General features: G+C 55.7%; 55 protein-coding genes and 2 pseudogenes (1 of these 57 only partly in view). 36 read left to right on the forward strand and 21 right to left on the reverse strand.

Annotation, left to right across the window (positions count from 1 at the left end):
- Positions 1-139: 139 nt before the first annotated feature.
- Positions 140-799: a glutathione S-transferase family protein gene (locus FIV39_RS30460; protein ID WP_090401519.1), complete on the reverse strand. Its 660-nt coding sequence runs from the start codon at positions 797-799 to the stop codon at positions 140-142.
- A gap of 125 nt (positions 800-924) precedes the next feature.
- On the opposite strand from FIV39_RS30460, the gene FIV39_RS30465 reads away from it, so the two are divergent.
- The 3 genes from FIV39_RS30465 (at position 925) to FIV39_RS30475 (ending at position 4,566) form a co-directional block, all read left to right on the forward strand.
- Positions 925-1,209, forward strand: coding sequence for a hypothetical protein (locus FIV39_RS30465; protein ID WP_090401518.1), 285 nt, complete (start codon positions 925-927; stop codon positions 1,207-1,209).
- A 95-nt stretch (positions 1,210-1,304) separates the two neighbouring features.
- On the forward strand, positions 1,305-1,559 hold the full coding sequence (locus FIV39_RS30470; RefSeq protein ID WP_034116378.1) for a TIGR02647 family protein: 255 nt from the start codon (positions 1,305-1,307) through the stop codon (positions 1,557-1,559).
- A gap of 166 nt (positions 1,560-1,725) precedes the next feature.
- The gene (locus FIV39_RS30475; protein WP_090401517.1) at positions 1,726-4,566 is read left to right on the forward strand and encodes a class I adenylate cyclase; all 2,841 of its coding nucleotides are present in this window, start codon (positions 1,726-1,728) and stop codon (positions 4,564-4,566) included.
- Here the strand turns inward: FIV39_RS30475 and rnk are convergent.
- The 3 genes from rnk to cyaY all read right to left on the reverse strand — a co-directional run bounded on the left by rnk (position 4,563) and on the right by cyaY (position 5,658).
- Positions 4,563-4,973: a nucleoside diphosphate kinase regulator gene (gene rnk / locus FIV39_RS30480; protein WP_090401516.1), complete on the reverse strand. Its 411-nt coding sequence runs from the start codon at positions 4,971-4,973 to the stop codon at positions 4,563-4,565. The two genes, FIV39_RS30475 and rnk, sit on opposite strands and share 4 nt — an antisense overlap.
- A gap of 131 nt (positions 4,974-5,104) precedes the next feature.
- Positions 5,105-5,323 carry a DUF1289 domain-containing protein gene (locus FIV39_RS30485; protein ID WP_090409849.1) on the reverse strand — a complete coding sequence of 73 codons (219 nt, stop codon included), beginning with the start codon at positions 5,321-5,323 and terminating at the stop codon, positions 5,105-5,107.
- 2 nt (positions 5,324-5,325) lie between these two features.
- On the reverse strand, positions 5,326-5,658 hold the full coding sequence (gene cyaY / locus FIV39_RS30490) for an iron donor protein CyaY (RefSeq protein WP_090401515.1): 333 nt from the start codon (positions 5,656-5,658) through the stop codon (positions 5,326-5,328).
- A gap of 238 nt (positions 5,659-5,896) precedes the next feature.
- Here cyaY and lptM point away from each other — a divergent pair, with 238 nt between their 5' ends.
- Genes lptM through FIV39_RS30520 form a run of 6 tightly spaced genes read left to right on the forward strand, consistent with a single transcriptional unit; the run spans position 5,897 to position 10,482 of the window.
- The gene (gene lptM, locus FIV39_RS30495; RefSeq protein WP_010207449.1) at positions 5,897-6,067 is read left to right on the forward strand and encodes an LPS translocon maturation chaperone LptM; all 171 of its coding nucleotides are present in this window, start codon (positions 5,897-5,899) and stop codon (positions 6,065-6,067) included.
- Between the two features lie 9 nt (positions 6,068-6,076).
- On the forward strand, positions 6,077-7,324 hold the full coding sequence (gene lysA, locus FIV39_RS30500) for a diaminopimelate decarboxylase (protein ID WP_090401514.1): 1,248 nt from the start codon (positions 6,077-6,079) through the stop codon (positions 7,322-7,324).
- Between the two features lie 3 nt (positions 7,325-7,327).
- Positions 7,328-8,158 carry a diaminopimelate epimerase gene (dapF, locus tag FIV39_RS30505; protein ID WP_090401513.1) on the forward strand — a complete coding sequence of 277 codons (831 nt, stop codon included), beginning with the start codon at positions 7,328-7,330 and terminating at the stop codon, positions 8,156-8,158.
- 13 nt (positions 8,159-8,171) lie between these two features.
- Entirely contained in the window at positions 8,172-8,888 is a 717-nt protein-coding gene (locus tag FIV39_RS30510) for a DUF484 family protein (protein WP_090401512.1), read from the forward strand.
- Between the two features lie 2 nt (positions 8,889-8,890).
- Entirely contained in the window at positions 8,891-9,790 is a 900-nt protein-coding gene (xerC, locus tag FIV39_RS30515) for a tyrosine recombinase XerC (protein WP_090401511.1), read from the forward strand.
- Positions 9,787-10,482 carry an HAD family hydrolase gene (locus FIV39_RS30520; RefSeq protein ID WP_090401510.1) on the forward strand — a complete coding sequence of 232 codons (696 nt, stop codon included), beginning with the start codon at positions 9,787-9,789 and terminating at the stop codon, positions 10,480-10,482. The genes xerC and FIV39_RS30520 overlap by 4 nt, the downstream gene beginning before the upstream one ends.
- Positions 10,483-10,598: 116 nt before the next feature.
- On the opposite strand, the gene sutA is transcribed toward FIV39_RS30520, so the two are convergent.
- The 4 genes from sutA to glnK all read right to left on the reverse strand — a co-directional run bounded on the left by sutA (position 10,599) and on the right by glnK (position 13,375).
- Positions 10,599-10,925 carry a transcriptional regulator SutA gene (gene sutA, locus FIV39_RS30525; RefSeq protein WP_027608315.1) on the reverse strand — a complete coding sequence of 109 codons (327 nt, stop codon included), beginning with the start codon at positions 10,923-10,925 and terminating at the stop codon, positions 10,599-10,601.
- A 102-nt stretch (positions 10,926-11,027) separates the two neighbouring features.
- Positions 11,028-11,453 (reverse strand): secondary thiamine-phosphate synthase enzyme YjbQ, encoded by a 426-nt coding sequence (locus tag FIV39_RS30530; protein WP_071485166.1) that lies wholly within the window; start codon positions 11,451-11,453, stop codon positions 11,028-11,030.
- 211 nt (positions 11,454-11,664) lie between these two features.
- Complete coding sequence (locus tag FIV39_RS30535; protein WP_090401509.1) at positions 11,665-13,002, reverse strand: ammonium transporter; 1,338 nt, start codon at positions 13,000-13,002, stop codon at positions 11,665-11,667.
- Positions 13,003-13,036: 34 nt separating this feature from the next.
- Positions 13,037-13,375 (reverse strand): P-II family nitrogen regulator, encoded by a 339-nt coding sequence (gene glnK, locus FIV39_RS30540; RefSeq protein WP_002555808.1) that lies wholly within the window; start codon positions 13,373-13,375, stop codon positions 13,037-13,039.
- A 421-nt stretch (positions 13,376-13,796) separates the two neighbouring features.
- Between glnK and FIV39_RS30545 the strand changes: the two genes are divergently transcribed.
- From FIV39_RS30545 to FIV39_RS30570, 6 genes and pseudogenes are all read left to right on the forward strand, one after another.
- A complete protein-coding gene (locus FIV39_RS30545; RefSeq protein ID WP_090401508.1) occupies positions 13,797-14,057 on the forward strand; it encodes an accessory factor UbiK family protein in 261 nt (86 codons plus the stop codon).
- Positions 14,058-14,197: 140 nt separating this feature from the next.
- A pseudogene (locus FIV39_RS30550) lies at positions 14,198-14,434 on the forward strand (magnesium chelatase domain-containing protein); the annotation flags it as partial.
- Between the two features lie 613 nt (positions 14,435-15,047).
- Positions 15,048-16,190, forward strand: a complete 1,143-nt coding sequence (locus FIV39_RS30555) for a site-specific integrase (RefSeq protein ID WP_090401507.1) — start codon at positions 15,048-15,050, stop codon at positions 16,188-16,190.
- Positions 16,174-17,901, forward strand: a complete 1,728-nt coding sequence (locus FIV39_RS30560) for a hypothetical protein (protein WP_143513853.1) — start codon at positions 16,174-16,176, stop codon at positions 17,899-17,901. Before FIV39_RS30555 ends, FIV39_RS30560 begins: the two co-directional genes overlap by 17 nt.
- On the forward strand, positions 17,879-19,921 hold the full coding sequence (locus FIV39_RS30565) for a hypothetical protein (protein ID WP_143513852.1): 2,043 nt from the start codon (positions 17,879-17,881) through the stop codon (positions 19,919-19,921). Before FIV39_RS30560 ends, FIV39_RS30565 begins: the two co-directional genes overlap by 23 nt.
- Position 19,922: 1 nt before the next feature.
- The gene (locus FIV39_RS30570; protein ID WP_090401504.1) at positions 19,923-20,324 is read left to right on the forward strand and encodes a hypothetical protein; all 402 of its coding nucleotides are present in this window, start codon (positions 19,923-19,925) and stop codon (positions 20,322-20,324) included.
- Positions 20,325-20,553: 229 nt separating this feature from the next.
- Here the strand turns inward: FIV39_RS30570 and FIV39_RS33790 are convergent, their stop codons facing one another.
- Positions 20,554-21,012, reverse strand: a complete 459-nt coding sequence (locus FIV39_RS33790) for a BPSL0761 family protein (protein WP_090401503.1) — start codon at positions 21,010-21,012, stop codon at positions 20,554-20,556.
- Positions 21,009-21,815, reverse strand: coding sequence for an SIR2 family NAD-dependent protein deacylase (locus FIV39_RS30580; RefSeq protein WP_090409845.1), 807 nt, complete (start codon positions 21,813-21,815; stop codon positions 21,009-21,011). The genes FIV39_RS33790 and FIV39_RS30580 overlap by 4 nt, the downstream gene beginning before the upstream one ends.
- A 704-nt stretch (positions 21,816-22,519) precedes the next feature.
- Here FIV39_RS30580 and FIV39_RS30590 point away from each other — a divergent pair.
- From FIV39_RS30590 to FIV39_RS30640, 10 genes are all read left to right on the forward strand, one after another.
- A complete protein-coding gene (locus FIV39_RS30590) occupies positions 22,520-22,987 on the forward strand; it encodes a helix-turn-helix domain-containing protein (RefSeq protein ID WP_090401501.1) in 468 nt (155 codons plus the stop codon).
- Positions 22,988-23,794: 807 nt separating this feature from the next.
- Entirely contained in the window at positions 23,795-23,983 is a 189-nt protein-coding gene (locus FIV39_RS33170) for a hypothetical protein (protein WP_167361084.1), read from the forward strand.
- Positions 23,984-24,011: 28 nt separating this feature from the next.
- A complete protein-coding gene (locus FIV39_RS30600) occupies positions 24,012-25,121 on the forward strand; it encodes an ATPase (RefSeq protein ID WP_090401500.1) in 1,110 nt (369 codons plus the stop codon).
- A gap of 43 nt (positions 25,122-25,164) precedes the next feature.
- Positions 25,165-25,725 (forward strand): winged helix-turn-helix domain-containing protein, encoded by a 561-nt coding sequence (locus FIV39_RS30605; RefSeq protein ID WP_090401499.1) that lies wholly within the window; start codon positions 25,165-25,167, stop codon positions 25,723-25,725.
- 113 nt (positions 25,726-25,838) lie between these two features.
- A complete protein-coding gene (locus tag FIV39_RS30610; protein ID WP_090401498.1) occupies positions 25,839-26,195 on the forward strand; it encodes a YegP family protein in 357 nt (118 codons plus the stop codon).
- A 208-nt stretch (positions 26,196-26,403) separates the two neighbouring features.
- On the forward strand, positions 26,404-27,495 hold the full coding sequence (locus FIV39_RS30615) for a multiubiquitin domain-containing protein (RefSeq protein WP_090401497.1): 1,092 nt from the start codon (positions 26,404-26,406) through the stop codon (positions 27,493-27,495).
- Positions 27,492-28,874: a ThiF family adenylyltransferase gene (locus FIV39_RS30620; protein ID WP_090401496.1), complete on the forward strand. Its 1,383-nt coding sequence runs from the start codon at positions 27,492-27,494 to the stop codon at positions 28,872-28,874. The genes FIV39_RS30615 and FIV39_RS30620 overlap by 4 nt, the downstream gene beginning before the upstream one ends.
- Positions 28,875-29,026: 152 nt before the next feature.
- Positions 29,027-29,212 (forward strand): DUF6527 family protein, encoded by a 186-nt coding sequence (locus FIV39_RS33235; protein ID WP_244176465.1) that lies wholly within the window; start codon positions 29,027-29,029, stop codon positions 29,210-29,212.
- A 55-nt stretch (positions 29,213-29,267) separates the two neighbouring features.
- Positions 29,268-29,807, forward strand: coding sequence for a DUF6037 family protein (locus FIV39_RS30630; RefSeq protein ID WP_090401494.1), 540 nt, complete (start codon positions 29,268-29,270; stop codon positions 29,805-29,807).
- Between the two features lie 1,131 nt (positions 29,808-30,938).
- Positions 30,939-31,958 (forward strand): hypothetical protein, encoded by a 1,020-nt coding sequence (locus tag FIV39_RS30640; RefSeq protein ID WP_090401492.1) that lies wholly within the window; start codon positions 30,939-30,941, stop codon positions 31,956-31,958.
- Between the two features lie 559 nt (positions 31,959-32,517).
- Here FIV39_RS30640 and FIV39_RS30645 read toward each other — a convergent pair.
- The 8 genes from FIV39_RS30645 to ehuR all read right to left on the reverse strand — a co-directional run bounded on the left by FIV39_RS30645 (position 32,518) and on the right by ehuR (position 41,894).
- The gene (locus FIV39_RS30645; RefSeq protein ID WP_090401491.1) at positions 32,518-33,903 is read right to left on the reverse strand and encodes an aspartate aminotransferase family protein; all 1,386 of its coding nucleotides are present in this window, start codon (positions 33,901-33,903) and stop codon (positions 32,518-32,520) included.
- Between the two features lie 11 nt (positions 33,904-33,914).
- On the reverse strand, positions 33,915-35,387 hold the full coding sequence (locus FIV39_RS30650; protein WP_017736593.1) for an NAD-dependent succinate-semialdehyde dehydrogenase: 1,473 nt from the start codon (positions 35,385-35,387) through the stop codon (positions 33,915-33,917).
- Positions 35,388-35,532: 145 nt separating this feature from the next.
- The gene (locus tag FIV39_RS30655; RefSeq protein WP_017736592.1) at positions 35,533-36,012 is read right to left on the reverse strand and encodes an Lrp/AsnC family transcriptional regulator; all 480 of its coding nucleotides are present in this window, start codon (positions 36,010-36,012) and stop codon (positions 35,533-35,535) included.
- A 139-nt stretch (positions 36,013-36,151) separates the two neighbouring features.
- On the reverse strand, positions 36,152-37,153 hold the full coding sequence (gene doeB / locus FIV39_RS30660; protein ID WP_017736591.1) for a N(2)-acetyl-L-2,4-diaminobutanoate deacetylase DoeB: 1,002 nt from the start codon (positions 37,151-37,153) through the stop codon (positions 36,152-36,154).
- 3 nt (positions 37,154-37,156) lie between these two features.
- The gene (gene doeA / locus FIV39_RS30665) at positions 37,157-38,347 is read right to left on the reverse strand and encodes an ectoine hydrolase DoeA (protein ID WP_019818799.1); all 1,191 of its coding nucleotides are present in this window, start codon (positions 38,345-38,347) and stop codon (positions 37,157-37,159) included.
- Positions 38,348-38,390: 43 nt separating this feature from the next.
- Entirely contained in the window at positions 38,391-39,383 is a 993-nt protein-coding gene (gene eutC, locus FIV39_RS30670; RefSeq protein WP_017736589.1) for an ectoine utilization protein EutC, read from the reverse strand.
- 36 nt (positions 39,384-39,419) lie between these two features.
- On the reverse strand, positions 39,420-40,391 hold the full coding sequence (gene eutB / locus FIV39_RS30675; RefSeq protein ID WP_019818796.1) for a hydroxyectoine utilization dehydratase EutB: 972 nt from the start codon (positions 40,389-40,391) through the stop codon (positions 39,420-39,422).
- A 108-nt stretch (positions 40,392-40,499) separates the two neighbouring features.
- Entirely contained in the window at positions 40,500-41,894 is a 1,395-nt protein-coding gene (gene ehuR, locus FIV39_RS30680) for a MocR-like ectoine utilization transcription factor EhuR (RefSeq protein ID WP_017736587.1), read from the reverse strand.
- A gap of 276 nt (positions 41,895-42,170) precedes the next feature.
- Here ehuR and ehuB point away from each other — a divergent pair, with 276 nt between their 5' ends.
- From ehuB to FIV39_RS30705, 5 genes are all read left to right on the forward strand, one after another.
- Positions 42,171-43,028, forward strand: a complete 858-nt coding sequence (ehuB, locus tag FIV39_RS30685; protein ID WP_017736585.1) for an ectoine/hydroxyectoine ABC transporter substrate-binding protein EhuB — start codon at positions 42,171-42,173, stop codon at positions 43,026-43,028.
- 69 nt (positions 43,029-43,097) lie between these two features.
- Positions 43,098-43,757 carry an ectoine/hydroxyectoine ABC transporter permease subunit EhuC gene (gene ehuC / locus FIV39_RS30690; protein WP_019818793.1) on the forward strand — a complete coding sequence of 220 codons (660 nt, stop codon included), beginning with the start codon at positions 43,098-43,100 and terminating at the stop codon, positions 43,755-43,757.
- Positions 43,754-44,410, forward strand: coding sequence for an ectoine/hydroxyectoine ABC transporter permease subunit EhuD (ehuD, locus tag FIV39_RS30695; protein WP_017736583.1), 657 nt, complete (start codon positions 43,754-43,756; stop codon positions 44,408-44,410). The genes ehuC and ehuD overlap by 4 nt, the downstream gene beginning before the upstream one ends.
- A gap of 80 nt (positions 44,411-44,490) precedes the next feature.
- On the forward strand, positions 44,491-45,285 hold the full coding sequence (gene ehuA, locus FIV39_RS30700) for an ectoine/hydroxyectoine ABC transporter ATP-binding protein EhuA (RefSeq protein WP_017736582.1): 795 nt from the start codon (positions 44,491-44,493) through the stop codon (positions 45,283-45,285).
- A gap of 100 nt (positions 45,286-45,385) precedes the next feature.
- Entirely contained in the window at positions 45,386-45,625 is a 240-nt protein-coding gene (locus FIV39_RS30705) for a hypothetical protein (RefSeq protein WP_017736581.1), read from the forward strand.
- A 484-nt stretch (positions 45,626-46,109) separates the two neighbouring features.
- On the opposite strand, the gene FIV39_RS30710 is transcribed toward FIV39_RS30705, so the two are convergent.
- Positions 46,110-46,442: a hypothetical protein gene (locus tag FIV39_RS30710; protein WP_017736580.1), complete on the reverse strand. Its 333-nt coding sequence runs from the start codon at positions 46,440-46,442 to the stop codon at positions 46,110-46,112.
- Positions 46,443-46,675: 233 nt separating this feature from the next.
- Between FIV39_RS30710 and FIV39_RS30715 the strand changes: the two genes are divergently transcribed.
- Positions 46,676-46,894: a hypothetical protein gene (locus FIV39_RS30715; protein ID WP_017736579.1), complete on the forward strand. Its 219-nt coding sequence runs from the start codon at positions 46,676-46,678 to the stop codon at positions 46,892-46,894.
- Between the two features lie 116 nt (positions 46,895-47,010).
- On the opposite strand, the gene FIV39_RS30720 is transcribed toward FIV39_RS30715, so the two are convergent.
- Positions 47,011-47,631, reverse strand: a complete 621-nt coding sequence (locus tag FIV39_RS30720; RefSeq protein ID WP_017736578.1) for a tyrosine-type recombinase/integrase — start codon at positions 47,629-47,631, stop codon at positions 47,011-47,013.
- A 149-nt stretch (positions 47,632-47,780) separates the two neighbouring features.
- A complete protein-coding gene (locus tag FIV39_RS30725; RefSeq protein ID WP_017736577.1) occupies positions 47,781-48,698 on the reverse strand; it encodes a LysR family transcriptional regulator in 918 nt (305 codons plus the stop codon).
- Between the two features lie 143 nt (positions 48,699-48,841).
- Between FIV39_RS30725 and FIV39_RS30730 the strand changes: the two genes are divergently transcribed.
- From FIV39_RS30730 to FIV39_RS30750, 5 genes and pseudogenes are all read left to right on the forward strand, one after another.
- A complete protein-coding gene (locus FIV39_RS30730) occupies positions 48,842-50,266 on the forward strand; it encodes a purine-cytosine permease family protein (RefSeq protein ID WP_017736576.1) in 1,425 nt (474 codons plus the stop codon).
- A gap of 50 nt (positions 50,267-50,316) precedes the next feature.
- Positions 50,317-51,930 carry a class I adenylate-forming enzyme family protein gene (locus FIV39_RS30735; protein WP_017736575.1) on the forward strand — a complete coding sequence of 538 codons (1,614 nt, stop codon included), beginning with the start codon at positions 50,317-50,319 and terminating at the stop codon, positions 51,928-51,930.
- Positions 51,927-52,919 carry a thioesterase, FlK family gene (locus tag FIV39_RS30740; protein WP_017736574.1) on the forward strand — a complete coding sequence of 331 codons (993 nt, stop codon included), beginning with the start codon at positions 51,927-51,929 and terminating at the stop codon, positions 52,917-52,919. Before FIV39_RS30735 ends, FIV39_RS30740 begins: the two co-directional genes overlap by 4 nt.
- A 465-nt stretch (positions 52,920-53,384) precedes the next feature.
- Positions 53,385-53,993: pseudogene (locus tag FIV39_RS30745) on the forward strand (ATP-binding protein); the annotation flags it as partial.
- 308 nt (positions 53,994-54,301) lie between these two features.
- Positions 54,302-56,082, forward strand: partial view of a hypothetical protein gene (locus FIV39_RS30750; protein WP_051421980.1) — the 5' portion only. Its footprint extends 19 nt past the window's final position; the window shows 1,781 of its 1,800 coding nt (coding positions 1-1,781); it begins with the start codon at positions 54,302-54,304; its stop codon lies off the right edge, out of view.

Raw genomic sequence — 56,082 nt, forward strand, 5'->3', positions numbered from 1 at the left:
GCCAGGAGTTTTGGCCAGTCTTCATTCAGTTTTTGCGTGGCGTCTGTCACTGCTAGTCACTTCCTATAGCGAGGCAGTTTTTACTATAGCTTTTGAGATATGGTTAGCGCATATGGGGCTTGCCCCCTCCCACACTTGATCACTTTTTGGCCGCAACCATCGCCATGAACGCCGGCATTGCGGCCTCCCTGTCCGCCACCACCTTCTGCGCATTGGGCATGGCATGCAGTCGCTCCAGCAACGCTTTGGCCGCCGGCAATTCAGCCAACAGGTCCAGGCCAAACAGCTTCTCGCCCACGGCACAGGCGAGGTTCACGCTGTACATGAAATACAGATCCGCAATCGTAAAGCTCTCCCCCGCCACATAAGGCGCGAACTTGCCGTGCCGACCTAAAGAACCGACCCCCAGCAGCAACTCAGTCCTGGATTTCTCCTTGATCGCCTCCGGCACCCGCATACCGAAAAACGCCTCGGCAAAACACGCGCGGGCGGGCAATTCGATGTACAGCTCGATTTCCCTGCACAACGCCAGCACTTGGGCACGCTGGAACGGGTCGGCAGGCAACAGCGACGGGCCTTCCTGGGTGTGCTCGATGTATTCGAGGATCACACTGGTTTCGTTGATAAAACCCTGCTTCACGGCCAACACCGGCACCTTGCCGCGCGGACTGACCGCCAGGGCCTCCGGGGTTTGCCCGGCATAAAAAGGCACCTCCTCAAAAGGCAGGCCTTTCTCCAGCAGCGCCAGTTTCACCATGTTGTAGTAGTTGCTGACCGAAAATCCGTAAAGCTTGAGCATCGCAAAGCCTCCAGGCCGTGTGCGGGGTTGGCTGCAAGAGGTATAGATCCCCAGGCCCGGCCTGACCAGCAGCATCACCCGCCTGAATGGGGGTAGACTGGCGCCCTTTCCTTGAGGAGCCTGCCATGAGCGAGCCGACCGATATCGACAACGACGAAGAAGAGTTCACCGAAAACACCTTGATCGAAGCGATCGAAAACCAGATCGAAAGCGACAACCCACCTGCCGCCAAGGCCACTTTCAACAAACTGACTCTGGTGGGCTATGAACGTGAAGAGATCCTGAATCTCATGGCTCATGTGCTGGCTTTCGAGATCGACGCGATGCTGGATGAAGACCGCGCATTCAATACCGAATGGTATGAAACAGCGCTGCGGGCACTGCCTGAGCTGCCGCCCGAAAAGGAATAATCCCGGTACACCGCAACACGCTGGACAGTTCGGCAAAGTGCGTTCACCTTATGGCCTGCTAGCCTCTAATAAATTTTAGAAAGTCTGGAGTCCTTATGTCGTATACCCCTGAGTTGGTTGCCGAACTGGAAATCCTTGCACTCTTCAACCTGGGCAGCTCCCAGGAAGGCCTGAAAGTCCACCAGACCGCCGCTCCCACTGCCATCGCCGCTGCCCGGCGCCTGTATGACAAAGACCTGATCGACCAGCCAGATGGCGGTTATCTGACGAGCCTTGGCCGGGATGCTGCCGAGCACGCACAAAGCCTGCTGACTATTCTGACTACCGCCACGACCAAAGAAGCCGCCTGATACCGGATACCGCCCATGGAGTCCGCCCAGCGGATTCCGAGGGCGTTGCCGTCGAAGCGAGAAAATTCTGACGTCAAAAACCATTTCCCTCTAAACCTCCTACGCGACTGGCTGTAAACTCCTACATGGCCGCCCGCGTCGGGCCCTGCGAGCCACCGAGTTCGACATGACCCGCACCCATGAAATCCGCCCCGACCTGGACGAAGGCATCGACCGCAAGGTGCTGGCCCAATTACGCGCGCGCTTCATGGCCCTCAATGATGGCCGCATGGCTCGTGCCGTCGAGGGGCTGACACCGCGCCAGCAAAGCGTGCTGACCCTGCTGCCGCTGTTTTTTCACGTCAATCATCCGCTGTTGCCGGGTTATGTATCGGGCAGCACGCCGGCCGGGCTATCGAACTTCGAGCCCGACGCCCAGGCACTCACAGAAGCCCAGCGCCTGACCCGCTCGTTCTCTTACAAGCCGCGTCCGGTCAATCAACCCAAACCGATCCACGGCCTGTTCCTGATGGGCAGCCTCGGCACCCTAGCCCAGGCCGACCAGAGCGACATGGATGTGTGGGTGTGCCACGCACCCGACCTGGGCGAAAACGAGCTCGCCGAGCTGCGCAAAAAATGCCAACTGCTGGAAGCCTGGGCCCTGAGCATGGGCGCAGAAGCGCACTTCTTCCTGATCGAGCCGACGCGCTTTGTACTCGGCGAGCGCGACACCCAACTCAGCTCCGACGACTGCGGCACGACCCAGCATTATCTGTTGCTGGACGAGTTCTACCGCACCGCGATTTGGCTGGCCGGGCGTACGCCGATCTGGTGGCTGGTACCGGTGTATGAAGAGACCCGCTATGCGGAATTCACCCACACGCTGATCTCCAAGCGCTTTATCCGCGCCGATGAAACCCTCGACCTTGGCCACCTGGCACGTATCCCCCCCGGTGAATTCATTGGTGCCGGGCTGTGGCAACTGTTCAAGGGCATCGAGTCGCCCTACAAGTCGGTACTCAAGCTGCTATTGACCGAGGTCTACGCCAGCGAGCACCCGAACGTGCACTGCCTGAGCCTGCGCTTCAAGCGCGCGGTGTTCGCCAACCACATGGACCTGGATGAGCTGGACCCGTACATCGTGGTGTACCGCCGTATCGAGGAATACCTCAAGGCACGCAACGAGCCGGAGCGCCTGGAACTGGTGCGTCGCGCCCTGTACCTGAAGGTCAACCGCAAGCTCAGCGCCGGCCAGCGCAGCACCAGTTGGCAACACTTATTGCTGGAGCGTCTGGCCCATGAGTGGGGCTGGGACCAACGCCAACTGGCGCTGCTGGACAGCCGCAGCCAGTGGAAGGTGCGCCAGGTGGCTTCCGAGCGCCGTGCCCTGGTCAGCGAGCTGAACTACAGCTACCGCTTCCTGACCCAGTTCGCCCGGACCGAACAGACCGTCAGCCTGATCAACAAGCGCGACCTCAATGTGCTGGGACGGCGCCTGTATGCCGCCTTCGAACGCAAGGCCGGCAAGGTTGAATTCATCAACCCCGGCATCGCCCCGGACTTGGCCGAAGACACCCTGACCCTGGTGCAATCGCCCAACCGCAAGGAGCCCGGCCAGCACCACTGGGGCCTGTACAACGGTAACCTCACGGCCCTGGAATGGGAGCACTTCGCGCCGATCAAGCGCAGCCGCGACCTGCTGGAAATGCTCACCTGGTGCCACCGAAACGGCGTGATCGACAGCAGCACGCGCCTGGCGCTGCATCCCGGCACCAGCGACATGACCGAATTCGAGCTGTTCAACCTGCTGGGCAGCCTGCAACAAACCATCGCCCTGCCCCTGGCCAGCGTCGATGAAGCACGCCTGCTGCGCTCGGCAGTGCCCGAGGAGGTGTTGCTGCTGATCAACGTCGGCGTCGATCCGCTCAAGCATCATCGCGACCTGAATATCCTGATGACCACCGAGCGCACCGACTCCCTGAGTTATGCCGGTGTGCGCGACAACCTGGTACTGACCTTGGACCAGGTCACGCTCAACAGCTGGAACGAGGTGATGGTCAGCCGCTACGACGGCCCCCATGCCCTACTCGACTGCCTGCGCGACTACCTCAACCAACTGCCGCCGGATCATCTGCCTCGGCTGCGGGTGCGCTGCTTCTGTCACAACCGCGCGCAGTTCATTGCCCAGCGCGTGGAAGAAATCTTCGACACCGCGCAGAACCTGCTGCTGGGTCAGGGCAATCACCGCTACTTGCTCCAGGTGCAGCAGCACTATCACGTGATGGAGTTGATGCCGGGCCAAGCCACCCACGTATCACTGGCGACCCAGGACGCGCTGGTCGCCTACCTCAGCGAAGAATTGGCCAGCTACAGCCCGCTGCATCTGGATGCCATGGCCCTGGAAGACCACGACCTGGCACTGTTGCTACCCATGGGCATGGCCGATTGCGTGCAGGTGTTCTACCGGGTCAACGAAGGCTTCGCCGAGCTCTATGTCCTGGATGAATTCAACGCACTCTGGCAGCAACGCTTACCGTTTCATGATGAACAGAGCCTGTTGGCGCCGCTGCAGCGCTTTTTGCAGTCGATCATCTACCGCCGGGAAGCGCTATCGCCCCTGGACACGCAACAAACGTTGGGTGAGGTGCAAACCTTGTACTACCAACTGTTGCCGTCGGGCAGCACGCGCGCGCGCGGCGTAGAGGCGCGGCCGGCCCCGCAGAATCCGGCCAACAAACCGTTTTATGACGTGCAGGCGATTATCGGCAAGGCGGCGCCGGGCCAGGTGGGCATTACCCTGTACTGCAATCAGCGGGAGTTTTCCGAACTGGAGTTCGGCGACCAACTGTTTGCGGTGGTCGCCCAGGAAATCGTCGGGCAACGCCGGGAAACCGAACGCTACCGCTGCTACATCACCGACCTCGACCTGTCGGGGCTGCTCGGTGATGTGCAAAGCCCGAGCAACCTGTACCTGCGCTACAAAACCGAGCTGGAAGAGTCACTCAATGCGGCGTTGAATCAGGTTTAGAGCGCGAAGGCACCGCCGTCGGTGGGCTGACCTTCAACGCTGAGCAGTTCAAGCTTGAGGGTCTTGCCGCCGGGTGCTGGCCAATCAATGTGTTGACCCACCTGCAAGCCGAGCAAAGCACTGCCGACTGGTGCCAGGATCGAGATCTTGCCTGCGTCGGCGTTCGCGTCTTTCGGGTAGACGAGGGTCAGGTGGTAGTCCTTGCCACTGCCTTGCTCCCGGCAATGCACGCTGGAGTTCATGGTTACGACCGTTGCAGGCACTTCATCGTGACCAACCACTTCTTCGGCGCGGTCGAGTTCGTGTTGAAGGGCTTCGACACCCGGCGAGTCCTCGCCTACACGGTCAATCAGTTGCTCAAGACGCTGCACGTCGAGACGGGTAAGAATGATGGAAGGTGCGGTCATGATTCAGGCAGACTCCTTTTTTCTGCACAAAAAAGCAAAACCCCGCCAGGAAAAGGCGGGGTTCTCACGGACCTCGATGAGTTGAGGTGTACCCGGACACTACCACAGCACGGCAAATAAACAAGACGGGGTCAAGGCGCGGCTTTACGTTGCTCGGCCTGGGCCACGATCACTCGACGCCGCTGATCATCGGCGGAGCGCCATTCACGGATGTCTTCCACATGGCGGAAGCAGCCGAGGCAGACTTTTTGCTCGTCCAGGCGACACAAACTGATACAAGGTGACGGCACCGCCGGGCTGACATTACTGAACAGCGGCTTGGGCGGGCGTGCGGGTGCAGGCTGGGTCACGGTCAAATCTCGTCGAAATCCAGCTCGGCGCCGGTATATTCGTGGACCAGGCGCGTGAGCATCTCGCCCAACAACTCTTCACTCTTGTCGCACTGCCATTTGCCGCTTTCTTCGTCGTAGTCGAAGTGAACGCCGCCGGAGCGCGCTGCCAGCCACAGCTGACGCAGCGGTTCCTGGCGACTGAAGATCAGTTGCGGGCCGCTCTCGAACTTGACGGTCAGCACGCCGGCCGAGTTTTCCAGGTCCACGTCCAGGCCGCTGTCGTCAAAAATATCTTCCAGCGCCTGCTGGGTCGCATCCACCAGGTCGTGAAAACGGGCTTCGGTCAAACTCATTGTGGCAACCTCAAAAGTGTCTGGTTTTGCTCAAGCGCCGCACGATACGGGCGAGCCCCGCCGATTGCAAAGGATACCGATTTCAACACGATTGACGGCGTGAAATATCCTCAACCAGCGTAGTCCGCTTCCCAGCCATCTCGGCAAACCCCCGCCGGACGGGTATTTCAGCGCATAGGCAAGCTGGCGGGTGGTCGGTATACTCGGGCGCAATTAATGCATATTCAAGGATTTCGCCATGAAGCGCCTGATCTCTTCCCTTGCTGCGCTCGTCGCGGTCGCTTGCCTCGTTAGTGCCTGTGGTCAAAAAGGCCCGCTGTACCTGCCCGATGACAGCAAAGACCCGAATGAACAGGCGCAATCGTCGCAAAAGCCATCCAAAGCGCATAAGCACGACACCTACGAATAAGGGAGCTCCATGGACGCTTTTAACTACCGGGACGGCGAGCTGTTCGCGGAAGGCGTGGCGTTGTCCGCGATTGCCCAGCGCTTTGGTACCCCGACCTACGTGTACTCCCGTGCGCATATCGAAGCCCAATACCGCTCGTTCACCGACCCTCTCGATGGCGTACCGCACCTGGTGTGCTACGCAGTCAAGGCCAACTCCAACCTGGGTGTACTGAATGTCCTGGCGCGTCTGGGCGCCGGTTTCGACATCGTCTCCCGTGGCGAGCTGGAACGGGTACTGGCCGCCGGTGGCCAGGCTGACAAGATCGTGTTCTCCGGCGTCGGCAAGAGCCGCGAAGACATGCGCCGCGCCCTGGAAGTCGGCGTACATTGCTTCAACGTCGAATCCACCGACGAGCTGGAGCGCCTGCAAGTCGTCGCGGCCGAGATGGGTGTTCGTGCGCCGATCTCCCTGCGCGTCAACCCGGACGTCGATGCCGGCACCCACCCGTACATTTCCACCGGTCTCAAAGAGAACAAGTTCGGCATCGCCATTGCCGACGCCGAAGACGTGTACATCCGCGCCGCCCAACTGCCGAACCTGGAAGTACTGGGTGTCGACTGCCATATCGGCTCGCAACTGACCACACTGCCTCCGTTCCTGGATGCCCTCGACCGCCTGCTGGCATTGATCGACCGCCTGGGCGAATGTGGCATCTACCTGCACCACATCGACCTCGGTGGTGGCGTGGGCGTGCGTTATCGCGATGAAGAGCCACCGGCGATCGCCGACTATATCCAGGCCGTGCGCGAACGTATCGAAGGCCGCGACCTGACGCTGATGTTCGAGCCGGGCCGCTATATCGTCGCCAACGCCGGCGTGCTGCTGACCCAGGTCGAGTACCTCAAGCACACCGAACACAAGGATTTCGCCATCGTCGATGCGGCGATGAACGACCTGATCCGCCCGGCGCTCTACCAGGCCTGGATGAATGTCACCGCCGTGACGCCTCGCAACAGCGAAGCGCGCACCTATGACATCGTCGGCCCGATCTGCGAGACCGGCGACTTCCTGGCCAAGGATCGTCAGCTGGCCCTGGAAGAAGGCGACCTGCTGGCCGTGCATTCGGCCGGTGCCTATGGGTTTGTCATGAGTTCCAACTACAACACCCGCGGACGTACCGCCGAGGTATTGGTGGACGGTGATCAAGCGTTTGAAGTGCGTCGCCGCGAGACGGTAGCCGAGTTGTATGCTGGCGAAAGCCTGCTGCCGGAGTAAGCCATGCTGCTGCGTTTTACCAAGATGCACGGGCTGGGCAATGATTTCATGGTCCTCGACCTGGTCAGCCAGCACGCGCACATCCTGCCCAAGCACGCTAAACAGTGGGGCGACCGGCATACCGGGATTGGTTTCGACCAATTGCTGATCGTCGAGGCGCCAAGCAACCCGGAGGTGGATTTCCGTTATCGGATCTTCAACTCCGACGGTTCCGAAGTGGAACAGTGCGGCAACGGTGCGCGCTGCTTTGCACGCTTTGTGCTGGACAAGCGCCTGACCGCCAAGCGGCAGATTCGCGTCGAGACCAAGAGCGGCGTGATCGAGCTGGATATTCGCAGCGACGGCCAGATCAGCGTCAACATGGGCGCGCCACGCCTGGTGCCGGCGGATATTCCGTTCCAGGCGAGCGAGCAGGCCACCAGCTATGCAGTGGATGTCGACGGCAAGATCGTCGACCTGGCGGCCGTCTCCATGGGCAACCCCCATGCCGTGCTGCGGGTCAACGACATCAACGCTGCACCCGTGCATGAACTGGGGCCGAAGATCGAACACCACCCGCGCTTTCCGGCGCGGGTCAATGTGGGCTTCCTGCAGGTGATCGACCGTTCCCGCGCGCAATTGCGTGTGTGGGAACGCGGCGCCGGCGAAACCCAGGCCTGCGGTACCGGTGCTTGCGCCGCTGCCGTGGCCGCGATCAGCCAGGGGTGGATGGATTCGCCGCTGTTGATCGACCTGCCCGGTGGACGCTTGTCCATCGAATGGGCAGGCCCTGGCCACCCGGTGATGATGACCGGGCCGGCCTCGCGCGTATACGAAGGACAGGTCCGTCTATGAGTGAGCCAAGCTAATGACCGATAAGCCTCAAGTGCCCGCACAAGCTACCCCGAGCGAAAGTCTGGAGGCCGCTGCTGTCGCGGCGTACCTTGAGGCTAATCCGGATTTCTTCGTCGAACACGAAGAACTGCTACCGGCCCTGCGCATTCCCCACCAGCGCGGCGATACCGTGTCGCTGGTGGAGCGACAGATGAAGATCCTGCGCGAACGCAACATTGAAATGCGCCATCGGCTTTCGCAGTTGATGGACGTCGCCCGCGACAACGACCGCCTGTTCGACAAGACCCGCCGCCTGATTCTTACACTGATGGACGCCACCAGCCTGGAAGAAACGGTCATCGCCGTGGAAGACAGCCTGCGCCAGGACTTCCAGGTGCCGTTTGTCAGCCTGATCCTGTTCAGCGACAACCCGATGCCGGTGGGTCGCTGGGTCAGCGGCGGCGACGCGCAAACCGCGATCGGCGGCCTGCTTTCCGAAGGCAAGACCATCAGCGGCACCCTGCGCGAGCACGAGCTGGACTTCCTGTTCGGCGCCGAACAGCGCAAGCAGATCGGCTCTACCGCCGTAGTCGCCCTCAGCCATCAAGGCCTGCACGGCGTACTGGCCATTGCCAGCCGCGATCCCGCGCACTACAAGAGCTCGGTGGGCACCTTGTTCCTGACCTATATTGCCGAAGTGCTGGGCCGCGTCTTGCCGCGCTTCACCACCGCCCTGCGCGCGGTGCGCTAGCCATGGAACGGCAACTGGACGCTTACTGCGCTCACCTGCGTAACGAGCGCCAGGTGTCACCCCATACCCTGGAGGCTTACCGACGGGACTTGAACAAGGTCCTGGCGTACTGCGAGAAACAGCAGGTCACCAGCTGGAAGGCCCTGGACATCCAGAACCTGCGCAGCCTGGTCGCACGACTGCATCAGCAAGGCCAGTCCTCGCGCAGCCTGTCACGCCTGCTGTCGGCGGTGCGCGGTCTCTATCACTACCTCAATCGCGAAGGCCTCTGCGACCACGACCCGGCCAATGGCCTGTCCCCGCCGAAAGGCGAACGACGCCTGCCCAAGACCCTGGACACCGACCGTGCCCTGCAATTGCTCGATGGCGCCGTGGAGGACGATTTCCTCGCCCACCGCGACCAGGCGATCCTCGAGCTGTTCTACTCTTCGGGCCTGCGCCTGTCGGAGCTGACGGGCCTGAACCTCGATCAACTCGACCTGGCCGATGGCCTGGTGCAAGTGCTCGGCAAGGGCAGCAAGACCCGGGTGCTGCCGGTAGGCAGGAAAGCCCGCGAAGCCCTGCAACTGTGGCTGCCGCTGCGCGCCCTGGCCAACCCGGTGGACGACGCGGTGTTTATCAGCCAGCAAGGCCGGCGCCTGGGGCCACGGGCCATCCAGTTACGGGTCAAGGCCGCGGGCGAGCGCGAGCTGGGGCAGAACCTGCATCCGCATATGCTGCGGCACTCCTTTGCCAGCCATATGCTGGAATCGTCCCAGGACCTGCGCGCCGTGCAGGAACTGCTAGGCCACTCCGACATCAAGACCACGCAGATCTATACCCATCTGGACTTCCAACACCTGGCAACGGTCTACGACAGCGCCCATCCACGGGCCAAACGCATCAAGGACGGCGACTCATGAGCATCAAGCTGATCACTTTCGACCTGGACGACACGCTCTGGGACAACGTACCCGTCATCATCAGCGCCGAAGCGTCGATGCGCGAATGGCTGGCGGTTAACGCCTCCAAGGTGGGCGACCTGCCGCTGGAACACTTCGCCAGCCTGCGTCAGCAGGTGCTGCAACGTCATCCCGAACTCAAACACCGCATCAGTATCCTGCGCCATCGGGTGCTGATACATGCGTTTGAAGAGGCCGGGTATCCACAGCCTGAGGCCACGGAAATGGCTGATGTGTGTTTCGAAGCATTCATTCACGCCCGCCATCAACTCACTCCCTTCCCTGAAGCGGAGCCGATGCTGCAAGCGCTGCGCCAGCACTTTCTGCTGGGTGTGATTACCAATGGCAATGCCGATGTGCAGCGTGTGGGCCTGGCGGACTACTTTCACTTTGCCTTGCGCGCTGAAGATATCGGCATCGCCAAGCCGGATGCACGGTTGTTTCAGGAAGCGCTGCAGCGAGGCGGAGTGGATGCCAGCGCGGCGGTGCATGTTGGCGATCACCCTGGGGATGACATTGCCGGGGCGCAGCAAGCGGGGCTGAGGGCGGTGTGGTTTAACCCCACCGCCAAGGTGTGGGAAGCAGACAAGCGTCCCGACGCGGAGATTCGTAGCCTGACTGAGCTACCGGAGTTGCTGCGCAGTTGGCAGTAGCACCGGAGATCCAAGCCCCCTCCCACATTTGGATCACCACAAGGCTCAAATAAATCATCAGGCATGAAAAAACCCGCAGCGACGGCGGGCTTTTTCTTACAAGCAGGTGGCTGACCTTAGATAGGTCGGCTGCCGTACTTGTTATCCGGCTTCTTGGGCGGGTCTGCAACCACATTGGGCTCGACTTCGACCACTTTGCCGCCTTTGGCAAGAAACTCTTCCATCGCACGGGCCAACGCATCGCGCTCTTTGTTCTTGGCCTCAACGCTCGGCAATTCGTCTACCGACACAGCAGCCTTGGCCTTGCCTTTGGCAGCTGGAACAGGAGCGTCATCACCACCGTCGTCTTCAGCGACGTCTTCCGCCGCCGCTTCAAGACCTTCTTCGGTGTCGTCTTCGTCACCTACTTCGAGTTCGTCGTTTTCCAGATCATCGTCGCTCATGTTCTACCTCATGACTTGCGAAAAGCAGATTAGTTATAGCCCAGCTTCGCCCTCTGTCGAGGTTGCCGGAAAAAAATCAACATCCACTGGATAACCAGTGGCTTATGCCCCATCACCGTGCAAGGTGGCGAGGACTTTACGAGCACCGCCATGATCACGGTGCTCGCCCAGATAAACACCTTGCCAGGTCCCCATCGCCAAGCGGCCGGCCTTGACCGGCAAACTCAGCTGGCAGCCCAGGAGACTGGCCTTGAAGTGCGCCGGCAGATCATCCGGACCTTCGTCGTTGTGTTCGAACCCGGCACGGCCTTGCGGCACCAGCGAGTTGAAAAACCGCTCGAAGTCACGGCGAACCGCCGGGTCGGCATTCTCGTTGACGGTCAACGAGGCCGAAGTGTGCTGCAACCACAGGTGTAACAGGCCGACGCGACACGCCTTCAATTCAGGCAAGCCGGCAAGCAACTCATCGGTCACCAAGTGAAAGCCCCGGGGCTTGGCCCGCAGGGTAATCAGGGTCTGTTGCCACATACAGTTCTCCGCCCATCGGCGCGCATTCTAGCGCGCTCTGGGAAAAAACAAAGTGCCGAATACGCCTACATGCCTGTAAGACATTCGCACGGTGGAAAGTGCCGCGTGCGCCCCATCACAAACTCGACGCAAAAACCGGTACAGCTTGTTATCACTGACAAACGCCAGGCAAAAAAATGCCCGGCAAGCCGGGCATCTTTTTTTCGCGTACTTACAGGTTGTAGCCGCGTTCGTTGTGTTGCGCCAGGTCGAGGCCGACAGCCTCTTCCTCTTCGGTAACCCGCAGCCCCATGACCGCGTCCAGCACCTTGAGGATGATGAAGGTCACGATAGCCGTGTAGATCACGGTGAAACCGACACCTTTGCACTGGATCCAGACTTGAGCTGCGATGTCAGTCACGGTGCCGAAGCCGCCCAATGCAGGGGCTGCAAACACACCGGTGAGGATCGCGCCGACGATACCGCCGATACCGTGCACACCGAATGCGTCCAGGGAGTCGTCGTAGCCCAGCTTGCGCTTGAGGCTGGTGGCGCAGAAGAAGCAGACCACACCGGCCACCAGGCCGATCACCAGGGCGCCCATCGGGCCAACAGTGCCGGCGGCCGGTGTAACGGCTACCAGACCAGCCACGACACCCGAGGCGATGCCCAGTGCGCTTGGCTTACCGTGAGTGATCCACTCGGCGAACATCCAGCCCAGTGCTGCAGCAGCGGTCGCAATCTGAGTCACCAGCATCGCCATACCGGCGGTGCCGTTGGCCGCAGCCGCAGAGCCGGCGTTGAAGCCGAACCAGCCGACCCACAGCATGGCCGCACCCACCAGGGTGTAACCCAGGTTATGAGGCGCCATCGGGGTGGTCGGGAAGCCTTTACGCTTGCCGAGCACGATACACGCCACCAGGCCAGCTACACCGGCGTTGATGTGCACCACGGTGCCGCCAGCGAAGTCCAGCACGCCCCAGTCCCAGAGCAGGCCACCGTTGCCGCTCCACACCATGTGAGCGATTGGCGCATAGACCAGGGTGAACCAGATAGCCATGAAGATCAGCATGGCGGAGAACTTCATGCGTTCGGCGAACGCACCTACGATCAGCGCCGGGGTGATGATGGCGAAGGTCATCTGGAAGGTGATGAACACTGCTTCCGGGAACAGCGCAGCCGGCCCGGTGATGCTGGCCGGGGTCACACCCGCCAGGAACGCCTTGCCCATGCCGCCGAAGAAGGAGTTGAAGTTGACCACACCCTGTTCCATACCGGTGGTATCGAACGCGATGCTATAGCCGTAGACGACCCACAGGATGCTGATCAGGCCCGTGATGGCGAAGCACTGCATCATCACCGACAGAATGTTCTTGGAGCGCACCATGCCGCCGTAGAACAGCGCCAGGCCTGGAATGGTCATGAACAGCACCAGCGCGGTGGATGTGAGCATCCAGGCGGTGTCGCCGGAATTGAGGACTGGAGCAGCCACTTCGTCTGCCGCCATGGCCAGGCTTGGCATTACGATGGACAACAGGGCTCCGAGCCCTGCGAATTTACGCAGAGTCATATTGTTTTCTCCTGGGGCGTTGGGGTTTGGCGGCTTAGATTGCGTCGGTATCGGTTTCGCCGGTACGGATGCGAATAGCCTGTTCCAGATTGACCACGAAGATCTTGCCGTCACCAATTTTGCCGGTGTTGGCGGCCTTGGTTATCGCCTCGATAACCCGGTCAAGATCCTTGTCGTCAATGGCGACATCAATCTTCACCTTCGGCAGGAAATCGACTACATATTCCGCGCCGCGATACAGCTCGGTGTGACCCTTCTGCCGACCGAAGCCCTTGACCTCAGTAACGGTAATGCCCTGCACGCCGATCTCGGACAACGACTCGCGTACATCGTCCAACTTGAACGGCTTGATGATGGCAGTGACTAGCTTCATGAAAACTCTCTCCCGAATTGGTGGACTTGCCCCAGGAAAACAAACCCGTCTCAAGTCTAAGCGCAGTGCCTGGCTTTGTAACGCATCGTCGCAAGGGCAATTGCCATTGCGACGCCAGCGAACCACTGGTGACGAAACCTGTACCCCTGATCCGTCGGCGCACTGCATTCGTCACAGCGACTGCATCAGTGCATGGGTCATGATCGTCTAAGCAGAAACCTTGCCAGCTCCGTAAAAATCACTGAAATCAGTCCTTTGCCCACTCAGGCCCACCAGCGGGGCTATCTGGCGACGGCAATGCGCACGAAAACGGTGCATAGCCGCCCAGCCTGATGCGCGAAAAGCGTGCGACTCAGGCCGTGAAAAAGACTATAGACGCTGCGTGATACACTGCCCGCCAACAGTTTTCCGGAATATTCCCATGCTCGCGCCCAAAGACCTCCTCGACGCCCTGAGCGGCCATGCCTCTCGCCTGTTCAGCGGCGACACCCCGCTGCCCCGCAATGAAATCGAAAGCCAGTTCAAGGCCTTGCTGCAAAGTGGCTTCAGCAAGCTCGACCTGGTGAGCCGGGAAGAGTTTGATAGCCAGATGGTGGTTCTCGCCCGCACCCGTGCGCGGTTGGAGAGCCTGGAGGCTAAGGTCGCAGAGCTGGAAGCGCGGTTGAGCCCTCCTGCTGAATAAACGCGATCAATGTGGGAGGGGGGTTGCTCCCTCCCACATTTGCTCTGGATACGTTCTGTAAAACCTCCCCGCCTCGCGTCCCCCCACCTCGTCTACCCTTGAAAAACCGCAGGAAGCGGCCTCCCATTCAAGGAACGAGCATGTCCCTCGCCATCGTCCACAGCCGCGCCCAGATCGGCGTCGAAGCCCCTGCCGTCACCGTCGAAGTGCATATGGCCAATGGTCTGCCGTCCCTGACGCTGGTGGGGCTGCCCGAAACCGCGGTCAAGGAAAGCAAGGACCGCGTGCGCAGTGCCATTCTCAACTCCGCGCTGCAATACCCCGCCCGCCGGATCACCCTCAACCTCGCGCCCGCCGACCTGCCCAAGGACGGCGGGTACAGATTAGTCAGCGCTGTGGACATAAACTGAATATGTTCCATCCATGGACATGAAATAACATCCCGACATGCGCCGCCTAAATCGAAATTTGAACCTAGTATTTTGGACAGGTAAGTCGGGCTGACAGATATTTCTTTCCGAAGAAATCAATTCTGCCTCAAGGCGAACAACAGCTTCAAATTTAGGTACCGCATTTTGGTTAGTGGATTCCAAAAAAAAGCTCATAGGGCTATGCACAAATAAAGGCTGACATCCAAATGAAAGCCGTTGTAACGCCGAGGTGCACGCCTAAACCCAAGCCGTTATTTGGGCAATAAATAATCTCTAACTAAGAATTTGGAACTGGTCTTTTGGGTAGTCAATTAAAAAACCAAGTGGACTAGCCCATGATAGGCCCTGAAAACTTATAAGTATCGAGGCATGGACAACCGATAAAAATCTTGCTATTGATAAAAAATCGCCACCAACAACGATCAAATTAAAAATGGCTAGATTGGAAAGTATTCAATACCGTACGAGCTACGCACGTATTGAACTCGACAGTATCCATTGGGTGACCTCTAAAGAGGTTTCCATTTCTGATCTGCCCGCATTATTCTGGATCACTTGCATGCCATGGAGGGAAGCAAATTCCTGGTTTCGCGAACAGGTATTAATTAACGGAAAGGATAGTAAAACAGCGCTATCAAATGCTAATGCCCTCCAACATTATGCGACCTGGCTAGAGAGCGAAAAACTTGACTGGAAGTATTTTCCGTTAAGAAAGGATGATCGCTGCCTACTAAAATATAGAGGCCATTTAATTAAAGAGAGAGACGCCGGAAACATAGCACCTTCTACTGCAACAGCTAGAATGAATCATGTTATAAGATTCTACCGCTGGGTAAAAAAAACCGGATTAATCTCACCCAACCTAGAGCTCTGGACGGACATAACTGTCGCAATTAGAACACACACAAGCGTAGGATTTGAACGTACACTCCAAATTCAGTCATGTGACTTAAGCATCCCAAACGCGGGGAAACGCGGAACAACATTGGAAGACGGCGTGTTTCCGGTTTCTGCAGTGGATAGAGAACTAATCCTAGACATTGCTGAGATGCATTGCCCACCCGAGCTGTACTATATGCTCCTACTAGGGTTCCATACCGGCATGAGAGTTCAAACAATCTGTGACCTAAAAATTAAAAATATAACAATGGCCACCAGGCACCCGGTACGAGACAAAACATTTTTGATTGCTGTGGGTCCCACCGCATCCCCACCAGTACGTACAAAATACCAAATCTCAGGACTTATAGAAATCCCAGAACAGCTGTTAAACACTCTAACTACATATGCCAATTGCATCCGACGAGCAAAGAGAGAAATCTTCGCAAAGCAAGAACACAAAGACTTATTGTTTTTAACAAGTCGTGGAAATTCATATGCGAGAAGAGGAACGGAAACCTCACCTGCAATCAATGTCGCAATGAACGATCTGCGGAAGCAAGGACTATCCCGCGGAGTCGCAGTGATGCAGGGTTTTTCGTTCCATCGATCGAGAGCCACTTTTGCCACAGAATACACCAAAGTAGCGTTATCGATAAATCCGAAGCACGCGCTCAGCATGGTGAAAAATGCCATGCTGCACAAAAATGAAAGCACAACGCTGGCCTACATAAAGTTTGTAGAGAACACCCCAATTAAAGAAGCCGCCAGTAACAAATTCACCCAAGAATTTTTAGGCAGGTACTATGGCAACGCGGCCTGAAATTGACGGCATTCCGCTACTAATTTTTCCAGGCGTGAATTATGGCCCTAGAGAAACACACCATGATTTGCGCTGCTTGGTGTACGAAAGAGGCACAAGGGGAAATGTAAGAGATAGCCAAGAACTCTTGGCATCGAAACATAAGACCTTGGTTCCCGAACGAATTCAATTGGCGTTGAAAATACATGAAACCCTGAATTCAATAATAGTCGGAGGCGGAAGTGCATTAACTCTAAGGGGGAAGATCGGAGCCGTTAGGGGTTTTTTCCAGTGGGCGGAAGATAGACACTCTCCTATAACGCTTACTACTGTAGAAGCTTTATACCTATCATGGTCTGATTACCTATGGGAGCGTGTTCGTAACAGAGGCATCGAGGAAAATTATGCGGCTAACTTATCATCCAAGCTAGGCTCATTACTGAGCGGAGTACTGGAATTATCATCTGGCCTGCATTCGCGTACGCCATTCTTTAACGCCAAGGTTCGAAGCCGAAATCGGACGAGAATTAAAACCGCATCTGACAAAGTGGATCTGCCCGAAGCATTCAAGTTTGGTAGATTCTTGCATGACATTACACGGAACCTGACTCTCGAGAGAATACAATCAGCGCTGCCCTTATTGATCACGTTCAGTGACGGTCAAGAGATCAGCGAGCGCTCGGGTTACTCGCCCAACACGAAAAGTATAAGGGCGCTAGCAATCGCCGACTATGCAGACGAAGAAGAACTTATTGCGGAAACATTCAGAGCAAGGTACGCCCTAATCAACCTGAGGGTGATGGCTGAGCTACTTATTTTCATATCACAAACCGCCATGAATCTTAACGAGGCCAGAAAGCTAAAAATCGGAAAGTTTTCCTATAAAAGCTTAAGTCGCGGATACGAGGTAAGACGAATATACAAAAACCGGAAGAAAGGCGTTGTAGAGTTTGAAATCTTCAGCGAATACAGGATTATATTTGAAGACTACTTAGAATGGCGCAACACGCTTTATTCAACTAGCACTAACGACCTGCTTTTCCCTTTTTTTTCGTATCAATGCAATGGAAATTCAGACTTCGCGCCTAGTTTTCTTCCTATAAAATCAAGATGTAAAATTTTAGGCATCACACCTGTATTGCCTAGAAATCTAAGAAAGCTGAAATTAAATTGGTTTGCGCGCGAGACTAAAAACTTAGAACTCACACTCGAACTAGGGCAGCACACCAAGGAGACTTACCTCAGACATTATCATCAGCCTAACTTTCAGATAGCACTGATTGAGATCAGCTCTTTCTTTAACACCCATGATCCTACATTGCAAGCAGCAGGGACAGGAGGCTGTAGCATCGCCAATCCCCTGGCCATTGAGAATATTCCTAAACAGGCAACAACACCTGACTGTGTAAGCGCTGCCGGTTGCCTCTTTTGTGTGAATCACCGTGACATTGATTCTCAAGATCATGTCTGGTCTTTAGTCTCTTACCGCCACTACAAAATTTTGGAACTTGCCACTTATACCGCTAAGCTTATTCCACACGATACAAACCCTTGCGCTTTGGCCATAGATGCCTTGAATTCAAAAATTCAGTATTTTTCCGCTTCCGAGGGGTTGCGCCCTGAATGGGTGGCAGAAGCACTTGAGCGGATTGCTGAAAGCCATTACCACCCTAAGTGGGATGGGTTCATTAAAATACTGGAATTAACAAGTGAAAATGCCGCGCAATATTAATATTAGGGTGGAGTCCACCTTAGAGTATATACCTAATCTACCATTGGATGTTTGGCCTCCGGATGCCAAATTTCCCATTATCCGTGACAAGTATGGAAAAACAATTAGTATATACAGCGCTACCATATGGGACTTAACGGCTTGGTCAGCCACATCATCCATCATAAACTTCAACGATCCTTCGCAACCGGGATTTAAGGTGAAAAACTGCGAGTTCAATGGCGGAAAGCTACGAGAAATTTGCGCTTGGTGGCTCTATGGATATCACCCGGTTGGAACAGCAGCAACTTTGAAAGCGAGATTTGGTAAAATCTACAAACTCGTTGAAGCCTGCAGCAGCTACGGGTTAAAAATAACCGAGCTAAATTCCAACCTTACAATTTTGGACAAGATCTCGAAGCAGCTGGCTCCCTCCTCCATACCATCGGTTATTTCGCTATTGCATGGCCTTTATGAAAATAGGTCATTCCTTGGATTTGTGATCTTAGAGCCCAAACAAATTGCACGACTTTCATCGATCTCTAATGATCACGCAGTACGGCAGACTCCTTACATCCCACCACGAATCTGGGAATATCAAGTCCGTCGCCTTAGGCTTTTTCTTGAAGAATTCGTTGACAATAGCGGGAACATTGAAAATTGCTTCCACCACTGCTTAGAAGTATATCAAAGATTTTACGGATTAGATGCATGCTACGGAAATCGTAAGGGCCTGGGCACTGCTTTCGGGTCGAGAATGTACAAAGATCACAGGAAATATTTACTAGGCGGGAAATTTTCGGACGTTCTGAAACTATACGGACTAACAACCCTGTTCCGAAACTGGCTAATTGATGACGATGCCGAATTAGACAGTGGGGGTAAAGGGGTGACATTGCTAACATCGCTCTTCACGATGGCACAACAGATTGGACTAGCATACCTGTTAAATTTTTCGATGATGCGGTATCGCGAGGCATCTGAGCTACGATCTGATTGTCTCAGCTATGTGGACGATAATCAATTCGGACGACTTTGGTTAGTATCTGGAGAAACTACCAAAATCTATCACGACTCAGACGCTCGCTGGGTAGTTTCTCCTTCTGTAAAAATTGTTATTACTGCAATGTCACTGATTGCGAAATTACGTATGCACTGTGCATGCCAAGATAGAAAAGTACCTTTCAATCTAGCACTTGGGGTAAATCCATATATCATAAACAGGTCTTATGAACCTTGGTCTAAACGCGTCGGAGTAGAGATGGACATGGATAAACGCCCATGCTATTTCTCTTACATGGAGGTGATAAGTTCACACCCCAAGCTTTTTGACCCACGCGAAATCACTATTCAAGAAAATGATTTTGAACTGGCTCGACTTGTTACCCCGTCGATTAACCAAGAGAGATTTTCCGTTGGAAAGATCTGGGAGTTCACATGGCACCAACTGCGCCGAACTGGTGCCGTGAACATGCACGCTTCCAATATGGTAACTGATGAGTCTGCCCAACAACAATTAAAGCACCTTTCACGAAATCAATCCTTGTACTATCGACAAGGTTATTCAAATGTTGCACTTAATGAAGACGCCAAGGCGGAGTATGTCAAAGCGATGTATGACGTCCAGGTCTCCGGAGCCTTAAACTTTTTGCATGATCGCTACATCTCACCATATGGAGTAAAGCGTAAACTGGAAATGCTTTCTCCTATATCCGAGCGAGACTATAAAAGCTTAATGATTGCTGCCAGATCTGGCGAACTCTCTTGGAGAGATGTCTTGCTCGGCGTTTGCACTCATCGCGGTACCTGCCAATACGGCGGCGTAGAAAACATTATTAAATGCGGCGGAGGTGTCGACAACACTCCATGCGCCCATCTATTAGTGGATACTGAGAAAAAGAGCATTATGAAAAAACTGGAGTCGGTAATTCAATCAAGGAAATTAAGCGCAACTGAAGGTTCTCCATATGCACAGTCTCTAGAAGCGCAACACTCAGCCATACAAAATATGTTGCGCATAATTAAAACTGTGGAGATGTGAAATGCTACCGTCCAATTGCTCAGCAGAAGATAGATTCCGGGCTGCTTTTGAAAGGCTGAAAATTGGTGCGTCGTCTATTGTTCCTTCTGGTACACCAATCACACAAAACAATGTTGCAAGGGAAGCAGGCCTGGATCCGTCAGCGCTTAAGAAAAGCCGTTTCCCAATATTAATCAATGAGATCAAGAACTGGATTGCGTCATTTTCCGTGGACACTCCACCTTCCAAGCATAAACAATTGGTTGGCCAGAGGGATAAAAATCGAACGTTGCGTACGCAAATTAAAGAAATAAAAACCCAAAGAGATTATCTTCAATCCCTTTTGCTTGAGGCGGACGCTAAGATTATGGAGCTTTCAACAGAGCTAGTAGAAATTAAAAAATTAGTAGAAAGCCAGAAATAAATAAACAGAAATCGATCGACATTAACGGATACAGGCTTCGGGATGCGCCTGAATAAGCAGATGCAAACTTGTTCCACAGGCGCATAAATACCGCCCTATATATTAAACTTATACTCAGAATCCAGACAGCAGTTTCCGGTAGACCAGTAGATGGATACATCAGGAAGTGGTCTCGACAGTTCAATATACCGGTCGATGGGCGGGCGTTATAAGCAGTTCGGAAACATCGTCATGACGGTGCTCGAGCTGATTTGAAACAGCGATATTCGGCGCTCAAGCATCCAATCCCTGTCGATTGCGCTTGCCCCAGCATTTGCAAGCTGACGGCCTGGTGCGCTCCCACTGTGCCGGATATGGACTGAAGCTTGGGCACAGTGGCCGCAGCCGGTGGGGCAACGGGCTTAGGCGTATCGCGTTCCGTTGAATCGTAAAAAAATGGTTCGAGAAGAGACCAGGTCGCCAATGCTGGATGCATAGTTTGAGGACTGATAGGAAGCTTCGAAATTTCATACTGCCTGATCGCCTCGCATCGTCCAGCCAGTCTCACGGCTTGTGGAGTAGGGTAGTGGCGGAGGAGTTGTTTGGCTTGATCCCGGACGTTGTCGGGTAATGATCTATCTCGCCAAAGCATCGCCAAAAAACTGCCCGTTTCAATCACGCTAAGTGTCCGCTCGTAGGGTGTGGTCATTGTGGTTGCTCCGCACGAGTGACTAGGGCAAAAAGCTTCAGCAGGACCTCGGTAGCTTTCCCGATGAGCATTAGCTCATTCGGCTCGGCGGTACTGACATCCTCCGTGTTGACATGAATGACTGTCGCGCCGGATGACAGCGCAAGCCAAGGAATGTCCGCCGCAGGGGTGACGATCCCGGATGTGCCTACGGATATCAGGACGTCGCAGCTTTTTACCGATGCGATCGCCGACTTCCAAACGTCTGACGGTAAATCCTCGCCGTACCAGACCACGTTCGGCCTTAGTCTTCCACTGCACCTTTCACAGCGCGGCGGCTCGACCAATGCTCCACCCGCTGGCAGGGGCATCTGATGCTGAGGCAATGTTCCGGGGCGATGGCACGCAAAGCACTTTGGCGTAGACAGACTGCCGTGCAGATGCAGTACATCGCCAGAGCCTGCTCGCTCATGCAAGTCATCGACGTTTTGAGTGATGACAGAGACTTTTCGACCTGTGGCTGCTAACTGAGCGACAGCAAAATGGGCAGCGTTTGGTTGGGCGTTTGTAACCTGCTGCCGTCGCCACAGATACCATCCCCACACAAGCTGCGGATTTCTACGAAAGACGCTCGCCGTTTCTAACGTCCGCGGATCGTGCTCAGCCCATATGCCGGTCAGCGGGTCACGGTATGTGGCAATACCACTTTCGGCCGAAATACCAGCTCCAGTGAAGCAAACGATATGTCTGGCATTAGACACCACCTCTCTCGCCCGCTCTAAAGCAGCCCATGACGCCCCGAAATCTTCGTGCTTAGGCTTCATAAAACTCCCCGCATTAGGGAACGGCGGCATATAGGTACGGCTCGTTCAGATCGAGAGCACGATCGGATGCTTGAGGAATGTGAGAACGAAGACGCTGCTGCGAATACCACACTTGCCGCGTCTTCCTCTTCCGCAGATCGAGATCTCCTAGCTTATAGGTGCCCATCGACGTCCTATAAACAACGGCCCCTGCATCCGTCCCAATTCCCCGGTAGCAAACGATCTGAATCAGTTCTTCTAGGCTCCAATCCTCCCCGCCCGTAAGGCTTGGTGGGCATACCATTTGCACTGCTTCAATGGCCACATCCTTCGCGAGTGAGAGGTAGTGCTGGAGCTCGTAGGCGCAGCGAATTAATGCAGCTCTGTCGCGCTTACCAGTATGAATTGAAGTAATCGTTGCGAGGAAGCAAATGCCTTCGACTTCGCAATGTAGTCCTACATGTACATCGCGGCTCTTGGGATCAAGCACGTAAATCACTAGTGACACCATTGCGAGTGAGCCGGCTCGCGTGAAACGGCTTAAGGGTTGAAAATCGCCAGCGCTTGCCACGAGGCCCCACGCTGAAGGCCCGTGATACTAGAATGGAATTGGCGTACTGATGCAGCTACTGAGGCGGAAACCCCACCTATACATGTTATAGCTCCGCGATGTGGGGTGTCAAAGCATGGCCTGATAATCTCTTTTGTGGCTGCACGGAAGAGAGATGGAATATCTGGAAGCCCTTGGACAAGTCCTTAGGGAGATCCGAGTCGACGCCGGACTGAGACGCGAGGATTGCCTGCGCGCATTGAGTCGCGAGTATTTGGGGGCCGTCGAGAGAGGTCGGCAATCGATATCCATAGCGAAGCTCAGGTCGCTATGTGAATGCTTAGGGGTTATGCCAAGTCTTGTGCTATTTGCGGCAGAAGCCCGATTGGGTGCCTTAAAGCTAGATGAGTATCAAGCTACCCAAGAACGTATGATCACCGAGTACATCGCAGACAAAAAGCTACGCAACGAAGAGGGTGCCGCGGCCAATCAGGGTGTAAGAGGACGCCAGGCGGAGAAAAATCGTAAGGCAGTCCAGTCTCTGAAGCTTGAAGGGCTGACCAAAATCGAAATAGCTCGGAAGCTGGGCATCGGTACCACAACCGTTGATCGGCATTGGCATCAGGCAAAGGACAACGGATAAGCCCTTAACTGCTTGCCCCCTTACAAGCTCCCACGCGCGTACGCCACTCTAGGGCAATGCTATCGTTGGAGGAAGAATGCCTAAGGATTTCGAACTCGCTTAATCGGTACGCTAACCTTAGGTCGACAATTGCGCCATCCAGAGCCAGTCGCTCAACGACGATCCTTTGGAGTGAGCAGGTTACCAAAGCCAATGCGGGTAAACCGTCCCACTCGTACCGGGGGAAATACCAACTCGTGGAGTGAGGGGGCTGGCATCACATTCCGCCGCCTGTAGAACGGATAGGGTCTTACCTAACCTCGTTCGAAAAAGCTCACCGGCTGAGCCGACTACATAGACTAGCGCCGTTTCTCGCTGCTGGCTGCATAGCCCTAGCGTCAAATCGACCCTTGCTTACCACAGATCAGTACCGCCGCAGGCCATAGCTTGCGGACGTTAGGAGCTTTTATGAAAACCGCTTCGGCCTCATTCGCTGTTCTCACAGCCTTGGCCGCCCCGACCTTCCGGCTTCACAACCTGGGAACTCGACCATAACCCTAGGTGAATTGAGCGCTTCAGGTCAGGCCGGCGTAGCACTTCACACCGAGAATGTACTGACATCCGTCGATGTGCTGGGTGGGGATCAGGTTGAGGGAAAAAACGTGATGAATCGCTGGCAATTGCTGGGCCAGATGCCTGGTATCCAACTGGCGGAGACAGGCCAGGGGGCCGAGTCGGGTACCTCCAAGCCCGCGAGCAATGCCTTGCTTAGCTCAGCAACAAAGCAAGGCTTGCCAAAAATACTGGATGGGCATACAGTAAATACCCATGGCGTGGGTGACCCGCGAGAGGGCCCGGCAGCCCACTTCCGCAAACCTGGAGGAAAGCGTAAAACCGCTGGATGGCATTTTGATTCCATCCGTGGAGCTGTATAATTTTCATCACCGCCACAGCATCACCGGTGATCGAGAAGGTCAAATTATTTCAAATAATCTGAACCTCAAGGAAATTATATAACTGCTTTAATATTTAAGTGATACCTCCAATGCCGATGCGGAAAAGGATTGCCCAGCTACTCAAAGGAAACCCAGGGCTGAAAGCTCGCGATATTGCGAAAGCTCTGGAGTGCGACCGGAAAGAGGTAACTAAATGCTTATACGACCATCTAGATGTTTTTGTCCAGGATGATAATTTCGTATGGCAGCTAAAGAAGGATGCAAGTTTTGTTTTAGAGTTTACCTCTACAGGGACATGGATAACCCAAGAACATTTTGAGAAGTCACTCTTAAAGTCCGGATCACCGCTAGATGCTATTCATGGGCATGTAGTATTAAAAATTCAGAAGGAACGAAAAGTCCTTCTTTGTGCTGCGGCGCGAATCCTAGCGCTTGCCAATCAACTGATTTTTGCAAAAAAAACAGTTGAGATTGATTTCACAGAGAACAAATCGACGCTCTCTTACTTGAATCGATCGGGCTTTATCGATCGGCTGGATCGGGCGGTTAAAGTTCTTCCTCGCCGACCGCCTACCTCCGCAGCCCAACAGTACAAAGCCAATAATGCTGGATTGGTAGAGCTGCTAGAGATCAAGCCTAGCAGCAGCGAAAACCCAGCGAATGAGAGCGTACCTGAGAGCATCAAGCACAGCTTCGTCGAGGCGTTTGGCGAGCAACATGCCAATAAGCTGTTTACCCTCGTCAGCGAGTTTGTGGGCAATGTAGAGGAACACTCAGACACCCAAATACCTGGGTTTGCTGGGCTACAAAGCTATAGGCGTTACGGTTCAACGTGCCTGGTGGCGGTGATTTCGGATTCAGGCAAAGGTATCTGCGCGACACTACGCCCTGCGCTTGATGTGCATTTTCCTGAGATAGCCAACCAGTTCCCAGGCTCGCAAAAAATCTCAGACCCTATGTTGATTATTCATGCGATGAGATATAGAGGGCTGAGCAGACTGGGCAAAGGCAGAGGTGCCGGCTTGAATGCTAGCCAATATCAAGCGGAGAAGTTGAATGCTACGATTAAAATTAGGCAGCAAAATTTTTCTGTAGCGCTTACTTTCAAAAATCAGAGCCTTTATGGTCATGAGTGGTCCTTAGACTTACCGAAACTTTCGGGAACACATGTTGTCTTTGAATTTACTCTTGACATTTAAATTCACTCTTGACATTTAAGATGTTTCTGGTTAAACTGAAGATATGAACGAGAATATTAGCATTATAGACCTTCGGGATTTCACGGATGGAAGCAACCCCTACGGCACAGCTAGGGGTAGGAAGGCTCATGCTCAATTAATTGATTTTATTGACTCAAAAATAAAATCAAAAACAATTGGTATATCCCTCAAGAGAATTGAAGGCGCTGATGTTTCCTTTCTCCGTGAATGTTTAATCTACACTTTTAAACGATACGCTAAACAGATAGCGTTTTTCGTTAGAGATATTGCGGATGAAGACATAATCGATAATCTAAATGGTGCAGCTTTATCAGGTGACTACATAGTTACGTGCTGGACCAGCAACAAATGCTTCTTCGTCGGCCCTAAGCCATCCGAGTCCAGCAGAGCCCTTCTGGACGCCGTTACCCAAAAGCGATCAGCGACCACTGTCCAAATCGCCCAAGCTCTAGATATGAGCGTTCAGAACGCTAGCACCCGCCTCAAGCGCCTATCCGAGGACGGCTTCTTGGTGAGAGCTGAGATGACCGCTGAGAGCGGCGGGAAAGAGTTCATCTACCACGTGATTGGCAATTCTGCTTAAAGGGGTTGCTTTATCGAGAAAAGGAGGTATGCTCTTGGCATGTCTCCTTTTTTTGGGCTCAGCTTAAACGGGATCATTGATCGAGACGGGTAAGATGACCAGGAGACCCCCGTATGAAAGCGCGCTACGAGATTCACGAGTCGAAAAATGGCGAAATGCGCTTTCAGCTCAAAGATCTCAAAGGAATGGTGATCCTCTCGAGCGCCGTGTACACCAGTCGGGCCAACTGCGGTAAGGGAATTGAGTCCTGTCGTGAGCACTCTCCATTCGACCGGTTCTACAGCAGGAGCGAGACAGGGGAGCATTCATTTAGCTTGAGGTCGTCCAACAACAGGATCATCGGCCACGGAGGCAAGCAAGCCACCGCTAATACTCGGGACGCAATGATTTCAGCAGTTAAGAAATATGCGCCGACAGCACAAATCGTCAACTACAGCGAAGAAGGAGAGCAAGAATGTAAAGCCACCTGACCGAAGAAAAACTTCGTAGATGAGATACCGGAAAGCGAGTGCAATCGCCGTACGGTGTAGTGGAATGCTTCAAACGAAAAACAGTATTCCCGTGTTCCGCACATCAGTCAAGCATCGACTGCAGAACTTCTCAGCTACGGCAATGACCTGGATCGCCCCTCGGCGACCCGAAGCCGCTATGCGCGGAATTCAAAGGAAATACTGAAAAATGAACACTGAAAATCAGCATCACCAACACAATATCACCGTTCAAATTGCTGGCGATGACCTGCAGTTCCGATCGGTTCATCTGGAAGATCGCACTCCCACTGGAGCGCAAATTGCAGCGGCGGCAGGCTTCACGCCTGATCAATTGCCGGTCATCCTCCAACTGCTGCCCTCGGGGGCTCTCGAAGACATTCGCCCGGACGAGATCGCCAAAATCACTGATGGCCTGAACCGTTTCATCGTGGTCGAGTCGGATCGGAAATACCTTCTGACCGTGGATGGCGCCCGATTTGAATGGCCATGTCACCATATCTCCGGTCAAACCATCCGCATCCTGGCAGACATCGCAGACAACAAGCGGCTGCTGCTCGAACGTGAAGACGAAGCTGACAAAGATATCGAGAACAACGAGTTCGTTGACTTGGACGAGCCGGGGGTCGAGCGCTTCATCACCCGTAAAGCCATCTGGAAGCTGAATGTCCAGGGTGTAGTTTACGAGTTCGAGACGCACACTGTGAGCGTTCGTGAGGCCATGATCAAAGCCAAACTCGACACGAACCAAGCCTGGCAGATCTTCCTCATGGTCAGTGACCAGCCGAAAAAGGAACTCACCATCAATGACGTGATCGATCTGCGCGCCCCAGGTATCGAGAAGCTTCGGTTGACTCAAAAGGACGTGAATAACGGCGAGGTCCCGCAGGTACCACGCCGAGAGTTCAGTCTGCTGCCACAGGACGAGCAGTATCTGAACGCGGCGGGCCATCAATGGGAAACCCGCTTGAACGCAGATAGCGGTCGCTGGCTGGTGATCAACGACTACCAACTTCCTCCTGGTTACTCCCACGCAGTGGTTCAGCTGGCACTCAACGTGCCGGCTGGCTATCCAGCCGCCATGCTCGACATGTTCTACGTCCATCCAGCAGTGCGACTGGCGAACGGGGCAGAGATCGCGCAGACCCAAGTGGTGGGCCACATCGATGGCGTCACGTTCCAAGGCTGGTCGCGTCACCGGGCTTGGAATCCGGCAACGGACAACATCACCACCCAACTCGCGATGGCCGACGGTTGCATCATGAAGGAGGTAGGCCTGTGAAAGCCCATTCTCGTCTGGTGCTGACGGACGAGATCCATACCTCGCTTCGGGAACACCTGTTCCCGGGCGACGGTAAGGAAGCCGCAGCCATCCTCATTTGCACTCGCTCGCCTGGCAGCAATCTGAAACTTCTCAGCCAAGAGCTGATTCTGGTACCGCACAAGGAGTGCTCAGTCCGTACTCCTGACTCACTCACCTGGCCAGGCAAGTACCTAGAAGACGCCATCGATAGAGCGCTCGTGGGGGCGCGCTCTATCATTTTGGTCCACTCACATCCTGGCGGTTTGTACGAGTTTTCTTGGGTCGACGATGCGAGCGATGCCGGCACTATGGTTTCGCTAGCTCAGGGAGTGGAGTCCATTCACGGCTCGGCAATCATGGTGCCGTGCGGAGCTATGCGCGCGCGCATTTATCATCCTGACCAAACGTGCGAAGGCATTGAGCTGGTCACGGTCCCTGGAGACACGATCCGTTTCTGGTCGATCGACGCGGAAGAGCACCTGACGCCTCCTATGGCATTTACTTCGCAGATGACCCACGCACTCCAGCGACTGACGGTCGCGGTGATTGGGGTCTCAGGTACCGGCTCGATCGTCGCGGAGCAAGTGACCCGCTTGGGGTTTGGCAAAGTCATCCTGGTTGATCATGACCATGTTGAAGAGAAAAACCTCAATCGTATCCTCAACTCGACTATCGCCGATGCCCAGTCAAAACGCCCTAAAGTTGAGATGTTTGCAGAGGTCATCGAGCGGATCCGTGGCCCCTACGTCGCCGAGCCAATTAACAACTCGGTGCTCTCGCGCGAAGCTGTTTTAGCGGTTGCTAACGCTGATGTCATTTTCTGCTGCGTCGATACGCACCAAGGCAGGATGATCTGTGATCTGATGGCTTCAAGCTTCCTAACGCCATTGTTCGACGTAGGGGTAAAAATTCCTACCCGTCCCACCGAGTCAGATGGAAGAGCAATTCACGATGTTCAGGGGCGAATTGACTACGCCAAGCCAGGCGGCGCCACACTGGCCGACCGTAAAATCTACACCCCAGACTCGCTCTACGCTGAGGCACTGCGGAGCACTAACCCCGATGCACATCGTGATCAAGTGGAGCATGGCTACATCTCCGGTGTTCAGGAGGAAGCCCCTTCTGTGATCACGCTGAACATGCGAGCAGCCAGTGCTTGCGTGAACGAATTCATTGCCCGGGCGTTCCCGTTTCGCGAAGAACACAACTCCAAATATGCCCAAACAAATTTCACGCTGTCCGGGTGCCTGGAGGACTTCGAACACGAGGACTCATTCAGAAAAGCGCCTAACCCTAAACTAGCGCAAGGAGGGAAAGAACCACTTCTGGGGCTGCCTGACCTCGGAGTACGGCCATGACCTTCTTCCGAAATCTGCTAGCCAACACACTGCTCTGGCTTGAGCCATACCTCCCTCCTCGAAGACTGATCGTCGTCAAGGGAGATTCTCTTCCGGCCAAGATGCCAATTCGCTCGCTCGTACTTGCCAGGGACGGCAGAGAAGACTGGTGCATGGGTTTTCGATGTCCATGTGGCTGCGGCCGAACCATTGAACTGCTTGTGATTGAGGAGGCCAATCCTCGCTGGAGTTATACGTTGAATCCAGCTGGCCAGCCGTCCCTTCATCCGTCCGTATGGTTGAACAATGGTTGCCGGTCTCATTTCTGGGTCAAAGACGGCCGCATCAAATGGGTGTGATCGCCCTCACGAGTAAAAACTTACGAATGGACGAGGTTAGACCATGAGCATACACATGAGCGGCTTGGAAAAACTGGGTAAAAGCATGCAAGCCCAGAACCTGGACATCCAAAAATTCAGGTTCAAAACCGGGGCAGTGGAGTTTGACTGCTTATTTTCCATGCGAGGAGACTACGAGCTTTCACTGACGACACGTGGCGCGAATCCGAGTTTTTTCCTGTTCCCCATCACGAAAACATTTCAGATGGCGACCTATCTCAAAGGAGCAAATTCGAAATTGGTAAATGTGCTGCGCACACATGGCCTTTCAATGAAGGGCTTCAGCAGCACACAGTTTTTCAAGGACTTGGACAAAATCGTCCCAAGCGTCGCCCATACGAACAATGTACCGACGACATCCGAAATCCTTCAGTTACGACATGACATGGAGGAGCGGGATCGGCCTTTCTTTGACACGTGGATACCTTGGACAACTGGAGGCCCATCCGCTAAGAACAAGAAAAAAACGTTACTGCTGCTGGGTCCTTCAGCCCTCATCTATAGCGAGAAAAACAACGCATCGTCGAGATGGAGCTCCGTCGAGCCTGATCGGTAGTGCCAATAGACAACGCTATACATACGAAGGCTGCCGACAAGATCATTTTCAGCGGAGACGCTCTGTGAAAAGCCACACTGCGGGCCCTCATGAAGCACTGTCATAGTTACGGCGACGACTCTGACGGTCATCAAAAAGCCCCTTTTGCTTGGGGCTTTCAGCAGCATGCAACGTTTTGGTTGACGACATAACATTTAAACGTCGCGATTCCTGTTTCCAGTGCGCAATGGCTCTCCTTAGGAACACCTACTCAAAAACAAGCCAGCTCGACTCTCATCCTCCGACAGGCAGCGATTGGCCGATCTCTGCCTGTCGCGAGGGCCGTAATCGACCCAGAGCGGGTGCCCAGACATTCAAACCAAACGAGTACATAATCGACTGCTATTCCAGCCATTTTCAGTGCGTATGAACGACGAATCTTCCCAACGCGAATCTACAGGCAGTGCAGCATATAACCTTGCGCAGGCCCACGGTGCCCGGCCCCTGTCCGTTGATGGATATCATCAAACGGTAGAACTGTGTGGTCGCGTGGCCTGCGGCTGGCTGTTCCGCTACAGGATCATTTGCAGCTTGGACATCCCAGCGCATGACCAAGAGTCATTCGCTGGCGCTGTAGGTTGCTTGGTTGCTGACGACGGAGAGATACGTGATCTCTCAGGTCCGATGTTCATGGACATGCTTCATATGCTGGCATAGCTCTCGGGACCACCTTGACCGAACTCTGCCGTTCACTATGGGCGGGAGCCGACCCTTAGCTGCCGATCAGCACCGGCAGAATTCAGCCAGTCTCTGCTGCTCACGACAGGTGGGAGCCGGCCAGAAGCTGGCACTGACCAATCCCCGATTGATACCTGCCTCGATCACGATTCAGGGTCGCGCAGAGTGTTAGCGGATTCGAGGTCGTGTTGAGCATCCACCTTGAGGTGTGCCTGATATGTGTCGGGGGCGGGCTGCCAGCGTTCAGCTGTTTCAGCTCGGATGAGTTTTGCTCGCTTTAAATGTCGGAACCGTGTTGCATGCGAATCCGTCAGCACCGCAGCCAAGAAAAGCTCTACGTCGAATGGCTTACCGCGCACAGCTGGCCTACGCTCTGCGATGGTTAATGCCGAGCTATACAACTGGAGAAGTGGAATGACGAAGGACGCCGAACACCCCCTCACTGAACTGATCTCCATCGCAGCCAAGGCTGGAATTGGAATGCTCCCCGGAGGAGGTTTGCTGACAGCGAGCTATGAAGGGTTGCAGCTGCTTAGTAAACAAGCGGCTGCGCAGATGGAGCGCCGGTCTGAAAAACGTTACGAAGAATTCATCCAAAGCGTCTTTTCTGGGGAGGTTACTCCAGAGGTCACGGAGCACCTGACAGCGGATGATTACACCGCTTTGCTGTCAGGTTGCATGGCAGATATGGAAAACGAGAAGGCCAAGTACTATGGTCGCCTGGCTGCGGCCATTGGTCGTGGCGAGGTGCAAGGGAAGAGCAGACGTTTCCTCATCATTACGCTCAGTCAGGTTTCAGATGAGCAACTGCAGATGCTCCGCAGATCCTATGTCGCGACCCGCTTTGACCTGAAACCGAGCCAAGGTAACGGTCATGTTGATCCTGTTGAGATACTGCAACTGAGTCACCCGGTACAAAAGCATGAATACGATGAGCTAGTTTCAAGGTTGATGTATGTTGATAAAAAACTGACTAAGCTAGCTGAGGAATTGGTTCGGGCATGTTTTACAACTGAAGAGCTAAAACCATCCGCCATCGGCTATGTTGCCTGGTTCCCAAAGCTTGTGGATATTATCTTCGACACGAACCAATACACTTTGGTTGAATCGTTAATAGACGGTTTTTGGTTTGAAGCAATTCGCACGTCAAACCGTTCAGTTGCCGTAATTGACCGTCCCGCAATTGCGAATTTTGCTTCTCCGCGTGTCATGGTGGTGGGATCGGAGGCTGCACCTGAATATTTGATAGCACTCAAGGCTCGCCTAAAAAATAATGATGTGTTGTTTGTATGTCTGCATGACCATGTGTTGCACATACAAGCCCATTATCCAGATAGCACCATTATTAATGCCGAAGGGTGGAGTATCCCTCAAATCACTGAAGCAGTGGTGAATCATGTGAAAGCGACTAATGGTCTATTAGAGGTCGCTTAGCGAGGGCGCGGGCGCTGAATCACGTGCGTTGAGAAATAGATAATGCGAGGCGGGGAGGCATGCGGCTGTTGAGGGATTGCAGCTGGAATCCACCACCCTATCCAATATCGACCAAAAGCAGCTCTTAATGTAACGTCTGCTTTTGGCCGAGGCTGTGTAAAAACGTTTTTGAGCACGTCAGGTGCTCAAAACTGGACTGGAAATCGCGTTTCTACGCGAAATCCACATCTGCAGAAGTGCCGATAAATTTCAGATTTAACGTAGACGCGGACACTTCAATTTTGGCGAAGCGTTTTTACACACTTTGGGCCGGCTGCTGCCGGTCACCAGAGGCAGCTTTGGGTCGTTTTCTGCCTCTCGCGATGGGCAGAAAACGGCCAGAAGCAGTCATTCGATGGGCCTTCAACAGTGCATCTCCGGCTCCCCTTACTCCCAAAATGAGTTTATGTAATCACAATCTTCTCTTCGCAGTTTGTTCACAACAAGACCAAACTTGCGATACAAAAAACCACCCGAACGGTGAAGGATCGAGCGGTTTTTTGGGGGGGAGCGGTAAGGCTTAGCCCAGTATCTCGCTGGCCACGTGATCGACCGCACTTTTGGTGATGTCGACAATCAGGTCGGCCTCCTCCTCGGTCAAGATCAACGGTGGTGCAAAACCGAGAATGTCGCCATGGGGCATCGCTCGGGCAATCATTCCGCGTTCAAGACAGGCTGCCGATACTTTCGGACCGACCTTCAACGCAGCATCGAATGGTGTGCGTTGCTCACGATCGGCCATGAACTCGACCGCGGCAAGCATGCCGTCGCCGCGCACTTCGCCCACCAGTGGATGACCTTCCAATACTTCCCGCAATCGACGATTCAGATAGCTGCCAACATTCTCTGCGTTGGCCGTCAGGTTTTCCCGCTCCAGGATGTCGAGGTTGGCCAGGGCCGCCGCCGCGCAGATCGGATGCCCGGAGTACGTCCAGCCATGTCCCATGGCACCTTGAGATTCGGAGGCTTTTTCGATCACGTCCCAGACTTTTTCACCGACAATCACTGCTGACAAAGGCGCATAGGCACTGGTCAGGCCTTTGGCCGTGGTGATCAGGTCAGGACGCATGCCATAGCGCCGACTGCCCATCTTCGAACCCAGGCGACCGAAGGCGCAGACCACTTCGTCGGCGATCAACAACACGTCGTATTTGTTCAACACCGCTTGTATGGCGGCCCAATAGCCGGCCGGCGGAACGATGATGCCGCCGGTGCCCATCAGCGGTTCGCCGATGAACGCGGCGACGGTGTCCGGCCCTTCGGCCAGGATCATTTTCTCCAGCTCGTCGGCGCAATAGCGCACGAAAGTGGCTTCATCCATACCTGCCGGTGCCTTGCGGTACCAGTGCGGACAAATGGTATGTTTAACGCCTTCGGCCGGGAGGTCGAAATGCTGGTGGAAAGTCGGTAGGCCGGTCAGGCTGCCGGTCATGATGCCTGAACCGTGATAACCGCGATCACGGGAGATGATTTTCTTCTTCTGCGGGCGACCCAATACGTTGTTGTAGTAACGCACTAGTTTGATCTGGGTTTCGTTGGCGTCGGAACCGGACAGGCCGTAGTAGACCTTCTTCATGCCCTCCGGCGCCCAGTCGATGATGCGGCTCGACAGCTCGATGATCGCTTCGGTTGAGTGCCCGACATAGGTGTGGTAATAGGCCAGCTCCTTTGCCTGCTTGTAGATCGCATCGGCGACTTCGGTGCGCCCGTAGCCGATGTTCACGCAGTACAGCCCGGCAAAGGCGTCGATGAAGTCGCGGCCTTCGTGGTCGCGGATACGAATGCCTGACGCGCTCTTGATGATGCGTCCCTTGAGCGTGCCGCTGGCGTGGTCATGGGCATGGGTTGACGGGCGCATGAAGTGCGCACGGTCTTGTTCGAACAACGAATCGAGTTTTTGGCTCATGGCGGATCTCCTTAGAACTGGCCTTGATGGTGCAGGCAAAAGTATTTGGTTTCGACAAAGGCTTCGAAGCCCTCGGTACCGCCCTCGCGGCCCAGCCCCGAGGCTTTCATGCCACCGAACGGGATCGGATGGCCGGTGAACTTGACGCCATTGACCGCGACCATGGCGTGGTCGAGGCGGCGAATCAGGGGGTAGATTAGGTCCAAGCGGTTGGAACAAATGTAGGCAGCCAGACCGTATTCGGTGTCGTTGGCCATTTCGATGGCTTGCTCGAGGGTGGCGAAAGGCATGACGCCAGCAATCGGCGCGAAATTTTCTTCGCGGTAGATACGCATCTGCGGCGTAACGTCGGCCAGCACCGTCGGCTGATAGAACAATCCGCCGAGGGCATGCGCTTCGCCGCCCACCAGACGTTGCGCGCCCAGCTTCAGCGCATCAGCCACACGCTCGACGGTCACATCGAAGGCGGCCTGATGCATCAGCGGGCCGATGTCGACGCTTTGCTCTTGATCACCCACCAGCGCGGGGCCGACCCGCAGTTCGCGCACCGCAGAGGCAAAGCGGCTGAGGAACGCCGGATAAATCGAGCGTTCGACCATAATCCGATTGGCCGCGCAGCAATCCTGGCCGGAGGTCTGGAACTTGGCCTCTACCGCGACTTTCACCGCCAGCTCCAGATCGGCATCGGCGCAGACAATGAACGGCGCATTGCCGCCCAATTCCAGCGATACCTTCTTCACATCCTGGGCTGCCGCTTGCAGGACCAACTTGCCGACCCGGGTCGAGCCGGTGAAGCTGACCGAACGCACGCGAGCGTCCTGCACCAGGGTTTGCATGGTCATTTGCGGTTCGCCCAGCACCACGTTGAACACGCCGGCGGGGAAGCCTGCTTCTTCCGCCAATTGCGCCAACGCGAACGCCGAGTAAGGCGTTTCGTGGGCCGGTTTGATGACCACAGTGCAACCGGCGGCCAATGCGGCGGCGGCTTTGCGGGTGATCATCGCCGAAGGAAAATTCCACGGCGTCAGCAGTGCACAGACGCCAACCGGTTCCTTGATCGTGCCCAGATGCGCGCCGGGGATATGGCTGGGGATGTTCTGCCCGTAAAGGCGCCGCGCCTCTTCGGCAAACCATGGAATGAAACTGGCGGCGTAGGCGATTTCGCCGCGGGACTCGGCCAGGGGCTTGCCTTGTTCCTGGCTGAGAATCCGCGCCAGGTCTTCCTGATGCTCAAGGATCAACGCCGCCCAGCGCCGCAGAATCGTTCCGCGGTCATCGAGGCTTTGTTCACGCCAGGCTGAAAACGCCCGGTGTGCGGCATCTACGGCGGCGATGATCTGAGGCTGATCGAGCATCGGCACATGACCGATTAACTTCTGATCGGCCGGATTGTGCACGGCGACGCTATGGCCGCTGTCACTGTGGACCCAATGGCCGTCTACGTAGCAAAGTGCTTTGAACAACAGCGGATGTTTGTATGTCATGGCGTTCACTCCAAACCGTGTGCGTGAATCCATGCTAGGGCAGCGCAGCCAAGATGATTTGGCGTTTGGCGGGGTGTAACCATAGGTTTTTTCTGATTGAACGCCGGTAAACAGGGACTTTTTGCGGTGAAGGTTTTGCCCCGATTTATGGTTCTTGCGCCACCTCGGCCGGCAAGGCACCCGCGGTCTTGATGGTTTTAGTGACGATGTAGGTGAAGTAGCGCTCAATGCCCAGGTCATCGAGCAACAACTGGTCGATAAACCGCTGGTAATGGTCAATGTCCGGCGCCTGGATCATCGCCATGTAATCAACACCGCCACCGGTGGCGTAACAGAATGCCACTTCGGCGGCCTCGTTCATGCGTTGCTCGAACCGCCGCATGTCCTGGGCGGTGTGTCGGGCCAGGGTGATTTCCACCAGCACCTGCTGGCCTTTGAACACCGCGTTCCAGTCGATCTGTGCCCGGTAGCCCTTGATAAGCCCTAGCGACTCCAACTTGCGAACCCGCTCCCACGCCGGGGTCACCGAGAGATTGATCGCCTCGGCCAGGCTCGACTTGGTGATCCGACCATCTTCGGCGAGGATTCGCAGGATTTTCAGGTCATAGCGATCGAGCTTGTGCATGGTCCGAGGACCTCCGGGCATTGAAAATTGTGGCAGAACCTGTGGGAGCGGGCTTGCCCGCGAATGCGGTATGTCAGTCACATCGATGCTGGATGTGCCGCCGCCATCGCGGGCAAGCTCACTTTCACAGGGGTTGGGGTCAGGTCAATACATCGGCGATGACTGCAATGATATCGCCGCACTGCACCATTCCTGGAAAGTGGCGCGCCGCCAGCAGCCCGCTGCGGGCCGCGCGATATTCCACCGGAGCGACGCCGCTACGGGTAGCGTCGTAAACGCGGGCAATCACTTCTCCCTTGCTCACGTTGTCGCCCAGATCGCGGCACATTTCCAGCAAGCCATCGTGTTCGCTATCGATGAAGCAAGTGGCATCGGGCATGCCTAACATGATTGACTCCGCGGGCTGGATCTCACCTTCAAGAATCCCTGCATGCACTAGCAGATTGCGCACCCCGCGCTCGGCAATCGCCACACTGCGCGCCGTGGACGAACCACCGCCACCCAGTTCGGTCGTGACAAAGACTTTGCCCTGACGCTCGGCGGCGGTGTCGTACATCGACCCTGCATCGAGCTCCAGCATGCGCATGCTGTAAGGCGCATTGAAAGCGCGCATGCCGGCTTCGCATTGAGCCTGCTGTTTTTTGTCGGGCAGCACATGACAGGCTGCAAAAGGCAGGAAATCCAGGGTGCGGCCACCGGAATGGATGTCCAGCACGATATCGGCCAAGGGCAACAGAGTCCGATTGAAGTAATCGGCAATTTTCTCGGTCACGGTGCCGTCCGGCTTACCGGGGAAACTGCGATTGAGATTGCCCTTGTCGATCGGCGACGTGCGCCGACCAGCATGGAACGCCGGGGTGTTCATGAACGGGACGATAATCACCCGCCCCGTTACCTCGGCGGCCGTCAGGCCCTGCGCCAGCTTGCTCAGCGCCACCGGGCCTTCGTATTCGTCACCGTGGTTACCGCCGGTAAGCAGCGCAGTCGGACCCTGGCCGCGCTGAATCACCGTTACCGGAATCATCACCGCGCCCCAGGCCGAATCGTCCCGGGAATACGGCAATTTGAGGAATCCGTGCTGCACGCCTTCGCGGGCAAAGTCCACCGTGGCATTGATCGGATTGTCAGGTAAATCGCTCATGGCTCAATCCTTCACGAACAGTTGGCGTGGCACATTGCACAGTGTCTCGACACCGGTCTCAGTGATCAAAATGCTTTCGGTGATCTCCAGTCCCCAATCGTCCATCCACAGGCCCGGCATGAAGTGGAACGTCATGCCCGGTTGCAACACACTGGTGTCGCCGGGACGCAGGCTCATGGTGCGTTCGCCCCAGTCTGGCGGATAGCTGATCCCGATCGGGTAGCCGCAACGGCTGTCCTTGTGGATGCCGAATTTCTCCAACACTTTGAAAAACGCCACAGCGATGTCGCCGGTGGTGTTGCCCGGTTTGGCTGCTTCCAGTCCCGCGGCGATGCCTTCGACCACCGCTTTTTCGCCGTCGAGGAAGTGCTGTGGAGGTTTGCCCAAATAGATCGTGCGCGACAGCGGACAGTGATAACGCTTGTAGCAACCGGCGATTTCAAAGAAGGTCCCGGCGCCTTTTTCGAACGGCGAATCGTCCCAGGTCAGGTGCGGCGCGCTGGCGTCGGCACCCGTGGGCAATAGCGGCACGATGGCCGGGTAATCGCCGCCATGACCGTCAGCGCCGAGGATCCCGCTGCTGTAGATTTCAGCCACCAGTTCATTTTTGCGCATGCCCGGCTCGATTCGTTCGAGGATCCGCCCGTGCATGTTTTCGACGATGCGCGCAGCGATGCGCATGTAAGCGATTTCCTGGGGCGACTTGATCGCCCGCTGCCAGTTCACCAACCCGACCGCGTCGATCAGCTTGGCCTGCGGCAGGTTTTTCTGCAGCGACAAATACGCGGCGGCGCTGAAATAATAGTTATCCATTTCCACGCCGATGGTCAGCGCGTCCCAACCCCGGGCACTGATGACTTCCCGCGACAGGTAATCCATCGGATGGCGTTCCCGGGACTGCACGTAGATGTCCGGGTAACCGACGATGTTCTCGTGCTGCATGAACACCGTGCGCTTGGCGCCGTTGGCGTCTTGCCCGCGACCGAACCAGACTGGCTCGCCGTCGAGCGCCAACAACACGCATTGGTGAACGTAAAACGACCAACCGTCATAGCCGGTCAGCCAGGCCATGTTCGACGGATCGGTGACCAGCAACAGCTCGATGCCCTGAATCTGCATGGCCGCTCGAACCTTGGCCAGACGCTGGGCGTATTCCTCCCGTTCGAACGGGAGATTGATGACTATCTGAGACATGCACATGCCCTCTGATAAATGACGCACGGATGAAAAAAGTGGATTAGCTGCCGAACTGAAAACCCTTGCCGGCCGAGCGCGCGCGCTCGAAGGCCAGATTGGCCATGGCGGTGTCCTGGGCGCCGGTGCCGGTGAGGTCGCACAAGGTGACTTGCGCCTCGCTGGTCCGACCTGGGCGCTGGCCTGCGAGCACTTGCCCCAATTCGGCCAAGCCCGATTCGTCGGTAATAGCGCCGGCCGCCAGAGCGTGATGCAACTCGCCGAGGATTCGCGTCTGGCTCAAGCGATCCGCCACGTAGCGGTCGACCTGCGCCAGCGCCTGGGGGGAAATTTCGTTTTTGTGTTCGGCGTCCGAGCCCATGGCTGTGATATGCAAGCCGGGGTGCAGATGGCGCGCTTCGATCAAGGGTTCGCGGCTCGGGGTGCAGGTGATCGCAATGTCCACGCCGGTCATGGCCTCGTCGATGCTCGCGCAAGGCGTGACCGTCAGGCCGCTGTCGCGCGCCAGTTCAGCGCTGAAGTCTTGAGCCTTGGCGCTATCACGTGCCCAGACTTGAACGGATTCAATCGGTCGCACCAGGCGCAATGCCTGAAGCTGTAACGCGGCCTGCTCGCCGGCACCGATCAGCGCCACGCTGCGACTGTCGACCCGCGACAGGGCGCGAGCCGCCACGGCGCCCGCCGCGGCTGTGCGTACGGCGGTCAGATAACCGTTGTCCAGCAGCAAGGCGTCGAGCAAACCGGTGCGCGCCGACAGCAACATCATCATGCCGTTGAGGCTCGGTAGGCCGAGTTTCGGATTGTCGAAAAAACCCGGACTGACCTTGATCGCAAAACGCTCCAGGCCCGGCAGGTACGCAGTCTTCACGTCCACTTCGCCATTGTGCTCGGGGATGTCCAGACGCAGGATCGGCGGCATTGCCACCGCTGCTGTGGCCAGCAGCACAAAGGCTTGTTCGATGGCTTCGATGCTCGGCAGGTCTAGTGCTACGCAGGCACGCAGATCCGCTTCGCTCAATAAGGTGATGTCACTCATCAATGCGGCACTCCATTCAGTCGTTATTGTTGGGGTTCACGCATCTGCGCCCGCGAGGACGCGCAGGTGCTGATCGATGTCGACGTTACGGCCGCTGACCACCACCACGATCGGCCCGCGCGGCTCAATCAATCCATCAAGCAACGCGGCAATCCCGACCACGGCCGCGCCTTCCAGCACCAGACGCTCTTCGCGATAGGCATGGCGTAGGGCATTGGCGATGGAAGTCTCGCTGAGCAAATGCAGGTGGTCACACAGATCGCGAGTCATGTTGAAGGTGTAACGGTTGTTCAGGCCGATGCCACCGCCGAGCGAGTCGGCCAGGGTCGGCAGCTCTTCGACTTCCACCGGATGCCCGGCTGCGAGGCTGGCGTGCATGGCTGCACCGCGTTGCATGCTGATGCCGTGGGTGATGATGTTCGCGCTGACGCTTTTGATCGCCAGCGCAACCCCGGCAAACAAACCGCCGCCGGACAACGGCACGAGAATTTGCACCACGTCCGGTTGCTGTTCGAGGATTTCCAGCCCCAGCGTGCCCTGCCCGGCGATGATGGTCGGGTGATCGAACGGCGGCAGCAATGTCGCGCCTTGCTCGTTGGCGATCCGTTCGGCTTCACGCTGGGCGTCGTCCTGAGACTGGCCGACGATGCATACCTCGGCGCCCAGATCACGAATGGCTTGAACCTTGTTCGCCGGCACCAGATGCGACAGGCAAATCGTCGCCTTCACGCCTTGCCGGGAAGCGGCATACGCCAGAGCACGACCGTGATTACCGGTCGACGCCGCCACCACGCCACGCGCTTTCTCCTCGGCGCTGAGCTGCGCCACGGCATTGCTCGCGCCGCGCAATTTGAAACTGCCGGTGATTTGCTGGGATTCGAGTTTGAGGTACACCGCCACGCCCAATCGTTGCGAAAGGCTGGGCGAGTATTCCAAGGGGGTACGCCGGACAAGCGATTCGATGCGCTGGCGAGCGAGGTAAACATCATGTAGCTGCAACGTTGACATGACCGCGTCCCGACTGTGGTGTTGGGCGCAGTCTAAGAGGACTGGATTGTCGTAATGAATGTACTAGGGCAATTTATCCGACAAACTTTTTTGCGGACTTTTTCCCGGTCAAAAATCATGGATTTGCGGGTACTGCCCGAATATCTCGCGCATGCTTATCAATGCATCACGCATTTCTTCGTCGCTGCATTCGGCGCCGACACACACCCTCACCGCTCGAGCTCGCGGCGTTCCACGCACGGTGAACGGATCAGGCGATGCGACAGCGATGTGCCGGTGACGCAAGGCCCGCACCAGGCTGTCGACCTCCCAGTGTATTGGAATGCCAACCCACGCGTTCAGTGCATGAGGATGCTGGCCGAGCAGGTGCTCGCCCAGGTATTTGCTGACTATCGCCTGCCTGCCGGCCAACAGTTTGCGCTGCAATCGCACGAGCGTGTCGGCGCGACCGTCACGAATCCAGCGCGCAGCGATTTCGGAGACCATGGGCGTGGCCATCCAGCTGTTGACCCGCAAGATACTTTCGGTGCGCAACGCCAGTCGCTTGGGCACTACCAAATAGCCGATGCGCAAACCGGTCAGCACTGACTTGGTCATGCTAGTGCAATAGAACGATAACTCCGGCAGGTAATGGCTGATTGGCGGCGCGCGATGCTCATCCAGCAACGGCCCGTATACATCGTCTTCAATGATGTGCACACCGAAACGCCGGGCGATATCGGCAATCTCCCGCCGACGACTGTCGGGCATCAGGCTGGTGGTCGGGTTGTTCAGGTTGGGCGTGCACACCAGCGCGGTGATGCGCTCATTGCTGCACATGTCTTCGAAGTGTTCCGGGTCTATGCCATAGCGGTCCATTTCCAGGCCTTTGAGGGTGAATCCCAATACCTGAGAGTTGCCGATTACCCCGTGATCGGTGATCCCTTCGCAGAGCACGACATCATCGGGACCGGCCAGAGACGCCAGCGCAAGGAAGATGCCGTGAGCGGCGCCGTTGGTAATCAGGATGTCATCACGCTCGACCCGCAGTCCTTGCCGTCCGATCCAGTGCGTGGCCTCTTCGCGGTGCGACTCGAAACCCGCAATCGGACGAAATGCGTGTATCCACGGCTGATCCTCTTCCGTGCTGAGTTCGAGACAGGTGTCACGCCAGAACTGGTCGTGCTCGCGGGTGTGCAGGATCCGCGCGATGGAAAAATCCACCAGGGCCCGTTCGGGGCTATCGAGAATATAGGTAGCCACTCGATCGCTCATGCGCCGCGACACAAAACTGCCGCGCCCGACTTCGCAACGCACCAGCCCCTGACGCTCCAGCTCTTTATAGGCGTTGGTGACCGTCTGCACGCTGATGCCCATGGTATCGGCAACATGCCGCTGCGGTGGCAGGCGCTGATCATTGGCCAAGACACCCTGCTCGATATCATCGGCAATCGCCTGCACCAGAATCTTGTACTTTGACTCGCCACTGCGGGCGATATCCAGTGCCGCTTTCCATTTGTCCATCAGCGCTAAAACTCGGGTCTGTGCTCGTCGGGACAGCATCGCGCTAGTATCCATGCAATGCAATTGTCCTAGTGCAATACAATGATGCTCAGCGCTTTTGTATGCTCGGCTCAAGGTCGACAGCGGGCACCTTAAAGCCCACAACAAAATCAATCGACCTGTACCGGACTGCGCCCAGCTCCATGAGATCAGTCCTTGTACGCTTTGCTCTTGTAACACTGCCTCCTACCACAGAGCCGTCACCGACGGGTCAACAAGAAACAGGAGATTTTATCGATGAGCAATTTCCCTTCCCGCAGCACCCATGCATTGCGTCACCTGTTCATAGCTTGCGCGATGTTCGGCCTAGCCGCCGGCGCCCAAGCCGCTACGACACTGGAAACCGTCAAACAGAACAGCAGCATCCGTATCGGTTATGCCAACGAAACCCCATTCGCCTTTACCGAAACCGACGGCAGGGTCACCGGTGAATCACCGGAAATCGCCAAAGCCATCTTTGCCAAAATGGGCATCAAACAGGTTGACGGCGTGTTGACCGAATGGGGCTCGTTGATCCCGGGTCTGCGCGCCGGGCGCTTCGACGTGATTGCCGCCGGCATGTACATCACGCCGGCTCGCTGCAAGCAGGTGCTGTTTACCGATCCGCAGTATCAACTGCCAGACGCGCTGCTTACGGCCAAAGGCAACCCGAAGGGGCTGCACAGTTACGAAGACATCGCCAAGAATCCCGAGGTGAAGCTGGCAATCATGGCCGGCACGGTGAACCTGGGCTATGCCCGCGACTCGGGTGTAAAGGATGAGCAAATCCTCCAAGTACCGGACACCACCGCCCAGTTGCAAGCCGTGCGCGCCGGTCGTGCCGATGCGGCAGTGGGTACTCAACTGACCATGAAAGGTTTGGCCGCCAAGGGTGGTGAAAAAGTTGAAGCAGTCACCGAGTTCAAGGATGACCCGTCACACATTGGATACGGTGCTCTCGCCTTCCGTCCGGAAGACAAAGACCTGCGCGATGCGGTCAACGCCGAGTTGAAAAAATGGTTGGGTTCCGAAGAGCACCTCAAGGCAGTTGCCCCTTTCGGGTTTGACAAATCCAACGTGACAAGCAAAACGGCTGCCGAGCTCTGCGCTCAATAGTCGAAACAGGCATGGCGCCACGGCGCGATGCCTATTTCCCTGCTTAACCCGGATGGACAGGTTTAAACCATGGGTGAATTACTTCCGCTATTGATACAAGGCGCTTGGGTGACGCTCCAGGTGACGATCTTCGGTTCGCTGCTGGCGATTGTCGCGGCGATTCTCGCGGCCCTGGGGCGCATGTCGCCCTGGCGGCCATTGCGCTGGTTTTCCATTGCTTACATTGAAGTGTTTCGCGGCACGTCGTTACTGGTGCAATTGTTCTGGCTGTTTTTTGTGCTGCCGCTGCCGCCCTTCAACCTTGAACTGAGCCCCTACAGCGTGGCCATCGTCGGCCTAGGCTTGCACATTGGTGCTTACGGCGCCGAGGTGATGCGCGGTGCGATCAGCTCCGTCGCCAAGGGTCAATACGAAGCGTCCACGGCACTCAACTTCAGCGGCTACAAACGCTTTCGCCGCATCATTCTTCCGCAGGCGTTGCTGGCCGCTATACCGCCGGGTACCAACCTGCTGATCGAATTGCTTAAAAATACTTCGCTGGTGTCGTTGATCACCCTGTCAGACCTGAGCTTCAGGGCTCGTCAACTGGATCAGGCCACTTTCCAGACCCTGGAAATCTTCAGTCTGGCGCTGGTGATGTATTTCATCCTGGCGCAAGCCATCAACATCGGCATGCGCCGCATTGAGCAGCATCTGGCTCGCGGGCGGTTGCGTGGAGGTCTGTCATGACACTGTTCGACTGGACCTATGCCTGGCATATCCTTCCCGATTTGCTGCGCGCCTCGCTCAACACCGTGGGCATTACCCTGATCGGTTTCCTGATCGCCATTGTGCTGGGACTGTTCCTGGCTATCGGCCGACGGAGCCGCAGAGTCTGGCTGTCGTGGCCGACCACCGCTGTGATCGAGTTCATTCGCAGTACGCCACTGCTGATCCAGGTGTATTTCCTTTACTACGTGCTGCCCAATTACGGCGTCAGCATGACCGCCATGCAAGTGGGCATTCTGGGTATCGGCCTGCATTACGCCTGTTACATCGCCGAGGTGTATCGCGGCGGCCTCGATGCGGTGCCGCGCGCACAATGGGAAGCAGTCACGGCGCTGAACATCGCCCCGTACAGCGCATATCGCAACATAATCCTGCCGCAGGCCCTGCGGCCGATCCTGCCGCCATTGGGTAACTATCTGGTGGCAATGCTCAAGGATACGCCGGTGCTGTCGGCGATTACCGTGGTGGAAATCATGCAACAGGCCAAGAACATCGGCTCCGAGAACTTCCGCTATCTGGAGCCGATCACCATGGTCGGTCTGTTTTTCCTCGCCCTAAGCATCGCTTTGGCTTATCTGGTACGGCGCCTTGAAGTGCGCCTGGAGCTACGCTAATGACTACCCCACTGTCGACACCCGGTGACCTTTCAAGGCACAGCAACCCGACCCCGCTGCATCCGCAAGAGGCCACGGCCATGCAGAAAACCAAACCGGTAAAGCCGATCGTCAGCTTCCAGGACGTTACCAAGAGCTACGGCAACTTTACCGTGCTCGATCATTTGAACCTAGACGTCACGCCGGGTGAAAAAGTCGCGATCATCGGCCCCAGCGGCTCCGGAAAATCCACACTGCTGCGGGTACTGATGACACTCGAAGGCATCGATGACGGACTGATTCGCATTGAGGATGACTTGCTGACCCACATGCCCAATCGCAACGGTGTATTGGTGCCCGCCAATGACCGGCACATCCGCCGAGTGCGTGGCAAGATCGGCATGGTGTTCCAGAGTTTTAACCTGTTCCCTCACATGACAGCGTTGCAAAACGTTATCGAGGCGCCGGTGCAGGTGCTCGGCATGAAACCGACCGAGGCCCGTGAACGTGCAGCAGACTTGCTGGAACTGGTGGGTCTGGGCAGCAAGCTCGGGCATTACCCATCGCAGTTGTCCGGTGGTCAACAACAACGGGTGGCGATCGCCCGGGCACTCGCCATGCGCCCGAAAGTCATGCTGTTCGACGAAGTGACCTCCGCCCTCGACCCGGAACTGTGCGGTGAAGTGCTCAACGTGATCCGCAAGCTCGGCACCGAACACAACCTGACCATGCTGATGGTGACGCATCAAATGGGTTTCGCCCGTGAGTTCGCTGATCGTGTGTGCTTTTTCTACAAAGGGCAGATTCACGAGCAGGGCACCCCGGCGCAAATCTTCGAACACCCGCAGCAGGAACGCACGTGCGCGTTTCTCAGTGCGGTGAAAGAAGCAAACTAGGCAAGCTCACCAGCCCTGGCCGCCACTCGGGTCGATTACGCGTTGGGATTGCAGTTCATCGTCCCGCTGGGGGATTTGGTAAAGCCAAAAGGAGTAGTTCATGACTTGCTTGATTTGTGGTGAAACTGCGGCGGTCGTTGAAACTGATGGTGAATACGAGGAAGGAATCTGTCCGAGCTGTGGGCATTGTCGAATTACGGGTGCGGCGCTTGTGCTGATGAAAACCCACGGCCGGTATTTCGATATAGAGCTGACTCGGAAGTGGATCACAGAGCACCAAGGCATCGGATTTATTCCAACAATTGATTCGCGCCAGGCAGTTCGCCTGATTGACGTTTAATCGGCGACTCAATTCAGATCCGTCACTGTCCCGCTGAGGCAAATACGCTTTTCTGTGGGCATAGGGGCCCAATCCAGGGGCATGTCCTGGCGGTGACGTGATTCGGATTTATGGGCTATTGGTTGATGGCCCGGTATATGGTCTGATTCAGGAGCTTTGTAATGACAGATACCCCCTTACAGAGATGCCGACGTGGTGTTGGCGTGCCCAAAATGTGGAAGCAACCACTTTGAACGTCCGCTTCCGCGAAAGTCGTAAGACCGCTTAGGGTCGATTTTTGCCTGTCGCCACCCTCAGATATGTGGCTTGGGGTTGGCGACCATTTAAACATTGAGAGTGGGATCGGGTGATGGTTTTAAATCCAATCCGGGATACGACTAACGCCCCTAATATTTGAGGCTTCAATCGACACGAATCTGTTGGGTGGCCCGCGGTAAAGTGAATGCGGCATGATGCCCAGCGGGCGAAAAGTGAGAGTACCCACTTACATCGGTTTGACCGAGACTACTTCCACAAACCTGAATTTTTTTCTGGCCGTCTTTGTAGCTTCTTGTTCTGCAACTAGGGAGCTCAGCGTATCGGCCTCATGCACCATCTCGTACATCTCGCCTTCAAATTCGTTTCCCACACGGAGCGTAACTCTCAACCTAGGAGTGAAGCCTTTTGAGACTGCCTTTTTCTTCGCTGCCTTCACCGGTTGTACGATCACAACATCCGGGACTGTGTCCTGCACGTCTGAGTTAATTGCCGGCGCAGAGGGCTCAGAATCACCGAATAGCGCCCGGCGCATCTCATCTTCCATCAATTCCGTATTCATACCATTTCTCAGAAGGGTGTTATCTATAACCTGATCGATTCTATCAGGATGGCCGGACTCTGTAGTAAAGCGTCGTTGGGTCTGACCTGAGGTGACAAAGGCCAACAGAGCAGATACCGGCGAGCGTCAGCATCTGTCCATCTGCCGCCTATCATGGCGGGCAGCTGTCGGCCAGTCTCAGCCAAAGACGAGATGAGCTAGGCTTCCGGCATCATTCCTCAAGGACGACCGCCATGCCAGATAACTCAGACTGCAAGATCGCCACGGCGGACGCTCTGACATTGCTCCTCCACAACCAGCACGCCTTAAGTGCAGCTATAGAAGAAATAACCAAGTGGCTCTCAGAAAATGGGGTAGGAAGCGTCGCCGCTAATGCGATGTCGGCTATGGAAACGCTGGACACTAATGCTCAAGCCATCACAGATTCCATTTTGAGGATACGCCAGTCATAAATTACTCAGCGCAAGACTGCCCTCTGATTTGAATGCCCCCCGATTTTGTAGACACAATTGACTGGCGGCTATGGGACGGATAGCGACGGTCTAGCATCGACCGTCGCAGTGAATGGTCAGACTTCCGTCTGCTCGGCCATTTCCAAGGCATCATCGACCTCGATTCCCAGGTATCTGACAGTGCTTTCAAGCTTCGTATGACCAAGCAGGAGTTGGACGGCTCTCAGGTTCTTCGTCCTGCGATAGATCAACGAAGCCTTGGTTCTCCTTAGCGTGTGGGTTCCGTACATGGTTGGATCAAGGCCAATAGCTGTCACCCAAGCTTTGACTATTCGAGCGTATTGCCTGGTGGAAAGATGGTCTGAGGCGTGCAACCGGCTCGGGAACAAGAAGTCCTCGCTGCGGAGACGCGCCTCGCGCATCCAAGCCTCCAGAACCGTTCGGGTTTGCTCAGTGATTTCAAACTGCACTGGGTGCTGAGTTTTTTGCTGCATCACGATGGCCCGTGACGACACATGCTCCCCATGGGCGATGTCTCGGACTCGCAACTTGGTTAAGTCACAGGCACGCAGCTTGCTATCGATGGCCAAGTTGAATAGCGCCAAATCACGCGCCTTCTCAGCAAGCTGAAGTCTTACTCGGATAGCCCAGATATCTCTGACTCGGAGCGGGGCTTTCTGACCGACAAGCTTTCCCTTGTTCCAAGGCTGATGGCTGTATGTAGCAATGGTGTTCATGGCTCGTCCTCCACGTTGAGGGAGGACAAGAGTGGATCAGTCACAATGGCTGGTGGTCGCTATCCGACCCATAGCTGTCGTTCACCAGCGGAAAACTGCTCCGCAACGGACTGTCGAAAATAGCTCGGCGGAGAAATCAAAAACCTTCATCAGATTGTCGAGGTTTCAAGCGTATCGGCTTCATTGAACAGTTCGCGCATCACCACCACGAACGCTTCAGCCGGGCGGGATGGGTTCTGGGTTTGCGACGAGGCGATCACGACTCGTTGCGGTGGGATGCTAGCGTCAAATGGGCGACACACGATGGGTCGCCCGTCGTAGCTCAAGTCTCCAGCGGGTCGAGTGACGAGAATCGACACTCCGTGCCCATGTGCCACGAGTGAGCGCACCATTTCCACCGAGCGCAACTCCATAATGACATTGGGCTCTACACCGCCCGAGCGGAACAGTGACAGGAAATAGTCGCGACTGTGAGGTAGGTCTAGAAGGATAAAGGGCTCGGTTTGCAAATCCTGAATACACAAGCTGGCTTTTGCTGCCAGATGATGCCCTTCGGGCAGCAGCACATAAGGTGATTGCAGTCCCACCGCCTGTAGCTTGACCTTACGAGCCAGGTTCATGTCATAGATCAGCGCTAAATCAAGGGTGCCGCGCTCCACCCGTTCAATCAGTTCCTCGGTGTCACCTTCGACAATGGCGACTCGTACCTCAGGAAAGCGCTGCTTGAAGCGCTCGACCATGGTGGGGACATGTCGCGCGCCCAACGTTGCAAAGCAACCCACCGAAAGGTCCCCCACCACGCTATCAGTCTCCTTGGCAGAGAGCTGCGCGGCACTTTGCAGTAGCTGCCTTGCTTGCTGGTAACGGCGGGTTCCGGCGGAGCTGAGTTCGATCCCTTTGCCTGGAATCCTCACGAACAAGCGCTCATCCCATAAGGCTTCCAACTCCGCAATCGCGTTTGATATCGAGGGTTGGGACACACTCAGCGACTTCGCCGCATTGACGGTACTTCGACATTGGGCCGCTGCTACAAAATATTCGATTTGCCGAAGGCTGAAGTGAATCATTATTTTTAATTCGCTGTATCAACAGTGCATATTTTTAATTATATACCCCGCCGCTTAACCTCAGTCCATCCACAGCCTGTGTCCTTCCAAAAAACGCGCTGATCTGGCGCAGATGCTGCACTAACAATATCGAGGATTCGCCCATGGCTAGTTCAACTGCGCCTGTTGCACCGAGGTCGGTAATTGAAACCCGCTCCATCGATTACATACCGGAAAACGAGCGCCATGGCAGCGCCTTCGGTCAGTTCACACTGTGGCTGGGTGTGAACCTGAACATCACGGCCATCGTCACCGGGGCTTTGGCGGTGGTGCTGGGAGGCGATGTATTCTGGTCGTTGATTGGCCTTCTGATAGGCCAAGTACTTGGCAGCATCGTCATGGGCCTGCAAGCTGCCCAGGGGCCGGCGATTGGCCTGCCACAGATGATCCGCAGTCGCGTGCAGTTCGGTGTCTATGGTGCGGTCATTCCGCTTGTACTGGTGAGTTTGTTGTACGTGGGGTTCTCGGCGGGCGGCACGTTGCTGGCCGGTCAATCGGTGGCGAAAGTGCTATCGATCGCGGACTGGCAGGGCATCATTCTGTTCGGCCTGGTAACCCTGTTGTTGGCGACCCTTGGGTATCGCACCATCCACTCCATCGCCAAAGTAGCCAGCGTGGTGGGCGTCATTGCCTTTATCTACATGTTCGGTGCGTTGCTGGCCCGGCACGATATCCATGCGCTGCTCGACAATCGTCACTTCGTCGCTGCCAACTTCGTGTTTTCGATCTCGTTGGCAGCCGCCTGGCAGATTTCGTATGGGCCATATGTAGCGGACTACTCCCGATATTTGCCCAGTCAGACGTCCAAGTTGAAGATCTTTCTGGCTGCATCGCTGGGCACAGTACTGGGATCACAGGCCGCCATGACCTTCGGTGTGTTTGCCGCAGCCCTCGCCGGAACCGCCTTCTCGGGCCATGAGGTAGAGTTTGTCGTCAGCCTGGGCTCGACGGGTGTGTTGGCCATGATCCTGTATCTGGTGGTCGGCTTCGGCAAGATCACCATGATGACCCTCAACGCTTACAGCAGCTACATGTCCAGCGCGACCATTGTCAGCGCGTTCTGCGGCGTCAGCAGAGTGTCTCTGGCCCATCGCTTCATCTATGTGCTGGGAATGGTGTCCGTTGCAGTGCTGATTGCCCTGGCCGGTTCCCACAGCTTTATCAGTGCGTTTTCTTCCTTCCTCATTTTTCTCCTGGCGTTCATCACCCCCTGGAGCGCGATCAGCCTGGCCGACGTGTTCTTCGTCAACGGCACGCGCTATGACCTGGCAGCTCTCAATGATCCCGCTGGCCGCTATGGCCGTTGGAACTGGCCGGTTATTGCCACCTACTGCTGTGGGGTACTGATGGAGTTGCCGTTCATTTCCAGCGGTTTCTACACCGGACCGGTCGCCCGTGCGCTGAACTATGCAGATGTTTCCTGGGTGGTCGGCCTGCTGGGTACCGGAATGCTTTATTGCCTGGTCAGTCGGCGAATGGCCGCCAGGGTGCCACCGTCCCTGACGCCTGCTCTCGACAGCAAAGCCTAACTGGATTTCCAATCCAATCAGCCTTCACTCCACTCTCAGGTAGTCTTTTCATGACATCGGATAAATCCCGCTTCGCACGCGAAAACTTGCCCGGCGACCCATACGCAATGCTGTTGCACTGCGCGAACCGCTGGCCGGACAAGGAGGCGCTCGTATTTGACTCCACACCTCAGCGGCTGACCTTCAGCCAATGGTTGCTTGCTTCCCAGACACTGGCCTGTGCCTTGCGGCGGCGCGGGATTCAACCCGGCAGCTCGGTGGCATTGTGGGCGGAAAACAGAATCGAATGGCCAATCGCGCAGGTCGCCATCGCTGCCATTGGTGCGGTGCTGGTGCCGGTTAATACGCACTTTCGCGAGGACGACCTCCTGCATGTGCTGGACCACAGTCAGTCGGTGGCGATCTTGCTTTCCGCGCGCTTTCGCTCCAGTGACTATCTGTCCATGACACTGGACACTCGTAACCGGTTACCCCTTCTGCGCGACGTGATTTGTTTCGACGGACCTGGGCTTCACGCTGAGAATTGCTGGAGTTACGCAGCACTGATGAGCGAAGGACCGCAGCTGCCATTTCAGGCGTGGCCCTGGTCGCCTCGCGAGCTGGCCAGCATCCAGTACACCTCCGGCACCACAGGGCGGCCAAAGGGCGCTGAACTGTGCTTCGAAGGCATGTTGATGAATGCACGAGGAACCGTCGCGCGTCTGGCGGTTACCGCCGAGGATCGCTGGACTTCCATCATTCCGCTATTCCACTGCGCGGGCTGCATTATGAATGTGCTCTCAGCGCTGGCCGCAGGGGCTACGTATGTGGGGGTCAGTGCCTTCGAAGCCGAGCGAATGTTGCACCTCGTGGAGGCCGAGCGCTGTACGCTGCTGACGGGCGTTCCCACCTCTTATCTGGCCATGCTGGAGCACCCGCGACGAACACAGTACGACCTTGGCTCGTTGCGGGCGGGCACTTGCGGTGGCGCCGATTGCGACCCGGCTTTGCTCGAACGCTGCGCGTCTGCGTTCCCGATTCCAGGCCTGGTGCAGGTGTACGGCCAGACTGAAGCCAGCACCCTTATCGCTTTGGACAGTTGCGAGAGTGCGCAGCGATTCACCACCGCCGGCATGCCATTGCCAGGCATGCAGGTGCGCGTGTGTGATCCGGACAACGGCCAGGTGCTGGCCTGCGGTGAGACCGGGCAGGTTCAGGTGCGCGGGCCCATGGTGATGCTCGGTTATCATCGTGACCCGCTGGAGACTACTCGTTGTATCGACCTCGATGGCTGGATGCAGACGGGGGATCTCGGACGCGTTACCGCCGATGGCCGAGTGGAACTTGTGGGAGGACGGTTACGCGACATGATCATCCGCGGTGGCGAGAACATCTACCCGGTGGAGGTGGAGAACCTGCTACGCGGCCACCCGGCGATCACCGAAATCGCTGTATTTGCCATGCCGGATCCTTTCTACGGCGAAGTGGTCGCCGCGGCGGTCGAGTTGGGTGGGGCGCTCTCCGCTGCGCAGGTGAAGCAAGCGTGTGCCGGAAAAATCGCTGGGTTCAAGCATCCATCCAGGGTGTTCAAGGTCAGCCAATGGCCCATGACGTCCAGTGGAAAAATACTCAAGCGCGAGCTGAAAGCCCAAGCCATGGCGATGCAGTTGGAGGAATTGCCATGAGCACACCGATCATCGGCCACCGGCATCACTGCGCATTCGTACCAGGGCTTCAACAGACGGCTGCCGCCATCGGTAATGCCGGGGTGCAGGTGGTATCTACGCCGGCACTTATTGCTCTGCTGGAGGAAACGGCGGGCAGTGGCGTTCAGGCTTTCTGCGTTCCGGGATGGGGCACGGTTGGCACTAAAGTGGATATTGCGCATTTGAGCCCGGCCTGGCCGGGCATTGAGGTCCAGTGCGAAGCCGTGTTGGAGTCGACCAAGGGCCGCACGTTGAGTTTCGCGGTGAGCGCGAGCCAACAAGGGCGGTTAGTGATGCGCGGCCATCACGAACGAGTGAGGGTCGACCTCAGCCGCTTCTCTCTACCGCAACCGATCAGTGCGGGCGAGCCAATTGAGTTTTTTTTCGATTTTCACAGTCCATGGTGCTACCTGGCTATGCCGCGCTTGCGAGAAATCGCCGCTGCCCATGGTCGAGCGATTCATTGGCGGCCTATGCACTTGGCCAACCTGATCGATCACATCGGGGGGCGGCGACCACTGGAAGCATCGCCAGCATTTGTGCGGTGGTTTCAGCAGGATTTGCAGGATTGGGCTCGACTGAGACGCTTGACGCTAAGCTACCACCCTCAGTTTCCATTACGGCCTTCCCGAGCTTTGCGTTGCAGCTTGTATGCAATCGAGAAGGGAAAGGGCGTGGAGTTCATCTTCAACGTGATGCGAGCTTACTGGAGTGAAAACCGGGATATCAGCGACCTGGAGATCCTCGGCGATCTGGCGATTGCAGCAGGCCTGGACCGAAGTGCAACTATTCAAGCTGCTTCCGATGAGCGATTCAAACTGGCACTGGAGGCTAACAACGATCAAGCCGTGCAGGTAGGCGTTTTCGGTGCTCCGACCTTCATCGCCGATTCGAAGCTGTTCTGGGGCAATGATCGGCTGGAAATGATGGGAGATTATCTAGCCCAGAGTAACGGTCAGAACAATTAGTCCCTGGCGATGGAGGAGCGTTGAATCAGGCTTAAAGAGTGGGAAGGTTTCTGTATTGCTTCATTTGACGAACCGCTCCTCAATTCATACCCGGGAGCAAGTCGACTGACTGCTTATGGCCGTTCTCTGCCGATCTTCACAACGGCGTGTGCTGGTCAAATCGAAAGCAAGCGGTTGGTCAGCACGGATGCAAATGGCTGGTCAGTGGCAATGCAAATGAGTGGTCAAGTCCATGCAATGACCCAACAAGGCCTTTGCATCTGAACAATCAGCTTTGGCTCGTTTCTTACCCTGCCACCTTCTCGGCTTAACAAGTTGGCAACGTCATCTCGTATTTGCACAAAACCTGCGTGAGAAGCAGCACCTAAGCTGCGACTCCATGGACATCGATGAAAGCTCCTGCGCTCCTTGAATGGCGCGGTCTCCAGCATTATGTCCACGCATCGCTACTAATCTGTATACGAGCGTTTTGATCTGGCGATTGCCCTGGGGATCCTGGCGGCCAGTATGCAGGTGCCGGCGTTGATGCTCGATGACGTGGAATGCCTGGGGGAGCTGGCGCTGTCCGGTGAAGTGCGAGCGGTAAAAGGCGTGTTGCCGGCAGCGCTGGCAGCGCGCAAGGCCGGGCGCACCGTGATAGTGCCGCGGGCAAATGCCGAGGAAGCATGCCTGGCTTCCGGGTTGAAGGTGATTGCGGTGGACCACCTGCTGCAGGTGGTGGCGCATCTGAATGGACATGTGCCGATCGAGCCTTACAAGTCCGATGGCTTGCTGTACTTGAACAAGCCCTATCCGGACCTGAGTGAAGTCCAGGGCCAGTTCGCGGCCAAACGAGCGTTGCTGATTGCGGCGGCGGGCGCGCATAACCTGTTGCTCAGTGGGCCGCCCGGCACCGGCAAGACCTTGCTCGCCAGCCGCCTGCCAGGTTTGTTACCCCCGTTGAGCGAACAGGAGGCGCTGGAGGTTGCCGCGATTCAATCGGTTGTAAGCCTGGCACCGCTGAGCCATTGGCCCCATCGACCGTTCCGCCAACCGCATCACTCGGCATCAGGCCCGGCACTGGTGGGCGGCGGCTGTGACATCTGGATATAGATGCAAATATCGAGCAATAGATGCAAATACCATGTTGTAATTTTGACGACTGATTTTTGCTCAGGGCTTTGGAAATAAGGGTTCCGCAGGTCCAAGCGGCCATAGCAAGAATTCGATTGGCAAAAACACTCGCAGAATCCAGTAGGTAGCTTCGGCTGTCCTCGTGATCTCGAATATCCTATTTTAGAAAATGATTTTCGCCCTCCGGTAGTATTAACATGGCATTACACAGCGTTAGCGTCGTACGCCATTTTCGACTGCCTAGCCAGAGTACCATCGGAGTAAGTTCATTGAGCAAGGCCATCAGGCGTAAGTCGCGTCGTCAATACCTGTGCGGCACAGATACAGACATAGGCAATGAAATCCGGCATATCAAGGATAGGTTGGTGGTTGTATGGTGGTACGCTCGCTGCCACAAAAATGATGACGCTCAAAGCATGCCTTACGTGGACGTTGTTTTCCGCTATCTGGGCAAGCACGATGTCCCCGCTGGTTTTACTGTCGCGAAAATTGCGCTCAGTCATCTCGGCAGTTTTCGGGTGGGCACGATGTGGCTAAATGGCGAATGTGTTGGAGAAACTAATTTCGGGAAAAAGAAAAAACTCTCCGTTGATTTCAGCGATGGCTCTTGGAAATACGTCTATTTGACAGATCATCCGTCAACTGAGTATGAGCTCGCGAAATTCCAACATGATGCTCCAGTTGATAGGAGCTATACCCCCAAAGCTTTATCTCACCTGATGAGCTTCAAGCTGTCAGATACAAAAAACCTGCTCATTCCATGTGCAGAATTTTTGGCCCGGTGTTACGGCAGTACGTCCGACATGGCGAGGATACTAGCTACGTATGCCTGGGATGATGTGATGACCAAGCTTTACGCGGCCAAACCCAAACCCAAACCCCAATCCGAACCCGAATCCGAAACAGGCATCTGGGTAGTCAGACCGCATCCGTCAGTCCCTGACGACGACGCGCTGTTTCTGGCTTCGTTGCAGCACGATCCTTATGCAGCGGCGTCGGCCAGGTCAATTTATTCACAGCTGGATGTTGCACGAGAAAAGAACATTAAACGCGTGAGTTTGAAGGTCAGACCCTGGTTTCAGGGCCCTGCAGAAGTTGAATGCATTGGCCGATGGATAAACAATAACACGACATTTCTATGTCTTGAAGTCACCGGCATGAGCGAACCACGCGATCATATTTATGAAATCATTCGTCAAAAGTACACGGAGAAAGATGAAGAGAACGGCGTACCGCTCACAATCCCGGTACAGCCAGTTCACCAGATATCTGAAGAACAGAACTCCCTTGTGGTTACTTCGGAGGAGGAGCCTGACGAAGATGCAACTGTTCGGAGAAAACGCAACCCTGGATTCCGGATTCTAGGCGATCGATGTCCGTTCATCCAGACTACTGATGAGTTGTCATTTAGCGATAAGAAAATCGTCACTGTTCGTCGTCGCGAACATGGTAAGTATGCTACGGGCGACGGACATGGCAGCGGAAAAGACATTGGGGGGCTCAGATTTACATCAGAACGCTTTAGTGGCAGTGGAGGCATCCTTCAGCAAGTTTGGGATGAGCTAACCCTAATAAAAAATGTGCGGACGGATTTCTCGGACCTTGCTTGGTATGGAGAGTCCACTGGTTTCAAAAGTGATGATTGCGAATTCCAGCTTCAATCGTTGAAGCCTTTCGACCCAAATAGCTCTCCTTCCGACCGAGCCCGCCGTTGGCTTAGATTTCCTGATAACAAACCCGCTGTACGTGCGGTTCTCATACTGCGAATAGTCGTAGCCAAGCGAAGCTTTTATCTCTTAGAACTCCAGCGCAAATTAATCCGCAAAGGTGCAGTCAGTCAGGAAGAGCAGGTTTCAGGGCTACTGATAGAAATCAGTAGCCCTGAACAGGTCGTGCCGGCAATCGAAGCAATCTGCGACAAAATCCGGTTTCGTAAGGGGAAATTTAGTGGGTTAGAAACCTTAGCCCCCTACTCTCACTACATTTTCAGGCATTACAGAAAGGGGAATATATTTTTGGCAAATACAACACTCACCGCCGCTTTCCGCGA

The sequence above is a fragment of the Pseudomonas grimontii genome, assembly GCF_007858185.1.
GTDB classification, from domain to species: Bacteria; Pseudomonadota; Gammaproteobacteria; order Pseudomonadales; family Pseudomonadaceae; genus Aquipseudomonas; species Aquipseudomonas grimontii.

What these genes read in the sequence shown, in the direction of transcription:
- FIV39_RS30705 (WP_017736581.1), top strand. Translation starts at nt 45,386, where the DNA reads ATGACTTGCTTGATTTGTGGTGAAACTGCGGCGGTCGTTGAAACTGAT.
- FIV39_RS30560 (WP_143513853.1), top strand. Translation starts at nt 16,174, where the DNA reads ATGGCAACGCGGCCTGAAATTGACGGCATTCCGCTACTAATTTTTCCA.
- FIV39_RS30600 (WP_090401500.1), top strand. Translation starts at nt 24,012, where the DNA reads ATGCCGATGCGGAAAAGGATTGCCCAGCTACTCAAAGGAAACCCAGGG.
- FIV39_RS30465 (WP_090401518.1), top strand. Translation starts at nt 925, where the DNA reads ATGAGCGAGCCGACCGATATCGACAACGACGAAGAAGAGTTCACCGAA.
- FIV39_RS30715 (WP_017736579.1), top strand. Translation starts at nt 46,676, where the DNA reads ATGCCAGATAACTCAGACTGCAAGATCGCCACGGCGGACGCTCTGACA.
- doeB (WP_017736591.1), bottom strand. Translation starts at nt 37,153, where the DNA reads ATGAGCGATTTACCTGACAATCCGATCAATGCCACGGTGGACTTTGCC.
- lptM (WP_010207449.1), top strand. Translation starts at nt 5,897, where the DNA reads ATGAAGCGCCTGATCTCTTCCCTTGCTGCGCTCGTCGCGGTCGCTTGC.
- FIV39_RS30545 (WP_090401508.1), top strand. Translation starts at nt 13,797, where the DNA reads ATGCTCGCGCCCAAAGACCTCCTCGACGCCCTGAGCGGCCATGCCTCT.
- xerC (WP_090401511.1), top strand. Translation starts at nt 8,891, where the DNA reads ATGGAACGGCAACTGGACGCTTACTGCGCTCACCTGCGTAACGAGCGC.
- lysA (WP_090401514.1), top strand. Translation starts at nt 6,077, where the DNA reads ATGGACGCTTTTAACTACCGGGACGGCGAGCTGTTCGCGGAAGGCGTG.
- eutC (WP_017736589.1), bottom strand. Translation starts at nt 39,383, where the DNA reads ATGAGTGACATCACCTTATTGAGCGAAGCGGATCTGCGTGCCTGCGTA.
- glnK (WP_002555808.1), bottom strand. Translation starts at nt 13,375, where the DNA reads ATGAAGCTAGTCACTGCCATCATCAAGCCGTTCAAGTTGGACGATGTA.
- FIV39_RS30655 (WP_017736592.1), bottom strand. Translation starts at nt 36,012, where the DNA reads ATGCACAAGCTCGATCGCTATGACCTGAAAATCCTGCGAATCCTCGCC.
- FIV39_RS33790 (WP_090401503.1), bottom strand. Translation starts at nt 21,012, where the DNA reads ATGACCACACCCTACGAGCGGACACTTAGCGTGATTGAAACGGGCAGT.
- FIV39_RS30610 (WP_090401498.1), top strand. Translation starts at nt 25,839, where the DNA reads ATGAAAGCGCGCTACGAGATTCACGAGTCGAAAAATGGCGAAATGCGC.
- FIV39_RS33170 (WP_167361084.1), top strand. Translation starts at nt 23,795, where the DNA reads ATGGCGTGGGTGACCCGCGAGAGGGCCCGGCAGCCCACTTCCGCAAAC.
- rnk (WP_090401516.1), bottom strand. Translation starts at nt 4,973, where the DNA reads ATGACCGCACCTTCCATCATTCTTACCCGTCTCGACGTGCAGCGTCTT.
- FIV39_RS30735 (WP_017736575.1), top strand. Translation starts at nt 50,317, where the DNA reads ATGACATCGGATAAATCCCGCTTCGCACGCGAAAACTTGCCCGGCGAC.
- FIV39_RS30570 (WP_090401504.1), top strand. Translation starts at nt 19,923, where the DNA reads ATGCTACCGTCCAATTGCTCAGCAGAAGATAGATTCCGGGCTGCTTTT.
- FIV39_RS30730 (WP_017736576.1), top strand. Translation starts at nt 48,842, where the DNA reads ATGGCTAGTTCAACTGCGCCTGTTGCACCGAGGTCGGTAATTGAAACC.
- FIV39_RS30710 (WP_017736580.1), bottom strand. Translation starts at nt 46,442, where the DNA reads ATGAATACGGAATTGATGGAAGATGAGATGCGCCGGGCGCTATTCGGT.
- ehuB (WP_017736585.1), top strand. Translation starts at nt 42,171, where the DNA reads ATGAGCAATTTCCCTTCCCGCAGCACCCATGCATTGCGTCACCTGTTC.
- FIV39_RS30530 (WP_071485166.1), bottom strand. Translation starts at nt 11,453, where the DNA reads ATGTGGCAACAGACCCTGATTACCCTGCGGGCCAAGCCCCGGGGCTTT.
- FIV39_RS30555 (WP_090401507.1), top strand. Translation starts at nt 15,048, where the DNA reads ATGCCATGGAGGGAAGCAAATTCCTGGTTTCGCGAACAGGTATTAATT.
- FIV39_RS30630 (WP_090401494.1), top strand. Translation starts at nt 29,268, where the DNA reads ATGAGCGGCTTGGAAAAACTGGGTAAAAGCATGCAAGCCCAGAACCTG.
- ehuR (WP_017736587.1), bottom strand. Translation starts at nt 41,894, where the DNA reads ATGGACAAATGGAAAGCGGCACTGGATATCGCCCGCAGTGGCGAGTCA.
- FIV39_RS30650 (WP_017736593.1), bottom strand. Translation starts at nt 35,387, where the DNA reads ATGACATACAAACATCCGCTGTTGTTCAAAGCACTTTGCTACGTAGAC.
- doeA (WP_019818799.1), bottom strand. Translation starts at nt 38,347, where the DNA reads ATGTCTCAGATAGTCATCAATCTCCCGTTCGAACGGGAGGAATACGCC.
- FIV39_RS30645 (WP_090401491.1), bottom strand. Translation starts at nt 33,903, where the DNA reads ATGAGCCAAAAACTCGATTCGTTGTTCGAACAAGACCGTGCGCACTTC.
- FIV39_RS30535 (WP_090401509.1), bottom strand. Translation starts at nt 13,002, where the DNA reads ATGACTCTGCGTAAATTCGCAGGGCTCGGAGCCCTGTTGTCCATCGTA.
- sutA (WP_027608315.1), bottom strand. Translation starts at nt 10,925, where the DNA reads ATGAGCGACGATGATCTGGAAAACGACGAACTCGAAGTAGGTGACGAA.
- eutB (WP_019818796.1), bottom strand. Translation starts at nt 40,391, where the DNA reads ATGTCAACGTTGCAGCTACATGATGTTTACCTCGCTCGCCAGCGCATC.
- ehuA (WP_017736582.1), top strand. Translation starts at nt 44,491, where the DNA reads ATGCAGAAAACCAAACCGGTAAAGCCGATCGTCAGCTTCCAGGACGTT.
- FIV39_RS30720 (WP_017736578.1), bottom strand. Translation starts at nt 47,631, where the DNA reads ATGAACACCATTGCTACATACAGCCATCAGCCTTGGAACAAGGGAAAG.
- FIV39_RS30470 (WP_034116378.1), top strand. Translation starts at nt 1,305, where the DNA reads ATGTCGTATACCCCTGAGTTGGTTGCCGAACTGGAAATCCTTGCACTC.
- ehuD (WP_017736583.1), top strand. Translation starts at nt 43,754, where the DNA reads ATGACACTGTTCGACTGGACCTATGCCTGGCATATCCTTCCCGATTTG.
- FIV39_RS30510 (WP_090401512.1), top strand. Translation starts at nt 8,172, where the DNA reads ATGACCGATAAGCCTCAAGTGCCCGCACAAGCTACCCCGAGCGAAAGT.
- FIV39_RS30725 (WP_017736577.1), bottom strand. Translation starts at nt 48,698, where the DNA reads ATGATTCACTTCAGCCTTCGGCAAATCGAATATTTTGTAGCAGCGGCC.
- cyaY (WP_090401515.1), bottom strand. Translation starts at nt 5,658, where the DNA reads ATGAGTTTGACCGAAGCCCGTTTTCACGACCTGGTGGATGCGACCCAG.
- FIV39_RS30590 (WP_090401501.1), top strand. Translation starts at nt 22,520, where the DNA reads ATGGAATATCTGGAAGCCCTTGGACAAGTCCTTAGGGAGATCCGAGTC.
- FIV39_RS30475 (WP_090401517.1), top strand. Translation starts at nt 1,726, where the DNA reads ATGACCCGCACCCATGAAATCCGCCCCGACCTGGACGAAGGCATCGAC.
- FIV39_RS30615 (WP_090401497.1), top strand. Translation starts at nt 26,404, where the DNA reads ATGAACACTGAAAATCAGCATCACCAACACAATATCACCGTTCAAATT.
- ehuC (WP_019818793.1), top strand. Translation starts at nt 43,098, where the DNA reads ATGGGTGAATTACTTCCGCTATTGATACAAGGCGCTTGGGTGACGCTC.
- dapF (WP_090401513.1), top strand. Translation starts at nt 7,328, where the DNA reads ATGCTGCTGCGTTTTACCAAGATGCACGGGCTGGGCAATGATTTCATG.
- FIV39_RS30605 (WP_090401499.1), top strand. Translation starts at nt 25,165, where the DNA reads ATGAACGAGAATATTAGCATTATAGACCTTCGGGATTTCACGGATGGA.
- FIV39_RS30580 (WP_090409845.1), bottom strand. Translation starts at nt 21,815, where the DNA reads ATGAAGCCTAAGCACGAAGATTTCGGGGCGTCATGGGCTGCTTTAGAG.
- FIV39_RS30640 (WP_090401492.1), top strand. Translation starts at nt 30,939, where the DNA reads ATGACGAAGGACGCCGAACACCCCCTCACTGAACTGATCTCCATCGCA.
- FIV39_RS30520 (WP_090401510.1), top strand. Translation starts at nt 9,787, where the DNA reads ATGAGCATCAAGCTGATCACTTTCGACCTGGACGACACGCTCTGGGAC.
- FIV39_RS30460 (WP_090401519.1), bottom strand. Translation starts at nt 799, where the DNA reads ATGCTCAAGCTTTACGGATTTTCGGTCAGCAACTACTACAACATGGTG.
- FIV39_RS30740 (WP_017736574.1), top strand. Translation starts at nt 51,927, where the DNA reads ATGAGCACACCGATCATCGGCCACCGGCATCACTGCGCATTCGTACCA.
- FIV39_RS33235 (WP_244176465.1), top strand. Translation starts at nt 29,027, where the DNA reads ATGGGTTTTCGATGTCCATGTGGCTGCGGCCGAACCATTGAACTGCTT.